General features: G+C 50.8%; 54 protein-coding genes and 2 tRNA genes. 20 read left to right on the top strand and 36 right to left on the bottom strand.

The features are described from left to right. Positions 1-68 precede the first annotated feature (68 nt). Complete coding sequence (gene mscL / locus DEF47_RS17050; protein WP_012190845.1) at positions 69-452, bottom strand: large conductance mechanosensitive channel protein MscL; 384 nt, start codon at positions 450-452, stop codon at positions 69-71. A 221-nt stretch (positions 453-673) separates the two neighbouring features. On the opposite strand from mscL, the gene DEF47_RS17045 reads away from it, so the two are divergent. Next, a complete protein-coding gene (locus DEF47_RS17045; protein WP_041304628.1) occupies positions 674-1033 on the top strand; it encodes a VOC family protein in 360 nt (119 codons plus the stop codon). Here the strand turns inward: DEF47_RS17045 and DEF47_RS17040 are convergent, their stop codons facing one another. From DEF47_RS17040 to DEF47_RS16970, 15 genes are all read right to left on the bottom strand, one after another. Further along, positions 1034-2089 carry a [LysW]-lysine hydrolase gene (locus DEF47_RS17040; protein WP_012190843.1) on the bottom strand — a complete coding sequence of 352 codons (1056 nt, stop codon included), beginning with the start codon at positions 2087-2089 and terminating at the stop codon, positions 1034-1036. After that, entirely contained in the window at positions 2086-3267 is a 1182-nt protein-coding gene (locus DEF47_RS17035; RefSeq protein ID WP_012190842.1) for an aspartate aminotransferase family protein, read from the bottom strand. The genes DEF47_RS17040 and DEF47_RS17035 overlap by 4 nt, the downstream gene beginning before the upstream one ends. Positions 3268-3293: 26 nt before the next feature. Next, a complete protein-coding gene (locus tag DEF47_RS17030) occupies positions 3294-4097 on the bottom strand; it encodes a [LysW]-aminoadipate kinase (RefSeq protein WP_012190841.1) in 804 nt (267 codons plus the stop codon). Between the two features lie 188 nt (positions 4098-4285). After that, complete coding sequence (gene argC, locus DEF47_RS17025; protein ID WP_012190840.1) at positions 4286-5320, bottom strand: N-acetyl-gamma-glutamyl-phosphate reductase; 1035 nt, start codon at positions 5318-5320, stop codon at positions 4286-4288. A 29-nt stretch (positions 5321-5349) separates the two neighbouring features. Continuing rightward, positions 5350-6213: a lysine biosynthesis protein LysX gene (gene lysX, locus DEF47_RS17020; protein ID WP_012190839.1), complete on the bottom strand. Its 864-nt coding sequence runs from the start codon at positions 6211-6213 to the stop codon at positions 5350-5352. A 13-nt stretch (positions 6214-6226) separates the two neighbouring features. Continuing rightward, positions 6227-6394 carry a lysine biosynthesis protein LysW gene (gene lysW / locus DEF47_RS17015; RefSeq protein WP_012190838.1) on the bottom strand — a complete coding sequence of 56 codons (168 nt, stop codon included), beginning with the start codon at positions 6392-6394 and terminating at the stop codon, positions 6227-6229. 247 nt (positions 6395-6641) lie between these two features. After that, positions 6642-7637, bottom strand: coding sequence for an isocitrate/isopropylmalate dehydrogenase family protein (locus DEF47_RS17010; RefSeq protein WP_012190837.1), 996 nt, complete (start codon positions 7635-7637; stop codon positions 6642-6644). A 2-nt stretch (positions 7638-7639) separates the two neighbouring features. Then, complete coding sequence (locus tag DEF47_RS17005; RefSeq protein WP_012190836.1) at positions 7640-8137, bottom strand: LeuD/DmdB family oxidoreductase small subunit; 498 nt, start codon at positions 8135-8137, stop codon at positions 7640-7642. A gap of 28 nt (positions 8138-8165) precedes the next feature. Beyond that, positions 8166-9431, bottom strand: coding sequence for a 3-isopropylmalate dehydratase large subunit (locus DEF47_RS17000; RefSeq protein WP_012190835.1), 1266 nt, complete (start codon positions 9429-9431; stop codon positions 8166-8168). Positions 9432-9527: 96 nt separating this feature from the next. Continuing rightward, entirely contained in the window at positions 9528-10661 is a 1134-nt protein-coding gene (locus DEF47_RS16995; protein ID WP_012190834.1) for a homocitrate synthase, read from the bottom strand. A gap of 725 nt (positions 10662-11386) precedes the next feature. Continuing rightward, the gene (locus tag DEF47_RS16990; RefSeq protein WP_287045251.1) at positions 11387-12508 is read right to left on the bottom strand and encodes a glycosyltransferase family 4 protein; all 1122 of its coding nucleotides are present in this window, start codon (positions 12506-12508) and stop codon (positions 11387-11389) included. A gap of 82 nt (positions 12509-12590) precedes the next feature. Next, complete coding sequence (locus DEF47_RS16985) at positions 12591-13619, bottom strand: CAP domain-containing protein (RefSeq protein ID WP_012190832.1); 1029 nt, start codon at positions 13617-13619, stop codon at positions 12591-12593. A gap of 77 nt (positions 13620-13696) precedes the next feature. Then, the gene (locus DEF47_RS16980) at positions 13697-13975 is read right to left on the bottom strand and encodes a hypothetical protein (protein WP_041304626.1); all 279 of its coding nucleotides are present in this window, start codon (positions 13973-13975) and stop codon (positions 13697-13699) included. Further along, a complete protein-coding gene (locus DEF47_RS16975) occupies positions 13972-14706 on the bottom strand; it encodes a CAP domain-containing protein (RefSeq protein WP_041304625.1) in 735 nt (244 codons plus the stop codon). The genes DEF47_RS16980 and DEF47_RS16975 overlap by 4 nt, the downstream gene beginning before the upstream one ends. A 560-nt stretch (positions 14707-15266) precedes the next feature. Next, a complete protein-coding gene (locus DEF47_RS16970) occupies positions 15267-16031 on the bottom strand; it encodes an inositol monophosphatase family protein (protein WP_012190830.1) in 765 nt (254 codons plus the stop codon). A 172-nt stretch (positions 16032-16203) separates the two neighbouring features. Here DEF47_RS16970 and DEF47_RS16965 point away from each other — a divergent pair, with 172 nt between their 5' ends. From DEF47_RS16965 to DEF47_RS16955, 3 genes are all read left to right on the top strand, one after another. After that, positions 16204-16470 carry a DUF8738 domain-containing protein gene (locus DEF47_RS16965; RefSeq protein WP_012190829.1) on the top strand — a complete coding sequence of 89 codons (267 nt, stop codon included), beginning with the start codon at positions 16204-16206 and terminating at the stop codon, positions 16468-16470. 3 nt (positions 16471-16473) lie between these two features. Further along, complete coding sequence (locus DEF47_RS16960; protein ID WP_012190828.1) at positions 16474-17682, top strand: glycosyltransferase; 1209 nt, start codon at positions 16474-16476, stop codon at positions 17680-17682. A gap of 83 nt (positions 17683-17765) precedes the next feature. Beyond that, positions 17766-19844, top strand: coding sequence for a response regulator (locus tag DEF47_RS16955; RefSeq protein ID WP_012190827.1), 2079 nt, complete (start codon positions 17766-17768; stop codon positions 19842-19844). Between the two features lie 508 nt (positions 19845-20352). On the opposite strand, the gene DEF47_RS16950 is transcribed toward DEF47_RS16955, so the two are convergent. From DEF47_RS16950 to DEF47_RS16935, 4 genes are all read right to left on the bottom strand, one after another. Further along, complete coding sequence (locus DEF47_RS16950; RefSeq protein WP_012190826.1) at positions 20353-20907, bottom strand: hypothetical protein; 555 nt, start codon at positions 20905-20907, stop codon at positions 20353-20355. A 4-nt stretch (positions 20908-20911) separates the two neighbouring features. Next, positions 20912-22324, bottom strand: coding sequence for a 4Fe-4S binding protein (locus DEF47_RS16945; RefSeq protein ID WP_012190825.1), 1413 nt, complete (start codon positions 22322-22324; stop codon positions 20912-20914). 13 nt (positions 22325-22337) lie between these two features. Beyond that, entirely contained in the window at positions 22338-22712 is a 375-nt protein-coding gene (locus tag DEF47_RS16940; RefSeq protein WP_012190824.1) for a FixH family protein, read from the bottom strand. A gap of 70 nt (positions 22713-22782) precedes the next feature. Beyond that, positions 22783-23130, bottom strand: coding sequence for a hypothetical protein (locus DEF47_RS16935; RefSeq protein ID WP_012190823.1), 348 nt, complete (start codon positions 23128-23130; stop codon positions 22783-22785). Positions 23131-23252: 122 nt separating this feature from the next. On the opposite strand from DEF47_RS16935, the gene DEF47_RS16930 reads away from it, so the two are divergent. From DEF47_RS16930 to DEF47_RS16920, 3 genes are all read left to right on the top strand, one after another. Beyond that, positions 23253-23606 (top strand): hypothetical protein, encoded by a 354-nt coding sequence (locus DEF47_RS16930; protein ID WP_041304623.1) that lies wholly within the window; start codon positions 23253-23255, stop codon positions 23604-23606. 102 nt (positions 23607-23708) lie between these two features. Next, positions 23709-24203 carry a disulfide oxidoreductase gene (locus tag DEF47_RS16925; RefSeq protein ID WP_012190821.1) on the top strand — a complete coding sequence of 165 codons (495 nt, stop codon included), beginning with the start codon at positions 23709-23711 and terminating at the stop codon, positions 24201-24203. After that, entirely contained in the window at positions 24196-24882 is a 687-nt protein-coding gene (locus tag DEF47_RS16920) for a DsbA family protein (RefSeq protein ID WP_012190820.1), read from the top strand. Before DEF47_RS16925 ends, DEF47_RS16920 begins: the two co-directional genes overlap by 8 nt. Before the next feature lie 42 nt (positions 24883-24924). Here DEF47_RS16920 and DEF47_RS16915 read toward each other — a convergent pair whose 3' ends face one another. The 3 genes from DEF47_RS16915 to DEF47_RS16905 are packed head-to-tail and all read right to left on the bottom strand — an operon-like array spanning position 24925 to position 27915. Continuing rightward, a complete protein-coding gene (locus DEF47_RS16915; RefSeq protein ID WP_012190819.1) occupies positions 24925-26142 on the bottom strand; it encodes an MFS transporter in 1218 nt (405 codons plus the stop codon). Continuing rightward, entirely contained in the window at positions 26129-27238 is a 1110-nt protein-coding gene (locus DEF47_RS16910) for an MBL fold metallo-hydrolase (RefSeq protein WP_012190818.1), read from the bottom strand. Before DEF47_RS16910 ends, DEF47_RS16915 begins: the two co-directional genes overlap by 14 nt. After that, positions 27235-27915, bottom strand: a complete 681-nt coding sequence (locus DEF47_RS16905; protein WP_012190817.1) for an ArsR/SmtB family transcription factor — start codon at positions 27913-27915, stop codon at positions 27235-27237. Before DEF47_RS16905 ends, DEF47_RS16910 begins: the two co-directional genes overlap by 4 nt. A gap of 139 nt (positions 27916-28054) precedes the next feature. Here DEF47_RS16905 and DEF47_RS16900 point away from each other — a divergent pair, with 139 nt between their 5' ends. Beyond that, complete coding sequence (locus tag DEF47_RS16900) at positions 28055-28399, top strand: ArsR/SmtB family transcription factor (RefSeq protein ID WP_012190816.1); 345 nt, start codon at positions 28055-28057, stop codon at positions 28397-28399. Continuing rightward, entirely contained in the window at positions 28396-30495 is a 2100-nt protein-coding gene (locus DEF47_RS16895) for a heavy metal translocating P-type ATPase (RefSeq protein ID WP_012190815.1), read from the top strand. Before DEF47_RS16900 ends, DEF47_RS16895 begins: the two co-directional genes overlap by 4 nt. A gap of 17 nt (positions 30496-30512) precedes the next feature. Here the strand turns inward: DEF47_RS16895 and DEF47_RS16890 are convergent, their stop codons facing one another. Further along, entirely contained in the window at positions 30513-30932 is a 420-nt protein-coding gene (locus DEF47_RS16890; protein ID WP_012190814.1) for a helix-turn-helix domain-containing protein, read from the bottom strand. Positions 30933-31008: 76 nt separating this feature from the next. On the opposite strand from DEF47_RS16890, the gene DEF47_RS16885 reads away from it, so the two are divergent. Continuing rightward, positions 31009-31263 (top strand): hypothetical protein, encoded by a 255-nt coding sequence (locus DEF47_RS16885; RefSeq protein ID WP_041304621.1) that lies wholly within the window; start codon positions 31009-31011, stop codon positions 31261-31263. 54 nt (positions 31264-31317) lie between these two features. Here the strand turns inward: DEF47_RS16885 and DEF47_RS16880 are convergent, their stop codons facing one another. The 8 genes from DEF47_RS16880 to rpsL all read right to left on the bottom strand — a co-directional run bounded on the left by DEF47_RS16880 (position 31318) and on the right by rpsL (position 37663). Next, a complete protein-coding gene (locus DEF47_RS16880) occupies positions 31318-31677 on the bottom strand; it encodes a hypothetical protein (RefSeq protein WP_287045249.1) in 360 nt (119 codons plus the stop codon). Positions 31678-31688: 11 nt separating this feature from the next. Then, the gene (locus tag DEF47_RS16875; protein ID WP_012190813.1) at positions 31689-32990 is read right to left on the bottom strand and encodes a hypothetical protein; all 1302 of its coding nucleotides are present in this window, start codon (positions 32988-32990) and stop codon (positions 31689-31691) included. Between the two features lie 156 nt (positions 32991-33146). Beyond that, positions 33147-33222: transfer RNA gene (locus DEF47_RS16870), tRNA-Met, on the bottom strand. Positions 33223-33266: 44 nt separating this feature from the next. After that, positions 33267-33341 (bottom strand) — tRNA-Met (locus DEF47_RS16865). 41 nt (positions 33342-33382) lie between these two features. Continuing rightward, positions 33383-34339: an STAS domain-containing protein gene (locus tag DEF47_RS16860; protein ID WP_012190812.1), complete on the bottom strand. Its 957-nt coding sequence runs from the start codon at positions 34337-34339 to the stop codon at positions 33383-33385. A gap of 125 nt (positions 34340-34464) precedes the next feature. Beyond that, entirely contained in the window at positions 34465-36570 is a 2106-nt protein-coding gene (gene fusA, locus DEF47_RS16855) for an elongation factor G (protein WP_012190811.1), read from the bottom strand. 167 nt (positions 36571-36737) lie between these two features. Beyond that, entirely contained in the window at positions 36738-37211 is a 474-nt protein-coding gene (gene rpsG, locus DEF47_RS16850) for a 30S ribosomal protein S7 (RefSeq protein ID WP_012190810.1), read from the bottom strand. Between the two features lie 11 nt (positions 37212-37222). After that, positions 37223-37663: a 30S ribosomal protein S12 gene (gene rpsL, locus DEF47_RS16845; protein WP_012190809.1), complete on the bottom strand. Its 441-nt coding sequence runs from the start codon at positions 37661-37663 to the stop codon at positions 37223-37225. A 363-nt stretch (positions 37664-38026) separates the two neighbouring features. Between rpsL and DEF47_RS16840 the strand changes: the two genes are divergently transcribed. Continuing rightward, positions 38027-39790 carry a hypothetical protein gene (locus DEF47_RS16840; RefSeq protein WP_012190808.1) on the top strand — a complete coding sequence of 588 codons (1764 nt, stop codon included), beginning with the start codon at positions 38027-38029 and terminating at the stop codon, positions 39788-39790. An 80-nt stretch (positions 39791-39870) separates the two neighbouring features. Further along, positions 39871-41634: a hypothetical protein gene (locus DEF47_RS16835; RefSeq protein WP_012190807.1), complete on the top strand. Its 1764-nt coding sequence runs from the start codon at positions 39871-39873 to the stop codon at positions 41632-41634. 50 nt (positions 41635-41684) lie between these two features. Here DEF47_RS16835 and DEF47_RS16830 read toward each other — a convergent pair whose 3' ends face one another. Next, positions 41685-42383: a beta/alpha barrel domain-containing protein gene (locus DEF47_RS16830; RefSeq protein ID WP_012190806.1), complete on the bottom strand. Its 699-nt coding sequence runs from the start codon at positions 42381-42383 to the stop codon at positions 41685-41687. A 144-nt stretch (positions 42384-42527) separates the two neighbouring features. Here DEF47_RS16830 and deoC point away from each other — a divergent pair, with 144 nt between their 5' ends. Further along, positions 42528-43514: a deoxyribose-phosphate aldolase gene (gene deoC, locus DEF47_RS16825; RefSeq protein ID WP_012190805.1), complete on the top strand. Its 987-nt coding sequence runs from the start codon at positions 42528-42530 to the stop codon at positions 43512-43514. Positions 43515-43518: 4 nt separating this feature from the next. Next, positions 43519-43884 carry a DoxX family protein gene (locus DEF47_RS16820; protein WP_012190804.1) on the top strand — a complete coding sequence of 122 codons (366 nt, stop codon included), beginning with the start codon at positions 43519-43521 and terminating at the stop codon, positions 43882-43884. A gap of 240 nt (positions 43885-44124) precedes the next feature. Here the strand turns inward: DEF47_RS16820 and DEF47_RS16815 are convergent, their stop codons facing one another. After that, complete coding sequence (locus DEF47_RS16815; protein ID WP_012190803.1) at positions 44125-44649, bottom strand: GNAT family N-acetyltransferase; 525 nt, start codon at positions 44647-44649, stop codon at positions 44125-44127. A 167-nt stretch (positions 44650-44816) separates the two neighbouring features. On the opposite strand from DEF47_RS16815, the gene DEF47_RS16810 reads away from it, so the two are divergent. The 5 genes from DEF47_RS16810 to DEF47_RS16790 all read left to right on the top strand — a co-directional run bounded on the left by DEF47_RS16810 (position 44817) and on the right by DEF47_RS16790 (position 51350). Further along, positions 44817-45245: a CBS domain-containing protein gene (locus DEF47_RS16810; RefSeq protein WP_012190802.1), complete on the top strand. Its 429-nt coding sequence runs from the start codon at positions 44817-44819 to the stop codon at positions 45243-45245. A 21-nt stretch (positions 45246-45266) separates the two neighbouring features. Continuing rightward, positions 45267-46679 (top strand): FAD-dependent oxidoreductase, encoded by a 1413-nt coding sequence (locus DEF47_RS16805; RefSeq protein WP_012190801.1) that lies wholly within the window; start codon positions 45267-45269, stop codon positions 46677-46679. 482 nt (positions 46680-47161) lie between these two features. Then, the gene (locus DEF47_RS16800) at positions 47162-48007 is read left to right on the top strand and encodes an ABC transporter permease (protein WP_012190800.1); all 846 of its coding nucleotides are present in this window, start codon (positions 47162-47164) and stop codon (positions 48005-48007) included. Between the two features lie 1143 nt (positions 48008-49150). Then, on the top strand, positions 49151-50902 hold the full coding sequence (locus DEF47_RS16795) for a S8 family peptidase (RefSeq protein ID WP_012190799.1): 1752 nt from the start codon (positions 49151-49153) through the stop codon (positions 50900-50902). Positions 50903-51050: 148 nt separating this feature from the next. Beyond that, positions 51051-51350: a hypothetical protein gene (locus tag DEF47_RS16790; RefSeq protein WP_012190798.1), complete on the top strand. Its 300-nt coding sequence runs from the start codon at positions 51051-51053 to the stop codon at positions 51348-51350. Between the two features lie 53 nt (positions 51351-51403). Here DEF47_RS16790 and cobT read toward each other — a convergent pair whose 3' ends face one another. Together cobT and DEF47_RS16780 are read right to left on the bottom strand one after the other, a co-directional pair. Then, positions 51404-52450 (bottom strand): nicotinate-nucleotide--dimethylbenzimidazole phosphoribosyltransferase, encoded by a 1047-nt coding sequence (cobT, locus tag DEF47_RS16785; RefSeq protein ID WP_041306621.1) that lies wholly within the window; start codon positions 52448-52450, stop codon positions 51404-51406. Beyond that, positions 52446-53138, bottom strand: coding sequence for a PRC-barrel domain-containing protein (locus DEF47_RS16780; protein WP_012190796.1), 693 nt, complete (start codon positions 53136-53138; stop codon positions 52446-52448). The genes cobT and DEF47_RS16780 overlap by 5 nt, the downstream gene beginning before the upstream one ends. Positions 53139-53257: 119 nt before the next feature. On the opposite strand from DEF47_RS16780, the gene DEF47_RS16775 reads away from it, so the two are divergent. Next, a complete protein-coding gene (locus DEF47_RS16775) occupies positions 53258-54010 on the top strand; it encodes an alpha/beta hydrolase (protein WP_287045247.1) in 753 nt (250 codons plus the stop codon). Positions 54011-54230 lie beyond the last annotated feature (220 nt).

The raw sequence follows: 54230 nt of genomic DNA, 5'->3' as shown, positions 1-54230 counted from the left end.
GAACCAGCCTATCCGTGGTTCGTAGCAGAAACCTACCCTTGTAAGGAAAGGGATTGGGGTGAGGGCTTTTACTTTTGTAAGCTATCGCGAATTTCGCGTAGCAACAACACTTCTTCGCTTGGTGGTGGCGCGGCTGGTGCTTCGACTTCTTGCTTGCGGCGGGTCGAGTTGATGCCTTTGACAAATAAGAAAAGCACAAACGCAATAATTAGGAACTCAATAATGGTTTTGATCAGTACCCCAATCATAATTGGTGTAGCCCCAATCGAAAATTGCCATGTTGCAATATTAACATCATTGAGAATGAGGCTAAGAATGATGCTGATAATCGGCATAATCACAACATCAACCAGTGCTGTGACAATTTTGCCAAAAGCGGCCCCAATAATCACCCCAATTGCCAAATCGAGAACATTGCCTTTGAAGGCAAATTCCTTGAACTCCTTAAACATCGCGTATCCTCCGGTACTAGGCCACTCTAGGCCATCGAGCAAACAAGCGTAGTCTAAAAGCTACGCTTTACGGTGAAATTAACGATTATTTAAGCCACATGCAGGTGGGTACGATGCGGCTTGCTGGGTGCAGAAGCCAGAGTGAGGTGCTGCCAACGGTGGTTTGGGCTTGGCCTATGGTAGCATGGGCACTAGCAAAAGACAATTATGTGAGGAAGCTGATGCAATCACCAATTTCGTTTACCCAATTAACCTTAGCTGCCACGAATATCGAACAAATGGCGGCCTTTTATAATTCAGTGCTGTTTACTAATTTTCGCAAGATTAAGCATGGCGAGCACACGCTGTATGAAGGTTTTTTGGTCAATATTCCCTTATTGCTCTGTCCGAATGCGATTGCAGGAGTCGTCGCTGAGCAAAGCCGCTTGCAATTTCACGTGTGTGTGCCCGATTTAGCCCGAGCGCTCGAAAAAGTGGTGCAGCATGGCGGCACGATCGTCACGCCACCAAGCGCAGGCGGCATCAAAGCGGCAATCGTGACTGATCCCGATGGCAATAGCCTTGAGTTAATTCAAGAATAATTAATCGTTGCTCAAAACTGCTGTCAATACCGCGATCGCTTGTAAATATTCGGCCAAGGGCAAGCGCTCTTGGGGCGTATGATCAAGCGCTGCATCGCCTGGACCATAGGCGACAACTGGGCATCCCCAGGCTGGCCCAACTACATTCATGTCGGCGGTGCCAGTTTTTTGCACATAGCGCGGTTGCTGGCCGTTGGCGCGAAACACCCGCCCAAAGCGCCGCGCAATGCTTGATGTGCGTTCGCTACTAAACGCGGGCGTTGCGCCGCTTACCTTTAAATGGGCATAATTGGGCAGCAGTTGTTGCAGCATCGCAGTATAGGCCGCCGGATCAAGATCTAACGGCAAACGGACATTGACTAGCAATTCGCACCAATCGCGCAAGCCATCGCCACCTGATTCAATTTTTACCAAACTTGGCAGCAATTGATCGAAAGCTCGTTCGCGACCTTGGTTGATCGAATAAGCATGTTGGGCGATCGCTTGCCATAATTCACAGCCATGTTCGGCGGCGGTGTGGCTGGCGTGGGCCGAATGGGCCGCATCTTGCTCGATGCGAATTTGCGCTCGCAAGTTGCCTTTGTAGCCTAAGGTGAGCCGATCTGCGCCGCTTGGTTCGCCCACGATGCACCAAAGTGGCGCAGCCATGGTTTGGGCTACAAAATGCGCACCTTTGGATGAAGCAACTTCTTCTTCGACGCAACCAACCACAATTACCCGATAGGTTAGGCGTTGTTCGGCATGAGCGCGGGCGGCGGCAGCGATAAACGTGGCTAACGAGCCTTTAGCATCGACAGCACCGCGCCCCCATAGCTCGCCATCGCGCACTTCGACTGGAATATTGCCCGGCACGGTATCCATATGTCCGAGCAACACGACGGTTTCAGCAGCAGCGCCAATCACGCCAACTGCATTGCCAACCGCATCAATATGGGCATCGAAGCCAAGTTGATTCATCTGCTCAACCAACAATTGGGCGATTGCGGCCTCGTCGCCCGAAACACTGGGTGTTGCCACCATGGCCTCAATTAACTGCAAAGCTTGTTGATCGTTCATGCGCTTGGCTCCTCGAAGATGCTGCGTAAGGTTGCCACTAAGCGTTCTAATTCAGCCCAATTAATCACCAACGGCGGGAGCAAGCGCAACACATTGCTGCCCGAATTGAGCGCAATAATCTGATGCTGGTTCATCAATTTTTGTAGATAGGGCGCAACTTTTTCCTTGAGTTCAATGCCCACCATCAAGCCTAACCCGCGCACCTCGCGAATTTTGGGCGAGTTGATTGAACGTAATTGAGCGAGCAGCCAATCGCCTTTTTCGGCAGTTTGATCGACCAATTGTTCTTCACGAATTACCCGCAGCGAAGCCCGCGCCGCTGCACACGCCAAAGGGTTGCCGCCAAAGGTCGAGCCATGCGTGCCAGTCGCCAATGCGCCAACTCGCTGGTTGATCACCACCGCGCCCATTGGCATGCCCCCGCCCAAGGCCTTGGCCAAACAAACGAAGTCTGGCTCTAAGTCAAAATGCTCAAATGCAAACATTCGCCCAGTACGGCCAAAGCCAGTTTGGACTTCATCGAGAATCAATAAAGCTCCGCGTTCGCGGCAAATTGTTTGGGCTGCTTGCAAAAATTCAGCGGTTGCCGGGCGAATGCCGCCCTCGCCTTGGATAATTTCAACAATCAACGCAGCAGTTTGCTCAGTAATAGCGTTTTGCAAACGCTCGATATTATTGTAGGGAATATGGCTAAAATCGGGCACAAGCGGCATAAATGGCTCGCGGTAGTGACTCTCCCATGTAGCGCTCAAAGCTCCAAAAGTGCGACCATGAAAGCCACGCATGGTTGCTACAATCGCGGTACGGCCTGTAGCCATGCGCGCAAATTTCAAAGCAGCTTCGACTGCTTCCGTGCCACTGTTGCACAAAAAGACCCGTTGAAATTCGGCTGGAAATAATTGTACCAACTCGGCTTGCAATAAGGCCCGTTGATCATTATGAAAGGCTTCGGGGCAAACCGTCAGGGTTGCGGCCTGCTCGGCGATTGCCTGCACCACCGTTGGGTGACAATGGCCGATGTTGGCAACCCCAATGCCTGAACCACAATCAAGATAAGCTTGGCCGTGATCGTCGTAGAGGGTTGCGCCGCTGCCACGCACCAAAGTAATCGGACGCTTGGCGTAAACTCCGGCGCTATGGGCAGCTTCTAAATCTGCAAATGCTTGTTGTTCAGTCATGGTTTGGTTCCTAGCAACTCAGCCGTTTATTCGATGATCGTTCCCTGGCCAGCAAGGGCATCGCTAATTGGTTGGTCACGGCGGCCATCGCCAATGATGACGCGGCGCAAGCCACCGTCGAGCGCAGTTTGTGCGCCCAGCAATTTTTTCTTCATGCGGCCTTGCGCTAGTTTTTCGGTGGCTTGGGCTAATTCGGTTCGCGGCAAGCGACCAATCAAACTGCTTTCGTTGGGAAAATTGCGATACAAGCCACTGACATTGGTCAATAGCAAGAGCGTTTCGGCTTCTAGCGCTACGGCTACACTGGCCGCACCGCGATCACCATCAATATTTAATGGTTCGCCCACGTTGCTTACCGCCAATGGAGCAATGACTGGCAAATAGCCTGCGCTCAGCAAGGTTTGCAACAAACCCCGATTAACCTGATCGATGCTGCCAGTCCAATCATCGCGAATCACGCGCACCCGACCATGTTCGACCGCACGAACATTGGTTTTGCGTGTGCCCTGTAATAAGCCGCCATCGATGCCCGATAAGCCTAAGGCGTTGACTCCCAAACCGCGCAAACGCTCAACAAATTGGCGATTGAGCAAGGCCGTCGCCATCATAAAAATTTCGAGCGTGCGCCGATCAGTTTGGCGGCTGGTGTGGCCTGATGGCGAGGTAATGAAGCGAGGCGGATGTCCAAGCTGCTCACCAAGCGTGTTCGCTCCATCTGAGCCACCATGAAACAGCACGATTGGCTGGCCTTGGGCGGCAAGTCGGGCAATATCAGCGCAGAGATTGCTATAATCAATCCCCGCTGCCCCGCCAATTTTTATTACAAGCATGTGTATGATCCTTATTTGATCCACGAAGAGCACGAAGGATGGGGGTTAAGGTTATATGTAATGGTTACTATCCCTCACCCCCTGACCCCCTCTCCCGCCCGCGAGGCGAGGGGGAACCGCTTCAGAAGTGCTCCCCTCGCCCGCCGCAGTTGGGGGTGAGGGAACGAAATGGACTATCAACCCATAGCCTAAACTGGATGCAAGCCTGTAAACTCCAGCCCCAAGCGTTCATCGAAGCCATGCATCAAATTTAAGCATTGGATGGCGGTTCCGGCTGCGCCCTTCGTCAAGTTATCGAGGGCACACAGCGCAACCACGCGACCAGTCGCCTCATCGAGTGCCCAACCAATATCGGCGTAATTGCTGCCAGCCAAGATTTTTGGCTCAGGATGGCGGTGCAAGCCACTGCGATCATGCACAATTCGCAGAAACGGTTGTTCGGTAGCGGCAGCGCGATAGGCTCGCCACAGATCGCGTTCGTTGACCGAGCCTTGAGTAAACACATGGCAGGTTGCCAAAGCGCCGCGCACCATTTCCACCGATGTGATCGAAATATGCACATTTTCAAGGCCATGGGCTTGCATAATTTCGGCGGTGTGGCGATGGCCAACTGGGGCAAACGAGCGCACCACACCTGAGCGTTCGGCATGATGGCTGCCATCGTTGGCAACCGCGCCCGCCTCAGACGAACCAACCTTGACTTCCGCCACCACAGGCTTGGTTTGATCGATCAAGCCTGCCTTGACCAACGGCAATAAGGCCAAGTTAATCGCTGTTGCATTACAGCCCACACCGCTGATATAGCGGGTTGCGCGAATTTGCTCGCGATACAATTCGGGCAAACCATAAACAAAACGCTCCAGCCATTGCGGGGCAGGGTGAGGTTCGCCATACCAACGGCTATAGGCTTCGGGGTCGCGCAAACGAAAATCGGCTGAACAATCGATTAATGCTTGACCAAGGCCAGCGTAATGCTCGATCTTTTTGGCGGCTGAGCCATGCGGCAAGGCCAAAATCAACACATCGCAAGGCTCCAACGTGCTTTGCGGGCTATAGCGTAAATCCGTGCGACCACGCAAATTGGGGTGAGTGCTGTAGACATATTGGCCTGCTAAGCGTTCGCTGGTGACCTGACGCACCTCGACGTGGGGATGCCCCAACAATAAACGCAGCAATTCACCACCGACATAGCCCGAGCCACCAACTATCGAAACTGAAAGCATAACAACCTCAAATGGCTACAGCCCGCCGCCTATTGCGCTTGAGCTAGCACATAATCAACAATTCGTTCGGGAATATTCACTCCAGTTGTGCTGATGCTGTTGCGAAATTCCATGGTGTAATTGACTTCATTGACCAAATAACGACCTTCGGCAGTCTCGAACACATCGATTGCAACTACGCCGCCACCAACTGCATTGGCCGCGCCAATACAAATATCGGCTAAGGCTGGCGTGATTGGGCAGTTTGATGCTTGGCCGCCGCGAGCCGTATTGGTGATCCAGTGTCCGCTGGTGCGATAAATCGCCGCAATGCACTCATCGCCAACCACAAACGCCCGAATATCGCGACCACCTGGTTTGTTGACATATTCTTGAATATAGAAAATGGCATGCTGATAATTGCCCAAGGTATCGCGATGCTCAAGCACCGCCTCGGCAGCTTCGCGATCGTTGATCTTTGAGACCAAGCGCCCCCACGAGCCAATTACTGGCTTCAACACTACCGGATAGCCCAAACTTTCAATCGCTTCGAGCGCTGAATCTTGAGTGTAAGCCAGTAAACAACGGGGCGATGGCACGCCGTTGCATAATAAGGCTTGGGTAGTCAAAAATTTATCGCCACAGGTTAATGCCACATCATAATTATTGACGGTTGGAATACCAGCATCGTTCAAGGTTTTGAGTGTGTACAACGCTCGGCCATGGTGCAACGAACGCTCAATAATCACATCAGGAAATTGTTCGCGCACTTGGCGATTGGCTTGCAAAGCATTCAAATCAAACCATGTCTGATCATCATCAATCCGCTCAAATTGGACATTGCGCCGCTCAAACTCAGTGATCAGCAGCTTTTCTTCAACCCGAATTCGGGAACATAACATACCTACACGCATTGACATAACTCCCTTACTCGCCCCAGTCTTCTTCGACTTCGGGTGCTAATTCCAAGACAACTGGGTTCAGGCTGACAACTTCGAGTTCTGCGCCGCAATCAGGGCATGGCACAATCTCGCCATCCAAAATATCGGCTGCCAACGCGATCGTTGCTTCACATTCTGGGCATTGTGCGCTCATTGTTTGTAATCCTTTATTGAATAGGGGTCGGGATTGAGAATTTCCCTCACCCCCCACCCCTCGCCCACTGCGGCGGGCGAGGGGCGTTAATTATTCCAATAGCCAAAGGTCTATAGCCTTACTCTCTGCGCCTCTGCGTTAAAACTCCCTGACCTCTGATCTCTGACCCCTGAACCCTCGCCCTTTCGTGTTCTTCGCGTCCTTCGCGGTTTCGTACCCTCTTCGTGTCCTTCGTGCGCTTCGTGGATCAAAATTGGTCAATCACGGCTTGCACTACTTCGGCAGTCGTCGCCGCGCCAGCTAGATCGGGCGTATATGGCCCATTGGCTAATACCGCTTGAATCGCAGTTTGCAAACGCTCGGCGTAGCTGTTCAAGCCCACAAATTCGAGCATCAACACGCTAGCGCTCAAGGTTGCCAAGGGATTGGCGATGCCTTGGCCGGCAATATCCGGTGCGCTACCATGCACAGGCTCGAATACCGCCGTGCGCGTGCCATAATTGGCCGATGCTGCCAAACCAAGCCCGCCACCCCAAACGCTAGCTACATCTGAGAGAATATCGCCAAACAAATTGGTGGTGACCAACACTTCAAAGCGCTCGGGAGCACGCGCCAATTGATAAGCAGCGTTATCGACTAACATTTCTTCAACTTGTAAATCGGGCGCATCGCTTAGCACGCGCAGTGCAGTTTCGCGGAACAAACCACAGGTTTCGCGTAGCACATTGGCTTTGTGTACCACCGTGATTTTGCGGCGGCCAGTGCGTTGGGCATATTGGACTGCCCATTGCACAATCCGTTCGCTGGCTTGGCGGGTGATAATTCGTTGCGCCGTAGCCCGTTCATCGCCCTCGCGGGTTTCTTGGCCGCTATACAAACCCTCGGTATTTTCGCGTACCACCACCAAATTGACTCCAGCGCGGGCGTTGGCCAGCGGTGGCGTTTGGACTGGCCGCACACAGGCATATAAATCAATGGCTTTGCGCATGCCAACAATTGGACTGCGATAGCCAGCGACCCGCTGCGATGGCGAACTAACTGCGCCAAACAAGGTTGAATTGGCCGCTTGGACAGCCGCTAAAGTTTGTTCGGGCAAGGCGTTGCCAGTGCGCTGAAAGGTTTCCCAACCAGCCTCGGCCTCAACAAACTCGGCAGGAACTGCTAAGGCTTCGAGCACTTGGCGGGCTGCTTGCACCACTTCGCGGCCAATCCCATCGCCAGCAATCAAACACAACCTGGTCATGTTTAGGCTCCTGTCGCGGGAAAGCGACCATGGCGACGGTAGAATGGCACGATTCCGCCTTCAGCCCAGACTTCACGCATCCAGCCTTCTGGTGGTGGTAGTTGAATTTGGTTGGCATTGTTGGTGATCAGGCCAGCAGCCAAATCAAAATCCACAAAATCGCCATCAGCAACTTGCTCGCGAAGATCGGCGGTGAAACAGGGAATGCCCAAGTTCAAGGCGTTGCGGAAGAAAATGCGGGCAAACAGCGGAGCGATAATTGCGCCAACCCCGCAGCGCTTCAAGGCCAAGGGAGCATACTCGCGGCTTGAGCCACAGCCAAAGTTTGGCCCAGCAATAATTAAATCGCCTGGCTGAACGTTGGGGGCAAAATCGGGCCGCGCTTCGATAAAGGCATAGCGTCGCACATCATCGTTTGCGCCGAGCATGTAGGGAGCATAACGGCCTGGAACCATCTGGTCGGTGTTGACATCATTTCCAAAAACCCAAATCCGTGGCATAGTGCTGACTCCTGTGCAATTGCAAAAATTAGGCGAAAACTGCTTGCTCAGTGCTATCGAGCACATTGCGCGGGTGGGTGATGTAGCCCGTGACGGCGGTGGCGGCGGCAACTTCAGGCGAGGCCAAGTAGATATTGGCTCCTGGGCTGCCCATTCGTCCGCGGAAGTTGCGATTGCCAGTGAAAACGCAGACTTCATCGGGCGCTAACACGCCCATATGGCGACCAATGCATGCGCCACAACCAGGTGTACCGATGGTTGCCCCAGCCGCCAACAAGGTAGCTAATGTGCCATCGCTGGCGGCGCGATGCAGACTTTCGCTCGAAGCAGGTACGACAATCATTCGCACATTTGGAGCCAAACGCCGTCCCTTGAGAATGCTGGCGGCGGCGGCCATATCTTCGTAGTGGCCATTGGTGCAGGTGCCAAGATAGACGACATCAACCGCGACCCGCCCGACATCAGCCAAATCGACTACGTTATCGACATAATGCGGTACGCTAACTTGCGGTTCGAGCGTGCTCAAATCGCATTCGACAACGCGGCTGTAGCTGGCATCGGCCTCAACCCTCAACCATTCTGGCACGGGATGTTCAGCGCCCAAGCCAGTTGGGGCAACGATTCCGGCCTTGGCTCCAACTTCAATTGATAAAGTTGCCAAGGTCATACGTTCGCGCCACGAAAGAAAATCAACCCCGTGCCACTCGACGCTTTGATAGGTTGCTCCATCAGCGCGGAGCGTGCGAGCCGCCCACAAACCAAAATCCTTGACGCTCACGCCTGGTTGAAAATTGCCAACCGCATTGACCCGCACAGTTTCTGGGACGCGAAACCAAGTTTGGCCAGTCGCCAGTGCTAAGGCGATATCGGTCGTGCCCATACCTGAGCCAAAGGCCGCTGCTGCACCATAGCCAGTGCTATGCGAATCGCTGCCAACCACCAGCATGCCCGGTTGCACTAACCCTTCTTCGATCAACACGGGGTGCGAGATGCCGCGACCAACATCAAACAAATGGCTGATGCCTTGTTGGGCGACCCAACGCCGCACTTGTTGTTGCTGCTCGGCTTGGCGCACGGTGGCGGCTGGGGCAACGTGGTCGATTACCACTGCAACTTTGTCGCGATCCCACACGCGTTCAGCGCCTAATTCGTTGTGCAAGGTTTCGATAATGCTAGGCGAGAGGCTATCGTGCATCATCACCAAATCGACGTTGACTACCACCATATCGCCTGCTTGCACGTCGCTGCGACCGGAAGCATGCCCCAAAATTTGCTCGGCAAATGTCTGACCCATTACGAAAACTCCCAAAAATAGCTGAAAAATGGCACATCAAGGTATAGCAAGCTAGGGCATTGAAATAGCAATTTCAATTGCCAGCTTGAAAAATCGTTAGGCTGCTTGGAGGGTGCTTGAGCGCAGCAGCGCATCCACCTCATCGAGCGTCAACGGCTGATCATCGGCAGCAGCTTTGAGTTGGGCTGCAATCGCGATAATCGTGGTGTCGCTCAGATCCAAACCTAGGGTGTTGGCGCGGCTTTGCAAGGCATGGCGACCAGTCAGGCGATGACCAATCAGCACATTGCGTTCGCGCCCAAAAGCCTTGGGATCGATCGCTTCATAGGTGCTGGGATTGGCCAAAACAGCCTTGGTATGCAGGCCAGCCTTGTGAGCAAAGGCGGTTTCGCTGGTGATACAGGCATTGAATGGCACTTGAATGCCCAAGATTGCCGCAACTGTGTGATCAAGTTGGGCCAACATTGGCAAGGCATAGCCTGCAACACTTTCAGGTTCGGAGAGGTAGAGGCGGGCAATTAAGCCGCTGAGCGCGGCGATGCCGTTGCGTTCGCCAATGCCAAGAATGGTCGTATCGATGTGGGTTGCGCCTGCTTCGAGCGCTGCATAGGCATTGGCAATTGCACAGCCGCCATCGTTGTGGCCATGAAATTCAATGTCGCAGCGAACTGCATTGCGGACTGCACCAACCACACGTTCAACATCGCGTGGCGTGGCAATGCCCACCGTATCGGCGATGCCAACCCGCTGCACGCCAAGCAAATCGACAGCTTGGTAGACGCGCAATAAATCGGGCAGTGGGGTGCGGAATGAATCTTCGCAGGAGAACCGAACTTCGATATTTCGTTCTTGGAGGAAACGCACAACTGGGCCAACTTCTTCCAAAATCGCTTCAATTGAGCGACCATGGCTCCATTGGCGCAGATAGGGTGATGTGCCAAAGAGGATATTTACGCCAGCCACGCCACATTCAGCAGCGAGCCGCACGTCATCAAGGTTACAACGGGTGTGGGTCAGCAGCTTGGTGTTGCCGAGCGGCAAGGCTGCGATGCTGCGCAAATCTGCCGTACTTTGCGGCGAGGCGCAGGGAGAGGTCATTTCGATGTATTCAACGCCAAACTGAACCAGCAAATTGGCGATGGCGAGGCGATCTTCACTGCTGAAATGAGCATTGGCCCATTGTTCGCCTTCGCGTAATGTCGTATCAACAATTGCAAAATGCCGTGTCATGAAAGCACAATCCTTCCGCAAGAACATCCGGTGAACAATTCAGGGCGAACAGCCGCAGGGCGGTGGATATGGCTGATGCGTTTAAGTTGCTTGAGTATGGCCATGGGAAAATCCTTTCAAACCGACGTTGGATACAAAAAAACTCGCCGTTGGTTGCGGCGAGCCTTGGTGTTTATTGAGCGCGTGAAGTGTTGCTTAGACGCGACGCAATAACCCAGACTCGCTGCCTGGCTTCTTTGCGCTACGTTTTTTCGAGTTCAGGTACAATTGTTGACTGAACATAGTAAGAAACTCCACAAACCAAAAGTTCTGCGGCGAAGCATAGCAGGCAGGTTTGAGTTTGTCAAGTGACGAGTTTAAGAGCATAGAGCATAGAGCAAAATCAGAAGTCAAAAATCAAAAGGCAAAACAGGAGGAGTTAGGGGTCAGGATTCAGTGGCGAGGGAGTTTTAACCACAAAGAAGCATGAGGTTGTAAAGATTTATTCGGTTGACAGTGAATGTCATGCCCTCACCCCCTAGCTCTCTCTCCCGCAAGCGAAGCGAGGGGAAACCTCTCCAGCAGCGCTCCCCTCGCCCACCGCAGTGGGAGAGGGGTCGGGGGTGAGGGTATGATGAAACTGGTTGTTAATGCTATAAGCCATTACAGCTAATTCATAACCTCATATTCTCTGCGTTAAAAGCAAGCCCCCGATCCCTAGCCCCTGACCCCTGACCCCTAGCCCCTTATGTTCTATGCTCTATGTTCTGGATAATTGCCTCACGCATAGCCGAACCAACCGATTCCCAGCGATACCGTGCCGCAATTTCGACACTGCGTGCCCCAAAACGCCGACAGCGTTCAGGATCGCCAACCAGCTTGATCAAGGCGGTGGCTAGTTGATCAACCGTGCCTGGTTCGACCAAATAGCCGTTGTGATCGTGCTCGATAAAATCGGGCATGGCTCCAAGATTGGTTGAAACCACAGGCAGCCAATAGTTCATGGCTTCAATCGTGACGATGCCAAATGGCTCAAGTTTGGTGGGCATGCAAAAGACGGCGGCGCGTTGATAATAGTGCGGTAATTGCTCAACCGGAATCCGCCCAATCACCTCAACCCCTGGCTGATTGGTTTGAGGGTTTGCGCCGATGATCGTCAAGGTGGCATTGGGATAAACCGCCCGCACTTGGGCGAAAGCTTGCAGCAATTCAGGGCCGCCTTTACGCTCCCAATCTATCCCAACATAGACAATATTTTGGCTGGCATAGCGAGCTGGATCAGGCGGTTCGCTGATCACCGGAGCATTGCTGCCAGCGTAAACACAACGTACTTTGGCTGGATCACAATGGTAATCTTCGACTAGTGAACGTGAAACATGATTGGAACGTGTAAAGACTAAATTGGCATTTTGATAAATTGTTGGCTCTAACTTCATCCATTCAGGGTGATAGAGTGAAGCCGGATTAAAGCCTGGATATTGACGATTTGCCAGCAAGGTATGGTCGGTATAGACAAAATGCGGGATATTTGGCACGCTAGCATCAAATAATGATTGCATCTGAAAACTAAACAGATAGTCGTCATCGCGCAGTAAATCGGCCACTAAATGCTTGACAGCACGGAAAATATAACTAGTGATCAAAAAGGCATCTTTGGGGCCACGTCGCCGCATGGCCAAATCGCCAGCATATTGGCGTAATGTCCACCAGCCGTTTAATGCAACCAAGGCAGGCTTGCGTCGAATGATGGGAATTAAATCGATCTCACGGAGTTCGTATTCGGGGAATTGAGCACGCAGTGCTTCGGCGGTTCGCACATTCGCCAACGGCCAGCGCCCCTTACGAATAAAAGCAATTTTGGGAGCCACACGCACCTCCAGCACAGATCACGACCGACAGTAACTCGGGGCTACTGTCGGTCTGAATTGAGGATTTTATTGGAAAAAGCGGCTATTGATTTGGATTAATCACGGTTACATTATAGGTGAAGGAGCGATTTTGCGAATTAACCACAACATTGCTGATCGTGACTGTGTAGGTGGTATCGGCGCTTGGCTGCGCCCAACTTGAGCTATGGTTGTAGCCTTGGGGAATCCAAACGATCGTATTTTCGCCAAAGCCTGTGGCAACCGTTTCTTTGGTGACGGGAATATTCGTGCCATTTTGGCTCATTGTGATGGTTGCATTGCTAAAATTGCCGTTATGCAAGGCAAACGACCAACGCCCAAACACCACTTGATAGGGCACGAAACCTGCTGGCGGCCATGGCACATATTCGGTGCGGGTGGCAGGTCTGGCCGTGCCAAAATCACTGGTGATCACGTAGAGTGCATTTGAGCCAGCATAACCGCTACGGCTGGGCACATCGCCAGTCCCAATAGATTTATTTTGCGGGTATAGAATCCAGCGGCGGTGACCAGCGGCACTATTGCCAGCCCCAGGATCAAGCATATAGCCCGTAATTGCACCTGGCCCAATTTGACCCAAATAGAGATTCGATTTACCTGCGGCAGTTTTACCTGCGGCGGTGTAGCAAGCCCATGACGTTGGTGGGCTATGGCTGAGGCTATTGTTGCGGCTCATCATCAAGGCCGCTTGTTGGGCTTGGCTATTGTAGCTCTCGTTGAGGGTGACTGCGGCCATGCCCGCCATTTTACGAAAATAATTAACTCGCAACAGAATTGCATCGCGATAGGCTTGGCTAGTTGTGCCAGCGTTACAACTGGCTTGGCTGCCAGTCCAGCCATCGGCTACGCCTTCGCTTGGCAAGTAGAAATTGGTATAGAAATTGACCACCGATTGGCGGTTATTGATATCAAGTTCAGGGTTTGACATCACAGCAGGCAGATAATTCATGCTGCCGCCAGCGATAGCTTGGGGTTCTTGGGCTGCAAGTGGGGCCACCAAGCCAAATACCAACAAACTTGTTACAACCAAACTGATCCAGCGGCTGCGCCGCCAAGTAGATGCCACCTGCATACCATGCCTCCAGTGTAGAGTGAATTAATTAATGAATTTTGACAAAAATTGAGCGATTTGGCTATAGCCCATCCGCCCTAGCGACTTGGGTCAATCACGGTGACCTGATAGCTGAACGAACGAGTTTGGCCATTCTGCACCACATTACTCACATTCACAGTATAGGTGATATCGGTGGCAGGCGCTGGCCATGAGCTGTAGCCCGTAACATCCCAAGCAATCGTATTATCGCCACTGCCACTGCTGCGCGAGACGATAGTCAGGGCTTGCGACTGGCCACTCTTTTGCATGGTCACCACAGCATTGGCAAAATTGGCGTTGGGTAAGCTAAACGACCAACGTTTGTAGGCATTCATAAAAGGCACAAAGCCTGCGGGCGGCCACGCAATATATTCGGTGCGGGTGGCAGGGCGTGGGCCAGTGTTGCCAACCACCCATAAACTATTGGCATCGAGCGTGCCAGTTTGGGCTTTGACATCGCCTGTACCCATTTTGAGCGTCGGTGGGTATAACAACCAACGTCGATGCCCAACGCTGGACGTGTTGTCATCGGACATGTATAAACAATCGCGCCAGTGCCATTGGCGGTTACCCCAGCTGCCAAGTTTGATTTGCCAGCGGCTTCGCTGCCTTCGGCGCTGTAGCACAGCCAATTGCTGGGCGGATTGTGATTGAGCGTGCGGTTGCGACTCATCATCAAGGCCGCTTGCTGAGCTTTGGCATTCAAAGCCGGATCAAACGTAACCGTGCCCATGCCAGCCATACGCCGAAAATAATTAATTCGGGCTAAAACCGTATCGCGGAAAGCTTGGGTGGTTGTGCCTGGCGTGCATGTGCTGGCATTGCCTGTCCAGCCAATATCGACTGCCATCGAGGTGAGATAATAATTTTGGTAAAAATTCACTACCGATTGGCGATTGTGAATATCCAAATCGGCGTTAAACATAACGGCTGGCAGATAATTGGTGCTGCCGCCCGCCAAGGCCTGAGGTTCTTGGCCTGCCACCGAGCCAACCAAACAAAAAATCAAGGCACTGACAATTAGCCAGCGCCGTTTAGGCCGTAACCAATACTGAATAACCTGCATACACACTCCAAAATAGGCAACAATGATGCAGGGGTACTATCGCAGGCCTAGCCCAAATTGACCATAGCCCATTGGCCCTAATTTTTTTACCTATGATTAATGAAATGAGCTAGTCATCCATATCATTTATCATGCTTCTTGAATCAAAGTTGAATACGGTTGCTAACGCTTCGTGCTCACAAGTGTTTGGTTGAATCAATAGGATTTATCATGATCACCACCCCTCCGCCCCGCCGCAAGGCGGGGAACGCAAGGGGTTTTCATCCCCCTGCATCCCCTAAAGTGCAATTAGTGAATTGGATAGGTTCTGAAATTTTTCCAATATGTTGTTGGTAGAATGCTAAAATAACTTGATTGTTATTGCTCGTTGTAATGGTTTATAAGGTTGGCAGTTAATGGTGGCCCCTCGCCCACGGCGGTGGGCGGGGGGCGTTCCATGGTTCATGGTGGAGGAATTCCCCCTCGCCTGCTAGGCGGGAGAGGGGGCGAGGGGGTGAGGGAAATCAACACAACACAAAAGCTCTTGTCAGATGCAAGAGCTTTCTCGGCTCAATAGTGAATTAGGCTTGTAATAATTTAACCAATTCGGCATGGACTGCCCCGTTGGTTGCTACCAAGCGATCAATCCATGGATTCCAATCTGCGCCAGTCCAGGTACTGAGTTTGCCACCAGCTTCGGCCAAAATCACGGCGGCGGCGGCAGTATCCCAAGGCTTGAGGCCTAGCTCCCAGTGGCCTTCGCTGCGCCCAGCCGCCACATAACAAATATCCAAGGCGGCGGCTCCGCCACGGCGAATCGCTTGAGCTTTGAGCACGATGCGGGTAAATTCGGCGATGTTGTTATCGGGATTGCTGCGGATTGTGTAAGGAAAGCCAGTGCTCAGCAAGGCGGCATCAACCGTATCGGTATTGGTGACATGCAATAGTTGATCGTTGAGCCAAGCGCCAACCCCACGCTCGCCGACAAAACATTCATCGCGCCATGGATCGTAGACCACGCCAATTGTTGGCTGGTTGTTGTGCAATAAGGCAATTGAAACCGCGAAGAATGGGAAACCGTGGGCATAATTGGTTGTGCCATCAAGTGGATCGATCACCCAACAATATTCGGCGGTCCGACCATCATCGCCCGATTCTTCGGCCACAATCCGATGATCAGGAAATTGTTCGCGCAGTTGGCTGACGATCAATTTTTCGCTGGCTAAATCGATATTGGTAACCAGATCGATGGTGGCACTTTTATGTTGAATCTGACGCTCATTGCGTAATCCATCGCGCAGAATTTGGCCTGCGGCTTTGGCAATGGCAATCGCATGACTTCGCATTTGTGGTATCCTTTGGGCTATGAAAACTACGTGCTCTCGTCGTTGGCGACAGCGGCTCAATTGTACCATTGCTCTGCTTGTAAGCCCATGGCTGTTGATCGGCTGTGGTGCTGTTTCGCAACCGTTGCCAACCAGCAGTCCTGTTATCCCAACCCTGACGCAGGAGCCAACTATGCCCAGCCAGCCAGTATCCGGCAATGCTCAAACCGTGATCAGTTTGCATCAGGCCCAATTTGCGACTCCAGCCGAGCAAATTAATGTGCTGATCGATGAAGCCCTGACGTGGCCTGCCAGTAATCTTGGTTGTTCCGATAATGGTGGCATCGGGCGGGCGGTGCTGACCCCAGGTTTTCGCGTGGTGCTTGAAGTTGCTGGCGTGCGCTATGCCTACCATGCTGGACGTGATGCTCAATTCTTCTTGTGCAATACCCCTGATTGACCGATGCGAATTCTGTTTCTGACACCATACCCAGCCTACCCAGCCAATAGCGGCGGTACACAACGCATGTTTCAGTTGCTGCGTGAGCTAAGCCGCCAGCATGAATTATGGTGTTTAAGCCTCTCGCCGAGCCACAGCGCTAGCGCCGCTGCTCAACCGCTCAATCGCTATTGCCATTTAACGTTAATTCCTGCACCGCGCCGCAATTTAACCCAACGCGCTTGGACGACCCTGACCTCGCCGTTGCCCGATATGGCTTTGCGTGCACCATCAGAAACATTTCGTTCGGCCTTGGCTAGTTTGCTCAACACCAATCGTTTTGATTTAGTGCAAGCTGAAAGCATCGAGATGGCGCAATATGCCTTGCAAGCGCAACGTTGGGGCATTCCGGCGACGCTTGATCAATGGAATGCTGAATATGTGTTGCAACAACGGGCTGCTCAAACCGATCGTCAACAGCTCAAACGTTGGCATGCTGCGCTCTATTCGGCAATTCAATGGCGCAAATTGGCGCGTTATGAACGCTTCGTTTGCAACCAACTTGATCAAACGTATGTGGTTTCGCCCGAAGATCGAACCATGCTGCAAAAAATTGAGGTCAAAAAAACGCTGCATGTTGTACCGAATGGGGTTGATAGTCAGCAATTTAGCCCAAACATGCCACGTGAGTATGATCCAAATACGCTGCTTTTTACTGGCAGCTTAGATTTTCGCCCGAATATCGATGCCCTGCGCTGGTTTATTCAAGAAGTATTGCCTTTGATTCGGGCTGAACGACCTGAGACGAAGTTGATGATTGTGGGGCGTGCGCCAACTCCGGCGGTGTTGCAATTAGCCCAGCCTAGCGTGATCGACATTATCCCAAATGTGCCGAGTGTGCAGCCCTATTTCAACCAAGCCGCCGTGTTCGTCTTGCCCATGCGCATGGGCGGCGGCGTGCGACTCAAACTACTCGAAGCTTTAGCCACCGAAACTCCACTGGTCTCAACTACGATGGGCGCTGATGGCGTAACAGGTTTAGTGCCCAACCAGCATTGTTTGCTGGCCGATACTCCTGCCGAATTTGCCCAAGCCACCCTCAAACTACTGCATGAACGCCAATTTGCCCAAGGCTTGGCGATGGCTGCTCGCCGTTTCGTGGCCGCCAACTACGATTGGCAGGCAATTACCGAGCGCTTGCAACAAGCGTGGGGCGAAATAAGTCATGGGTAAGACTCACTAAAAGAACTATAGACTGCTAGGAAACGAGCCACTATACTCTGTCGTTGTGTCCCATCCTGATCTAGGGAGGACGTATGGACCCACACCACGCCAGCGAACAGCCCACCGTTGCCCAGCATGCTAGCCTTGCTCGCCATGAATATGCCGCCGAAGCTGTTCAGCCCCAGTCTGATCGTGGTGGCTTGCTTGAACAGACGCAAACGATTTTGGGCCAAAACTTGCCCTTGGATATGCTCTATCGCCAAATTGTGACGGCGATTGCGCGTAGTTTTGCTAATAGCTTAATCAGCATTTACGCCGCCCACACCGATATTTTGCAACTGCAATGTCAGCATGGCTTTGGGCATAACCCTGAGCAACTGAGTTTCCAACAGGGCATTGTTGGGCGTTGCGCCCGCACCAAACAAGCTTATTTGATTGCCTATGTTGATCAAGACCCCGATTTTATTCGTAGCCATCCGCATATTCAATCGTCGATCTGTATTCCACTCTTGGCTGAGCAACAATTGCTCGGGGTATTGATGGTTGAGAGCATTGTGGATACGCTGAATCAAGCTGATGCGGAAATTTTGGCAAATGTTTGTCAACAACTCAGTAATGCGATTGCTCAAGCAGCGCTTTGGCGACCAAATAGCCTGATCGATCAACATTATCGGGCGATGCTCGATGCCATGCCTGATGGCATTGTAGTGCAACAGGCGGGCCGAATTGTCTATATTAATGCAATTGGGATTGAATTGTTAGGCTTTGAAAATCGTCATCAACTGCTTGGGAGCGATCTCGCAGGCTTGCTCGAACAAACATCGAATACCATCCAAAAATTATTTGATCAGGCCATTACTACGAATCAAGCGCTGAGCCACGAACTGCAATATGATACAACCAAAACGCCAGAAATCCCCCTAAGGTTGACCATTATTCCCATAACTTTTGCTGGTAATACAGCGGTACAGATAGTAATTCGCGATCATACGGCCATCCAACAACGTGAAGCTGCCCAACAACTTGCCAACGAACGCGAAAAACGCAAAAGTCTTGGCCTGCTCGCCGGAGGCATCGCCCACGATTTCAACAATATTTTGATGGGCATTCGTGGCAATGTTAGCCTTGGTTTGCTCGATCTCATTCCGACCCACCCAATTTATCACCAACTGCAAGAGATCGAAAAGCTCGCAATTCGAGCAACCGAGCTAACCCAGCAGATTGTCGCCTACACCGGAGGCAGCCTTTTTGTCAGTAGTACGGTCGATCTGAATGAGCAATTGCGTGAGCTAACCACGACGTTTAGTGAGCAGGCCCATCCAACGACCAGCATAACCTATGAGCTTGACGATCAATTAGGGCTACTCAAAGGCGATGTTAATCAAATCCGCCAAATGATCTTGAGTATCTTCAAAAATAGTGTTGAAGCGATCGAGCATCGCTATGGAGCCATTCAGATTACCAGCAAGCTCCAAACCTACACCCAAGCTCCACATACCGCTACTGGCTTACCCAAACTTGCGCCTGGCAGCTATCTCACCCTGAGTATTCGGGATAATGGTGTTGGTATGGATGCTCGCACCCAACGGCTGATGTTTGATCCCTATTTTAGTACCAAGTTTACTGGACGCGGCCTTGGTTTAGCCGCTGTTTTGGGTATGGTACGAGCGCATCATGGGTCAATTGCCGTGTGGAGCCAACCGCAAATGGGAACGGAGGTCACTGTGTTATTACCACCACATTCGATCTTGCAGCCAACCCCCGCAGCGCCGAACGAGGACGTTCATTCAGTTCATAATGTCGTGATGCTGATCGACGATGAACCAGCAGTTCGCATGGTTACTGAACGCATGCTGCAACGTTTAGGCCTAACTGTTCAAGGATTTAGTGATGGTGAGAGTGCGATCAAGGTCTTTCGTGAGCATGCCCATGAATATCAATTGGTGCTGCTTGATTTGACCATGCCCCAATTTAATGGCATCGATACAGCCCATGGCTTGCGGGCCATTCGCGCCGATGTGCCAATTGTTTTGATGAGTGGCTATAGTGTCGATTCGATGCTCGACCCACTGTTGAATGATGGTCTGGCGGGATTCCTACAAAAACCTTTTACGCTCGGCGATTTGCAACGCACAGTCAATAGCGTTTCGGCCTTGAAAGCACGGAATTGAGCTTGGGGATCGGGGATCGGGCAACTGATCCCCTTTTTGATCCACGAAGCGCACGAAGGAATGAAACCACGAAGAACGCGAAGATCGCGAAGGATTATTTTTAGCCACGAATTGCCCGAATTCCACCAATTATCCTAGCCAAACGCATGGTCTATTGCCAACGATTCAGCTCCGATCCCCAACCTCCAGCAACCAATCTCCAATGCCTATGTTCTATGTTCTATACTCTCTGTTCTTTGGCTTTTGAAGGGCTGTGATATGTTCCGATAGCCCATAGCCTAGAGCTTTACCAAAGGCTGGTTTCTAATCCCTAGCTGTAATGGTTCATTCGGTTGACAACCATGGTTCATGCCCTCACCCCCAGCCCCTCTCCCACGGCGGCGGGCGAGGGGAGCACGCATGGATCGGTTCCCCCTCGCATGCGGGAGCGGGGACAGGGGGTGAGGGAACGCTGGCGGTTGTTAATGCTATGAACCAACCTAGCCCCTGATTCCTTGTCCTGATGTTTCTAGTTCTCAGATTGTTGTTGTTTGAGCAGGGCATTGCGGCGCATGGTCAAGGTCCAAATTGCCGCGACCACCAAAAATGGTGCTAAACAAATCAGCGTGGTGATCCACGGTGGAAATGGCGGGGTGACCAGCACTTTAAATTGATGCTTACCCGTGCTCTCGCCCGCAGTCACGGTTACATCAAGTGTCCAATAGCCCTCTTGATCAAATTCGATGGTTTGTTCGATGCTGGCTTTGTGGCTGCTGCTTTGACTACTAGCGCTCGAACTGCTTGGCCCGGTGCTGTTGGCATCGGCTACCGCTTGAATCGCAATCGTTACTTCGCCATCGTTCATGTTGGCTGGTAGCTCAATATCGCTATAAAACGTGCCAGTGCCCACATCGGGGTCGGCCTTCATCGAGAGCGTAAACTCACCGATTTTTTGATCATACAACACCGTATAGGGTTCGCCAAAATGCGCCGCTGCTGGTCGCAATGGCACAAGGCTCACGAGAATCAAGCTGGCGATAAACATTCCACGAAAAAGAATGATCCAGCGTTGCAATGTTTGCATACAATTATCCTTCTAGAATCCCACGCATATCCATTGGTTGGCTTAGCAGCCACATCGCACTGCCAGCCATCGCTACGATGACCAGCGCCCACGGCAGCCAAGCCAATTGCTGGCGTTGTTTGGTGAGAGTTGTTGTCGTTTGCCATGTAATCACCGCTGAAAGCACACTGCCCAGCAGAATCATGCCGATTTGAAATGGGTAGATCATCACTTGTGGCACAAGTGGGCTTAATCCCGTTACCGGCATCCAGCTAAAATTAATCCCTGCTTCGGCCAGTAACGAGCGCAAGACTGGCAGAATCGTCCAAAAGCCGATGATAAAGTGAAAGGCATAGTGAGCTGTCCACATGGCAATGCCAATTGGCAAAAAGCCCTTCATAAAGCGATTGATGATCGCGATTAAGCGTTCGCTATGGCCGCTAATCCGCCGAAAGAGCCATGCTGCCCCGCCCAACAAAGCGACTGGCTCAATCACCAAGGCTAAGATAAACACTACACTTAGCAAGAATGTTTCGCTGCTGATGGCAAACTGGCTGGTGAGCCAATTGTAAAAGCTATAGACTGGGCTGATCATGCCGAAGGCGTTGAGCAATGCACCCCATGTAAACACCAACATCAGCAAGCTAAAATCGCTGCGTTGTTCGATTTTGCCAATGCCTGAGCGTGGTTCTAGGCTGATTAGCTCTTGGCCTGGCACGCGAGCTAGCAAGCCAATATTATCGTGAGGGCAGGCATGAATACAATCCAAACACATCGTACAATCGAGATTGCCGACCTTTTTGGGTTGAAACAGCCACAATTCACAACCTGGCTGCTCATCACGCCCCACAATGCAATCTTTGGTTTGGCAGGTTTGACAGCGTTGGGGCTGGCGCACCGCTACTTCGATTGGCGAGAGGGTTGAACTCAACATATTAAATTGGCCCAGCGGACAGACATATTTACAAAATGGCGCACCCTGAAAACTGCTATCGATCAGCAGGGCGGCCACAAAATAAGCCACAATCAGCCAAGCTGTCCACCACGGCGAGGCCCACAAATCAAAGCGCTCGTAGACAAAGAAAAATGCGACCAATAATCCCGTGGTTAGCCATTTGTTGCGCAACCAGCTTGGCCATTTGAAGCGTGGTTTGAGCCAGCGTCGTGCCAGATTGCGTGGCAACATAAATGGGCAGGCCATACAAAATAAATTGCCAACCACCAACAAAGCCAACATCAAAAAGCCACGATAATGCACCCACACCAGCACGGTGGCACTATTTTTGGGAGCCAACTGAGCGCCAGTCATGCCATCCCAAACCATCAACATGGCCATGGCAAATAGCGGCATTTGCAGCGCAAAACGGGCATAGCGCCAACGCCCTAGCCAGCGCAAGCCTGGCAATTTCAGCAAATCAATCGCTGGAAGCTGTTGCATTGTTCAACTCCCTCTATTGAATATTGAAGGCTGGCAAAGTTCGTTGCATAACAGCACCGTTGGATTCAGTGACGTTGACGATCAACACCCATTCGCCGAGCATCGAAAAATCAATGTTCGCCTGATATTTACCAGCGCCAAGCGGCTCCAGCTGCACAATTTGCGAGGGCATGCCAGCGTGCGTCATGGTGGCCTCAATTTGTACCTTGGCATTTTCCAGGGGCGTTGCGCCATCACTGATGCTCAACACAATGGTTTGCACCGCCATCGTGCTTGGGGTTTGTTCAAGGCTGATGTTCAAACGTGGATCATCGCTGGGCGTGCGGCTACAGCCAAGCAAACTGACTAAAATCAGGCTCAACAAGATTAACTGGGTATAGCGTAGCATAATGGCAAAACCTCAAAATAAATACCCCACAGCAGTGGGCATTGGGCCAAATATTCGACGTGTGGATGGGCTAAACTGTTTTTGGGGGTGGCACGTAGCGCGGGTGAAACCACATAGCATAATTCAAAACCGGGGTTTCCCAATAACGCCAACGTTGCTTGAGTGGGCTTAAATCGAGCAATAGATTTGGCACGAGCCAGCTTAGTTGGCCATGCCCATGCTCGGCAATTGGGTTAAACGGAAGTGAAAGCGGTGCTTCGGATTCTGCTTGGGGCAGATCGTTAATGTGCGGCATACATGGGTAAAACCACCAGCCAAGTGGGTGCTGATGGTAGTTGGCTTGGCCGATTGGTAGCAAAATCAGCACAATCAGGCTGCTTAGCCAACAATAGCCTAAAAATGATTGCTCGTATGCCATGCGTGTTCCGCCTCTTTAACCACAACCTGTACTATAGCAAACCGATTGCAAAACGCCAAATTTGGCCTTTTGAGCCGATTTTGGTATAGTGTAGTTAACGAAAAGGACGTTAGGTTATTTGTATGGCGCATGAATTCCACATTTTACGCACTATGACGTGGCTCAGCACAATTGTGTTGCTGCTAATTCCGTTGGTGCTTGCGCCATGCCAGCCACGAATTCTGATCAGCTATCATTATCCATGTGCGGCTCAAGTAGACCAAGGTTTTAACGATGAGCATCATGCCGAACAGCCAATTTCTACTCCGGCAGAGTCGCCAAGTGATGCTTGTGTTAGCCATGCCGCTCCATTTCTATCAGTTTCTGCGCAATTCGAATTAATTCTGGTGGCTGATCAACTGCATTGGATGCCTGATCCGCTGAATTATCGCTCGCCCAGTTTAGCCCTCCTCGTCCCCCCGCCTAAAAGCATTTAATCCTTCATTAAGTTTATTGTCCAATCTGCCTGATCATGGTTGATGATCAAGGCTGATTTGGTCGTGATCTGGTATTCACATCATTAAATAAAGAAGGATATTATGCAGCCCTCTGCAATCGAATCATCAGCGCTCAGCGAGCCTGATGAGCACATAACTATTTCATTTGGACAGCGTGTCCGCGAAAACTTAGGCTATTTGGCTTGGCTTCAAGCGGTTGTTGCAACGCTTGGCAGCCTCTATTTTAGTGAGATTAAGGGCTTTCCGCCGTGCAACTTGTGTTGGTATCAACGGATTTTGATGTATCCACTGGTGCTGATTCTGACGGTGGGGATTATTCGCCGCGATCCTGCCATGCGTTGGTATGGCTTGCCGTTGAGTATTGGTGGCTGGCTGGTCGCTAGCTATCACTGTTTGCTGACCTATGGCGTAATTTCGGCTGAGCTTGCGCCGTGCAGCGCGGGGGTTTCGTGTCTTGCCCGTTGGATCAACTGGTATGGCTTTATTACGATTCCACTGCTGGCTTGGGTCGCCTTCAGCGTCATCACCGTTGCTTTGCTATTTGCTAAACCTGCTAAGGAGCTTGATCATGAATAAATCTGTTGCTACCAAAAAACGCCAAGCCCGCACCCGCAAACCTCAGGGTGGCTTGCCGCGTGAAGTTAAGATGTTGCTTTGGTTGAGTGTGCCAGTCTTGTTGATTGTGGCGGTGGTGATGTTGACCAAAGCCGGAGCCGAGCCAGCCCAAACCGTCGATGTTTCGCGCTTGATCTACCCTGATAGTCCAGTTTTGGGCAAAACTGATGCGCCAGTCACGATTGTTGAGTTTCTTGATCCTGAATGTGAATCGTGTCGCGCCTTCTTTCCAATTGTCAAGGATGTGCTGGCCCAAAACGGCGATAATGTGCGCTTAGTCGTGCGCTATTTCCCCTTGCACAACAACTCGGTCTTGGCGATTGCCGCAACCGAAGCTGCTGGCAACCAAGGCAAATATTGGGAAATGCAAGAGTTGCTGTTCAATAAACAAAGCGAATGGGGCGAAAAACAAACCCCACAAACTGCTCTGATGCTGCAATATGCCCAAGAATTGGGCCTAGATGGCGATCAGTTTGCCAAAGATTTAAGCGACCCCAAGATTATGCAAAAGATCGAGCGCGATAATGCTGATGCCCAAGCGCTGAATGTGCGGGGAACCCCTAGCTTCTTCGTCAATGGCAAAGAAGTTAGCTCGCTCAGCCAAGCTGCTTTGCAAAGTGCAATCGACGACGCAAAATAAATGCTGGTAGCGCTGCTTGATTAATCATCGAGCAGCGCTTTTTTATGCTTTGTTGAGATTCAAATGCGCCAACAAGCTAGAAATTGCGGTCAAGCCTGCGACCAAGCCAATTGCCCACGCCATACCCAGCCAATCGGCGATAATTCCCGCCAACAATGCCCCGATTGCATAGCCAAGATCGCGCCAAAAGCGATAGATGCCCAAAACTCTGGCGCGACTGGCTGGAGTTGCATTATCGCTAACCACGGCGATCAATGTTGGGTAGACCATAGCCGTGCCAATGCCCAAACCAATGCTGCTCAGCAACCACCAACCAAAACTAGTGGTGTTGACAATCAAGCCCAAGGCAGCGGCTTGCAGCAACATTCCCTGCACAATCAGCGCTTTGCGCCCAAGTTTGTCGGAGAGTGGCCCCGTAATCAGTTGGCCAACGCTCCAAACCGCTGGATACATAAATTTGAGCAAGCCAATCGCTGGCAGCTCAAGCCCATAGCTAGCGAAAAACAGCGGCAAAATGCCCCAAGCCATGCCATCGTTAAGGTTGTTGATCAAGCCTGCCTGACTAGCTCCAAACAAGGTGCGATTGCCCCATGATGTTTGCTGCACAAGCTGCCAGAAATTGCTATTCGTGCTGGTGGTTTGCTGCACCAAGCCATGGGTTTCGCGTACCAAGCCAATCGATAGCCCTAGGCCAATGATGGCATAGCCGATGCCAAGATAAAAGGGCACGGGCCGCACGCCATAGCTGCTAGCTAAATAGCCAGTTAGCCAAGCGGTGATGGCAACCGCCATATAGCCTGTAAATTCGTTGAGGCCAACTGCAAACCCGCGTTGTTGTGGCCCTACCAAATCAATTTTCATCACGACTGCCATCGACCAAGCTAAGCCTTGGTTGATCCCAAGTAACACATTGGCGGCAACGATCCAGCCCCAACTTGGGGCATAAATCAACATCCATGGTACTGGCAAGCCTACCAGCCAACCCAACACCAAAATTCGTTTGCGCCCATAGCGATCAGCCAAAACCCCGGCGATCAAGTTCATTAAGGCTTTGACCAAGCCAAAACTGATGATAAAACTCAACACAGTGGTGGTGCTGCTCAGGCCAAAGGTTTGGCTGCCAAGAATTGGCAAGATCGTGCGTTCTAGACCAATCATGCCGCCGACCATAGCGTTGATCAGCATCAGCAGGCTAAATTGACCAAGATTGGCGCGTAAGCCAGTTTGGTTGATCGCAGGATGAGCTTTAGGCGATAGCACAGCGGTTGGCTCCAGCTTCGAGGGTGATGAGATCGTCGGGTAGCGCGGCTCCAGCCTGATTCAACTGGACAATCGTTTGATGATTCGGCGGCGTTGCTGGGCGCACAGCGGTTAATCCCGCCACAAATTCAGCTTCAGTTTGGGCTAAACGAGGTGTTGCTGTCTGCACCTCAGCCAAACTCGCCATAATTGGCACACCATCAAAGGCAACTGGTTTGCTGGTGTGGCCTGGCAAAATAATGCTTGCAGGATCAAGCGCCAAAATTGTTTGCAAGCTTTGGTATAGGGCACTGGCTCGTTGTTGCGCTTCAGCGGCTTGGGCTTCGAGGTCGGGCCGCCCAACCGCCGCCAAAAACAGCGTGTCGCCACTAAAAAGATGACTACCATCGAGCAAATAGCTCATGCTTTCCCAAGTATGGCCAGGCGTAGCTAAGGCCTGAATTGTGGCAGCTCCAAGTTGAATTTGCATATTGGCGCTGATTGGCTGGTATACGCCACTGTTGCGTTGATTGGCGGGCAGGTAAAAGGTTGCACCACTCAATTCGGCCAATTGACGTGAACGTGAAAGATGATCGGCGTGAATATGCGTATCCAAAACGGCCTGAAGCTGCCAGCCACGCGCTTGCGCTAGTTGCAGATAAACCGCTGGATCAAGGCTGGCATCGATTACCAACGCTTGGCCTTGCGAACCAATTAGGTATGAAAGACAACCTTTGCCTGTCCGCCGAATTTGGATAATTTCAGTGCCATTTGCTAACGTCGGTAGTTGCGCACTATTCCAAGCTAGGCTCCATGCTTGCATCCCGCCAGCCAACGAATAGACCTGATAGCCTCGCGCTTGGAGTTGTTCGGCGGCAACCAGGCTCATCTTGCCCATTCCACAAACCGTCACAATTGGCTGGTTTTGGGGCAGATTGAGGTTTTGCAGGGCTGGAGCCAGTTGACCAGCCTTTAAATCGTGATAAGCCTCAGCATGGACACTTTGCGGAATTGACCATTCCTGCCAATCGGCCTCAGGCCGAACATCGAGCACGCTTACCGATTGGCCTTGGCTCAGCCAAGTTTGCAAGGTTGTAACATCAATTGTTTGAATCATTTGGCTGTTTCCTGAGCTAAGGCAAAACCATGAGCTTGCCATTCGACAATTCCACCATCGAGCCGATAGACTTCAAAACCACGTTGGCTCAGCGTTGCCACCGCCTCATCGGCAAATAGGCAATATGGCCCACGGCAATAGGCCACAATTGGCTGATCAGGCGCTAATTCTGCCAAGCGCTGGCTTAATTCAGTGATCGGAATTGAACGGGCTTGGGGTAAATGGGCAACAGCAAATTCGTTGCTCGGTCGCACATCCAGCAACACCACATCTTGCTGCTCGATCCGCTGATACAAATCGCTGATGCTGATCGATTGATATTGGCTGCGATCTGCTAAAAAGTGCTGGACGACTGCCTGCACATCGGCTAGTTGGCTTTCGCCGACCTGGCGCAAACTAAGCCATAATGCTTGAACACTAGCATTTGCTAGGCGGTAGTAAGCATACAGGCCTTCGCGGCGCACACTAACCAATTGAGCAGCTCGCAAGGTTTGCAAATGTTGCGAAGCGTTGGCAATCGAAAGCGCCGTTTCATTGGCCAAATCCTCGACTGTACGTTCACCTTGAGTCAGCAAATCGAGCAACTCCAGCCGATGAGGGTTGGCTAAAGCCCGACTGATCCGCGCAAATTGCTCATACAAGGCATCCTTAAATTGGCGTTTTTGACTCAATTCCATGATCAAAACCTCAAGTATTACACTATTCAATAGAATACTTGAATAGTAATCAATGTCAATAGCCAAATCGCGCTGATTGACAAGCAGTAATGATTTATATATCATCGTATCAGTATGTAATGATGTGTTGAGGTGAATAATGAATCCAATCATTCAAACTGATGTGATCGAATTGAAAGCCAAGCTTTTTCGTGGTTTGGCCGATGCTTCGCGTTTGAAAGTGCTTGAGGCACTTTGTGCCGAGCCGCTGACAGTTTCGGCGATCGTGGCTGCAACCCAGCTCAGCCAATCCAATGTTTCCAATCATCTGAGCTGTTTGCACGATTGTGGTTTGGTCGCACGGCAACAGCAAGGTCGCTTTGTCTACTATCGGCTGAGCGATCCACGGGTGGGCGAGTTGATTAATTTGGCTACCAGTTTATTGGCCGATGTTGCGCAGGGGGTATATGCCTGTACCCGTTACACTGGCGAGATGAACCAATGAGCCAGCAAACAATCAGCTTACCGATTCGCGGCATGGATTGTTCAAGTTGTGCGCTGCATATTCAAACCGCTTTGGGCGAGCTAAGCGGAGTGATGCAAGCGCAAGTGTTGTTTTCAGCCGAAAAAGCCCTGATTACCTTTGATGATCAGCTGCTTGAGCCAAACGCTTTAGTCCAAACGATTGAACAAGCTGGCTATCAGGTGCCGCAACTTCAGGCGGCTCCGCCTAAATCAACCCCTGCAAGTGCTCGTTTGTTGCTGCTCTTTGGTGCGATTGTCGTTGTAGTGTTGGGCTTCAGCGTGCTTGGGGAGCAGCTTGGCTGGCTTGATTTACTAATCGACTGGATTCCTTGGCCAATTGGCGTGGCCTTGGTATTTGTGGCGGGCTATCGGATTTTCTGGCGCGTGGCTCAGGCTGCTTGGCGCAAAACAGTGCTTTCGCATAGCTTGATGAGCATTGGGGTGATTGCTGCTTTAGCGATTGGGCAGTGGCCAACCGCCCTACTGGTAGTGCTGTTTATGAGCATCGGCGAATATGTTGAACAATTTACTTCGAGCCAAGCTCGCCGTGCAGTCAGAGAATTAACCGCCTTGGCTCCAACCCTTGCGCAGGTTGAACGTGATGGAACTGAAATTCAGCTACCAATCGAGGCAGTTCAAGTTGGTGATGTGGTAGTGGTGCGGCCTGGCGATCAAATTCCAGTGGATGGTGTAGTGCTGCGGGGAGCCGCCAGCATCAATCAAGCAACCATTACTGGCGAATCGATGCCAATTGATGCAATTGAGGGAACCCAGGTTTTTGCCGCAACCTTGGCAACTGCGGGAAGTTTGCGCATTCAAGCAACGGCGGTTGGCCGAGATAGCACCTTTGGCAATGTCATCAAATTGGTTGAAGAGGCTGAATCGCAAAAAGCCGAAATTCAACGGATCGGCGATGCTTTTTCAGACTATTATCTGCCAGTTGTGGCGCTGATTGCCTTGTTAACTTTTGTGATTCAGCGTGATCCCCTGGCAACGGCGGCGGTGCTGTTGGTGGCTTGTTCATGTTCATTTGCGCTTGCAACACCGATTGCCATGCTAGCGACGATTGGCGCAGCAGCTAAACAAGGCATCTTGATCAAAGGTGGTAAATATCTCGAAGCGCTAGCCAAAACCAGTGTGCTACTCATTGATAAAACTGGTACGTTGACCCATGGCCAGCCTGCGGTGAGTCAGGTTGTGGTGCATGCTGCGACGAATGAGGCCGAGGTTTTGTGCTGGGCCGCGGCAGCCGAGCAAGATTCCGAGCATCCTTTAGCCAAGGCGATTGTGCGAGCCGCCCGTGATCGATCAATTGACCTTCCGCACGTTCGTGAATTTAAGGCGCTGGCAGGGTCGGGCGTACAAGCCGTGGTTGAGGGTCAAACCGTGGTTGTTGGGCATCAACGGTTGCTGGGCGAACATCCCTTACAAGCTCAGGCCAACGCCCTAGAACAGCAGGGTCAAACCGTGATTTGGGTATTGCGCGAACAGCAAGTATTGGGATTAATTGCCTGTGCTGATCGCTTGCGAGCTGATGTTGCCCCAGCGATTGCTCAACTACGGCGTTTGGGTATTGATACAATTGAAATCTTGACTGGTGATAATCGAGCAGTCGCAGCCAATATTGCCGAGCAATTAGGCATTAGCTATCAAGCTGAATTATTGCCCGCCGATAAATTAGCAATTGTGCGCCGTTACCAAGCGCAAGGCCACCATGTGGTGATGATTGGCGATGGCGTGAATGATGCTCCGGCTTTGGCTCAAGCCCATGTTGGAATTGCGATGGGTGTGGCTGGCACGGCGGTTGCCCTTGATGCTGCGCATATCGCCTTATTGCGCGACGATTGGAGTTTGATTCCACAGGCCTTGGCTTTGGCATTACGCACAATGCGGATCGTTAAGGGCAATCTTGGTTTTACTGTGGCCTATAACGTGATTGGTCTTAGCTTGGCTGCTTTGGGAATCTTACCGCCTGTTTTGGCCGCTGCCGCCCAATCGCTGCCCGATTTAGGCATTATGGTCAATTCAGCCCGATTATTGCGTTACAAACCTAAACCTTCATCACTTCCTCAATAAACTCAATATGGAGCAGATCAGGCCTGATCTGCTCCATTGCATTGCTCGCTACACCCCTGCTGATTGCTAATCCGACAATCTTCTAGGCGCAAACACTGACATTGCAAGCCATGATTGAGTAATTCTTGCATTTGCTGCAAATCCTGAATCTGTTGGGCAACTTGGGTTAATTTTGTGGTGGCCATTGTTCGCCAACGGGCTGATGGCGGCGTATCCTCGCTAAATCCATGAATTAATGTTTGAACCTCGGCAATCGAAAAACCTGCTTTACGCGCCAAATTGATCAAATCAATCCATTGCAACACGCTGGAATCGTAACGGCGGCGGGTGTTATGGCGTTGTGGTTTGGGAATTAAGCCCATCTGCTCGTAATAGCGAATTGCTGATGATTGGAGGCCTGTTTGTTGGGCAACCTCGCCGATTGATAATCCTGGCATTGGCTAAAACTCCTGCTTGACTTAAAGTGCACTTCACATGATAGCGTGAAGGCATCAACGTATAAAGGAGTTTTCAATGAAACTTTTACAGGATTGTTTCGGCCTGTTGCGGAGCAAAACCGGCTTGTTGCTGATTGCAGCCCTGATGGCAGGCGTGCTCTTTTTCGAGCGTAGTGCATTGGGTGTTTGGCTGGCTGGTGCAACGCCAATCGTGATGATCGTGGCCTGTCTGATTCCATGTGCGATTCCGTTGTTGTTTTTACGGCGCAAGCAGCCAGCTAACCAATGTGCTTGTGGTGACCCCAATTGTGGTGGTGTGACCAGCAAATAACTATAAAGCCGTCGCCCTTGCCAGATTCAAGGGCGACGGCTCACTAATTAATGCTTACCAACCCAAACTCGGAATTTGCTCGGCGGCCAAGCGCCCAAGTTGAACGTTGAATTCAGCAGGATTATTGGGATGCCATTCAAAGCGTGCTCGCTCAAACCATTGAGTTAAGACCCGATCGCCATCAGGATTGGTTTCCATGTGTGGCGCAGTGAGTGGCAAGCCAAACAAGGCTAATGATTCAGCGTAACTAATCCCAGCATCACCTAAATCTAAGCCATGGCTTTGCCAATAACTCAAAAACGCTCCGCAAACCTTGCGATCGGTAGTGGCAAAATGCTGGCATTGGCCAGGCAATTGCTCGGCTCCAGCCGAAGTATCGCCCTCGTTTTGCCAATTACGATTGAGTGTGGTCAAACGCTCGGCTCCTAAACGCCCCAACGAAACCTCATATGGTGTGCCAGCCAATTCAGGGTGATGTTCGTAGCGCTGACGCTCAAGCAATTGCACCGTATAAGTTTTACCAGTATCGGCATTGATTTGGCTAAATTCTTCGCTTTGCGGATAGCCAAACACTGCCAAGCCCCATTCTTCTGCCAATATTGTTCAAATAATCCACCAAGCGAGTGCTGACTTTCAGGGTAATAGCTGCGATTCTCTAGCAATGGATCGGCGGCTTGGCGTGGGGCGGTTGGCACAACCTCAGCAATGGGCCGCACATGAATTACTGGCTTGGCTCCACGATTATCGCTCCATGCTACGAGTGAATTATCAATATGAATCAATGGACGACCACTATCGCTATAGCCAAAGCGGTCAATTGTAAACATGCTTTTTTGTCGAATATCAACCCCCACGACGCTAATCTGGGAAGTAGTATGTTCACCATAATTGAGCGCTACCAAGAAATTTCCGCTTCCAGAAAAACCATACAGCGCATCAAAACGACAATTATTTTCGTTGATCAAGATTTCAGTATTTGCTAGTGTTCGAGCATATAAATGTTGATTGTTACAATAATAAAAGTTCTTATTCAGTAATAGATTTTGCTTAATCCCGATATTACAAGCGGGTTCGGTTAGTTTTTGAGGTGCCTGTGATCCATCTAAAGCAAGATAATGGATCTCTGAGCAGACACTATTTTTTACAACAACATGGGTGGCATAAGCCCAACTAATAATCTCGCCATCAGATTGCAGCGAATCAATGCCATAAATCGTGGCTACCTCGCTGCCAACCAAGACTGGAGCCTGATTGCCAGCCAGATGCCATTTCCAGATTTGATTGGTGAGTTGCGGTGGTGAACCTTCGAGTTCCAGCCAAATCAGCCAATCGCCAGCAACCGTCCAACGCATGTGGTTTTGCTGATGGGGCACTTGCAAGATGGTATTGGTTTGGGTCGCCAGATCATACTGATAGACATGGTGCTTATCGCGCCAGATTACCCGACCATTATCAATAAAGAAGTCATAGGTTTCATTTTGAATACTGCCAAGGCTAACACTCGTTCCAGTCGTAAGATTGGTTACCCATAATTCACTCGTATAATTGACGAAATCGGTGCGCCAGGTGCGCCACGCCAGCCAATTGCCATCAAGTTTAAGCTGCGTAATCGTATGCTCGCTGACAATCTCGCGGCTGAGCGTTTGGCTTTGCGTCGCAGCTACGGGGTTACTAAAAAATCCGAGGCTTAATAGCAAGCCTAGTCGGCATACCCATTGCCATTTCATCGTGCGTCCTTTCTACACCAAAACTACTGAAAACGAGTGTAGTCGAAAGAAAGCTGATTTTGGCTGCTAGCGAACTGAAACAGGAGTTGTGAGTATCTGAGAAAGTGCTGATAAGAATTGGGATGTGTGAGGAAAATTGGGGCTAAAATAAAAAAATGGTGCCGATGACTGGAATTGAACCAGTGACCTAACGATTATGAGTCGTTCGCTCTAACCCCTGAGCTACATCGGCACAGAATGAGCGGCTTGTTAGCAAGCCGCTCAAATCTTTAGTTGTGGTTGCGGGGAGAGGATTCGAACCTCTGACCTTCGGGTTATGAGCCCGACGAGCTACCACTGCTCCACCCCGCGTTGACCTATGTATATTAGCACACTCTGAGTTTCTTGTCAAATTAGGGCTTGCTCAAGCTATAGATGCTCTGTTCAAGGGCAATTTGAGGAGTTTGCGCCGTTTGGAACAGCTCGCGATCGACCCCAAGATCGCCGAATTGCATGGCGATTTCCGCCGAAGCGCTGGTAACCGTTACTTCACAACCAAGCAAACGAATTGCTTGCATCATCACCAGCACTTTCTCAGCAGCCTCATTGGAAAGTTCGCGAACTCCGGCTAAATCTAAAATTAATAGACGGGTGCGTTGGCGATGAATGTTGGCTAGTAAGCGTTTTTGAATTTGCTCAACCCGTTTGGGATCGAGTGCCCCGACCAAGGGAGCTAATAGCACATTAGCAGCAATTGTCACGGCGGGCGTTTCGAGGGTTTCGACCAAAGCCAATAAGCGCTGTTGCTCCTGATTTTGTTTGAGCAACGCATCGGCTTGGCTGCGCATCAGTGTCGATTGTGCTTTGATTCGGCGTTGCTCACCATCGGATTTACTGATTGTATCTTGTAACGTGAGCAAATTGGTTTCGCTAATCGTGCGAATCAACACGATTGCGGCAATCAACAAGGCATAGGCCACTAAATTATCGACGGCGGCATAGGCTCCATCGAAATTGGCTCGGACTAAGATTCCGCCATAGCCAACTACGGCACTAATAACCACCGCAGTTGAAGAACCCATGATCAGCGCCATGACTGGAGGAATTAGCGTAACCAAATTAACTGGCTGGGTTTTATCAACAAAGCCAGCACAAATCAGCGTCACAAACCCGACGATTAACCAACGACTCCACTCGATGCCACGCCAATAGGCTACGCTGATGCCCGATAGAATCAACAAGATAACCCCCATCAGTAACGGATTTTGCCAACCATTACGAATAATAATCACCGCATCGATTGCAGCGGTCATGATATTTAAGAGTACTAAAAGTGCCAGTGTGGCTTGGCGTTGGGTGATTCGTAGCATGAGGGTTGGCTCCGAATTGCTTCAGGATACGATTTGTGTTGTTCATTATACGCACAAAAAAGTTAAAAGAAAATGGGCCGATTGGTATAGCCAATCGACCCATCTGTTGCGCTTTGTAGCAGGGTTTAGCTGCGAGCTTTTTCGACCAATTCTTCTTGCAAGTTGCGTGGAATTGGCTCGTAGTGATGGAATTCCATCGAGTAGGTTGCGCGGCCTTGGGTTTGTGAGCGCAAATCATTGACATAACCAAACATGTTGGCCAATGGCACGAAGCCACGAACGACTTGAGCGTTACCGCGAGCTTCCATACCTTCGATGCGACCACGGCGGCTGTTTACGTCGCCGATCACGCTACCCATGTAATCTTCGGGCACAATCACTTCAATTTTCATGATTGGTTCCAAGATTTGGGGGCCACCCTTGCGCACGCCGTCCTTCAAGGCCATTGAAGCGGCGATCTTGAAGGCCATTTCCGACGAGTCAACGTCGTGGTATGAGCCATCGAACAAGGTTGCTTTCACGTCAACCACGGGGTAACCAGCGATAACGCCAGTTTCCATGGCTTCGCGGATACCAGCTTCGACTGCTGGGACGTATTCGCGAGGCACAACCCCACCAACGATCCCATTGACGAAGATGTAGCCTTCGCCTTCGCCTGATGGCTCGAACTTGACCTTAACGTGACCGTATTGGCCTTTACCGCCTGATTGGCGCACGAACTTGCTATCGATATCGACGCTGCGGGTGATGCTTTCGCGGTAGGCCACTTGTGGCTTACCAACGTTGGCTTCAACCTTGAATTCGCGCATCATGCGATCGACGATAACTTCCAAGTGTAATTCGCCCATCCCGCGGATGATCGTTTGGCCAGTTTCCACATCGGTGTTCAAGCGGAAGGTTGGGTCTTCTTCGGCCAAGCGTGAGAGCGCAATCGACATCTTGTCTTGGTCGGCTTTGGTTTTTGGCTCGATCGCCACCGAAATCACTGGTTCTGGGAACTTGATGCTTTCCAAAACCACCGGATCATCTGGTGAACAGATGGTATCGCCAGTGAAGGTATCTTTTGGACCCACCACAGCCGCGATATCGCCTGCATAGACTTCCTTGATTTCTTCGCGGTGGTTAGCGTGCATTTGCAGCAAGCGACCAACCCGTTCGCGCTTGTTCTTGGTGGTGTTCAAAACATATGAGCCAGTTTCGAGTTTACCTGAGTAAACGCGGAAGTAGGCCAACTTGCCCACGAATGGGTCAGCCATAATTTTGAAGACCAAACCAGTGAAAGGTGCATTTTCATCGGCTGGGCGCTCGATGAACTCAGCATCTTCGGCTTCTGAATCAACGCCTGGGCGCACAGCCTTGGTTACTGGAATTTCCAATGGTGAAGGCAAGAGCAAGACCACAGCGTCGAGCATGCGTTGCACGCCCTTGTTTTTCAAGGCTGAACCACACAAGACTGGCACCAATTTGTTGCCAATCGTGGCGGCACGCAGAGCGCGGCGCAATTCAGGCACTTGCAATTCTTCGCCTTCGAGATAGAGCATCATCAACTCATCGTCGGTTTCGGCGATGGCTTCGAGCATATATTCGCGGGCTGCTTTCGCTTTTTCAGCCAATTCAGCAGGAATTTCGCGTTCTTCTTGGACTTTACCAACATCGTCCATGTAGAAGATAGCCTTGTTTTCCATCAAGTCGATGATCCCTTGGAAGCGATCTTCGGCTCCGATTGGCAATTGGATCGGCACTGGCTTTGCGCCAAGGCGATCAACAATCATCTGAACGGTGCGATCGAAGTTCGCGCCCATGCGGTCCATCTTGTTGACAAAACAAATCCGAGGCACGTTATATTTATCAGCTTGTCGCCACACCGTTTCTGATTGTGGCTCCACACCGGCTACTGCATCGAACACCACTACGCCACCATCGAGCACGCGCAATGAGCGCTCTACTTCAGCGGTAAAGTCCACGTGGCCAGGGGTATCAATAATATTGATTTGATAGCGTTGCTCAGCATATTCCCAGTGAGCGGTGGTAGCAGCAGCGGTAATCGTGATCCCACGTTCGCGTTCTTGTTCCATCCAGTCCATGGTGGCAGCGCCTTCGTGGACTTCACCGATCTTATAGTTACGACCGGTATAGAACAAAATCCGTTCGGTGGTGGTAGTTTTCCCTGCGTCAATGTGGGCAATAATCCCAATATTGCGTACTCTGTCGAGTGGTGTCGAGCGAGGCATTCCTTACTCCGTTACATGGTTAGTATTAGCTGGTGACAGCCTGCACGGCGGTGACGTTGTATTGTACCATAAGTATGCAGGCAAAAAGCGGCTAAACTCGCGTCTAGCCGCTCTGGTCACCGACCCAATTGTTTCACGACGCTGGTCGTGAGGGGTGGCCATAAACTTTAGAAGCGAGCGTAGTGTGAGAAGGCGCGGTTGGCTTCAGCCATACGGTGAACTTCTTCACGACGCTTGACGGTTGCACCAGTGTTGTTGAAAGCATCGACCAATTCGAGCGCCAAGCGTTCGTGCATTGGTTTGCCGCTGCGACCGCGAGCGGCGGTCAACAACCAGCGAATCGCTAAGGCAATCCGGCGGTCGCTTTTAACTTCAACTGGCACTTGATAAGTTGAACCACCGACGCGCTTTGGGCGAACTTCGATGGTAGGGCTGGAGTTGCGCAGCACTTGTTCGAACAGATCAACTGGTTCGCGGTTCAAGCGTTGAGCTGCAACATCCAACGCGCGATATACGATATTTTCAGCGACACTTTTTTTACCGTGCATCATGACCTTATTGATCAACATTTGCACGTGTATGCTGTTGTGAATTGGATCACCAGGCACAATCCGCTTGGCAATTTTTCGTCGTCGTGGCATGTTACCCTACCTTATTTTTTCTTCTTGCCCGTTGCAACTTGGGCATTCTTCTTGGTGCCGTACTTCGAGCGACCTTGCTTGCGGTTGTTGACACCTTGTGAGTCCAAGGTACCGCGCACAATGTGGTAGCGCACGCCTGGCAAGTCTTTTACCCGACCACCGCGAATCAAGACCACTGAGTGTTCTTGCAAGTTGTGACCTTCGCCTGGAATATACGCGGTCACTTCCATTTGATTCGACAAGCGCACCCGAGCCACTTTACGCAATGCCGAGTTTGGCTTCTTAGGGGTCATGGTCTTAACTTGGGTACAAACACCACGCTTTTGGGGTGCACCGTTGCCGCGGGTAAGCTTGCCCTTCAGCGAGTTGTAGATGAAACGCAGCGCAGGTGCCTTGGTCTTTTTGACCACAGGTTTACGGGGCTTGCGGATCAACTGGTTGATCGTTGGCATTCAATTCCTCCAAAGATTTTGGAAATACCGGGTTCTGGACGGTTCTCACGTCTACTATACCGTGAGCGTGTTCTAGCCTAACGAGCTATGGCATTGCCGCCCCAATGCCGCGAACAGTCATAATCTATTGGTTATCCATCAGTCAGTTGGCTGATGAACACCAGCGAAAAATTGCAGCAAAAAAAGCATGCCCACCACGGGGCATCGACCGCCCAGTATAGCACCAGCGTAGGCTACTGTCAAACTGCTATTGAACGATTATCAAATATCCAACAAAAGTACTGGTAACACCATAGGCAATGGTCGTGATATAGTGAGGGCGTGGAAGGCTGGTGGTTTTGGTTTTATTGTGAGGAGGATTATATGGGTCGTAGGTGGCTTAAGCTTGTAGCACTGTGTGCTATCTTCTTGCTTGGCAGTATTTGGCTGCCCGCAGCTTCGGCAGAAACCTCGGTAGTAACCCTCAACGATCTTGCACTTGGAACAACCTCATCAATTAGTAACGACACCATGCGAATCGTCCATAACGGATTAGCCTATTTTACCGCCAATGATCAATCAAATGGTTGGACATTATGGCGTAGTGATGGCACTGCCGCAGGGACATTTAGGCTGACCACTGCCCAGCAAACCAACATCATTCCCCAGTATCTGGTTGGTTATGGCGCATATGCCTATATTGCAACTTATACTCACACCGATGGTTACTCAATCTGGAAAACCGATGGCTCGCCCAATAGCATTAGCAAAGTTGTCAGCTTCGATTCAAGCAGCGTAACTACTGGCTATGTCAAAATTAGCTTGATGCAAGTGGCCCAAAATACACTCTATTTCTTCTTTGCTTATGAATCGATGGTTGAGGTTTGGAAACTTGATCAGGCCTTGCAACCAGTCAGGATTAAAGCTTTTCGGGCGAGCGCAATGCAATTCACCGTTTCAAGCATTGATCGCTTAGTTGAATTCAATGGAGCGGTTTATTTCTTGGTTTCAACAACCGATATACCATTTTGGGGATATTTCTCAGATTTATGGCGTACCGATGGCACTCCCGAAGGCACCTATAGCGTTCAGGTGATCGATGGGCGCAAATATGCTAGAGTTCAAGGGCCAGTCGTTGCCGGCGGTAAGCTGATTTTCAATTCGTTGCTTGATGGGGTTGTGGCGAGCAATGGCTACCCCAATGGTAGTGAGCCATTATTTGATACCATCGAAGATGGTGATGCCCCAATGCAGCTTGTTAGTGTGAATGGGATTGGCCTGTTGACTCGGTATCATGGTCATCGCTTGTGGCGAACTGATGGAACAGTTGAGGGAACCTATCCAATTGATGTTAATCCACATGGCCCTGATAATCTCATATTTGGCCCAGTGGTTGGTAACTATCTCTACTTTACTGCCGAACACCCGAGTTATGGCCGCGAATTGTGGCGCACCAATGGCACGCTTGCTGGCACCAGCTTAGTCATCGATGGCATTGCAGGCCCGACGAGTAGCAATCCCATCAACTTCGCGACAGTTGGCAAACAACTTTATTTCACTGCCACGAATAGCCAAGGTGGTGTCCAACCATGGAAGTTGGATTGTGTTGGAGCCAACCCGCAGATGATTGGCCCAATTGATTCAATTAGTGCCAATGCCAACCCTGGCATGTACCTTGAAACTCCCCAAGGCATCGTGTTTGCTGCGAATACCCCTGCTCTTGGCCACGAACCATGGCTGTATCGCGAAAGTGGCAATACGTGGCTGAAAAGTAATGCAGTAGTCGCAACTGCGAGCGATCAGGTTGCCGCAATTCCGGTGACGATTGGCAATGATGGCACGATTATGCAGCAAACTCTCGAACTCACCCTTATTCTCACTGATAGGGTCGAATATCTCAGTGATACAAGTGGCATTACCCCGACAATCCAAGCCAATAGTTATGCTTGGAAACTTGATCGGATTGCAGCAAATTGTAACGAACACAGTTTTGTGGTGTATGTTAAGTTGCCTAGTTTCTCCTTAAATCAACACCGTCCATTTACGCTCCAACTAAGTGGCATGGCCCCAGGCGATAGTGCCAACGACAATCAAGTTAATGGCCAGCTGGTGGTTGGTACTCCCCTCTTCTTACCAGCAGTTCAATAATATTGAAATTGGCTAAGCGCTGGCAGCATGGCTTAGCCCGTAATGAGCTATATCCAAATTAATTATCTGAGGAGAAAACAATGCGTCGAATCACATTTCGCTATTTGGCCTTGATTGGCCTGCTTTTACTTGGCAGTAGTTGGTTGCCCGCAGCTTCGGCTGAAACCTCGGTGGCAAACCTCAGCGACCTTGCGACTGGAGCAACCTCATCGATCAGCAATGAATCGATTAATCTAGCCTATAACGGGTTAAGCTACTTTGTCGCTAACGATGGTAATAACGGTGTTGGTTTATGGCGCAGTGATGGGACGGCTGCTGGAACCTTTATGCTGACCACCGCCGCACAAAACGCGATTAGCCCGCAATATCTTGTTGGCTATGGTGCATATGTCTATATTGCAGCCCATACCGAGACTGATGGCTACTCGATTTGGCAAACCGATGGTTCATCCAATAGCATTACCAAGGTTGTCAGCCTCGATCCAAGCAACTACTCCACAGGCTATGTCAAAATTAGCCTGATGCAGGTTGTGCAAAATACGCTGTATTTCATTTTTTCCTATGAAGGGCAGATTGAAATCTGGAAACTTGATCAGGCCTTAGCACCAGTGCTGGTTAAAAAGGCGGTTGCCTTTAATTCTGCGTGGTCGGCGAGCAATATTGATCGCTTGGTTGAATACAATGGGGCAATCTATTTTGTTACCTCAACCATCACGATTATTACCTATGGTGCTACCTCCGATTTATGGCGAACTGATGGAACGGCTGAGGGAACCTACAAAGTTCATTCAATCGATACCCGTAAATATGCTCAGGTTCTGGGACCCATTGTCGCTGGTGGCAAACTAATCTTCAATTCATTTCATGATGGGGTTGTGACAAGCGATGGAACTCCAACGGGCATGGTGCGTTTTGAGAATCGCATTGATGTTGGCGAGGGTCCCATGCAACTTACCAGCGTCAATGGGATTGGCCTGATGACCTATTTTGGTGGTGAGCGCTTATGGAGCACTGATGGGACGGTTGCGGGAACCTACCCAATTGATGTTAATCCAAATGGCCTTGATAATGTCAGTTTTGGCCCAGTGATTGGGAAGTATCTTTACTTCACCGCCGACCATGCGAATTATGGCCGCGAGCTTTGGCGCACTGATGGCACAATCGCTGGGACGACCCTCGTGCACGATGGTATTCCAGGCGTAAATGCTAGCAACCCAAAAAACTTGGCAGCAGTTGGTAATCAATTGTACTTCAGTGCTGCGACTGCCCAAGGTGGCGTGCAGCCATGGAAATTGACTTGTGCTGGTGCAAACCCAACAATGCTTGGCCTAGTTGGTTCAAATACGGTTAATGCTGACCCTGGTTTATTTCTTGCCACTACTCAAGGCGTAGTGTTTGGGGCTACAACGCCATCCCTTGGTCACGAGCCTTGGCTGTACCGCGAAAGTGGCAATACATGGCTGAAGAGTAGTACCGTCGTCGGAACGGCCAGTGAGCAAGTTGGCGCAATTCCGGTGACAATTGGTAATGATGGCACGCTTATGCAGCAAAGCATTACTGTAACGTTGACCCTCACCGATGGAGTCGAGTATCTTAGCGATACGAGCGGAATTACCCCAACCATCCAAGGCTCGATGCTGACATGGCAACTGAACCAGATTCCTACGAACTGTAGCGAACAAAGCTTTGTGGTCTATGTTGGCTTACCCGATGCCGAGGTTGGCGAACAACGACCATTTTCCGTGACGATCGGCGGTATGGTTGCGGGCGATATCAGCAATGATAATCAGTCTAATGGTCTGATTGTGGTTGGTAATCCACTGTTCTTACCAGCAGTTCAATAAGCTCATTTGTTGGTTTGTTTGAGATGTGCCGTTATTTTGACGGCACATTTCTATTTAAGCTGTGCTGCTGCCAATAAATCTGGCGCAATACTTGTGCCTAAACGGGTGCATCCATTGCTCAACAACCCACGGGCTTGGGCCAAATTATCCACAGCAGCAACTTTAATCCCCATCGCCGAGTTGATGGTACGCCGCACATCAGCGACTAGCCCAGCGGGCACGGTCACGAGATCCAAATCGTGGGTGGCGGCTTGAGCACATGCTCGCAGCAAAATCTGGTGATGATCGCAGGCAGTTAGGTTGAGTTTAAGCACTGGCTTGGGATCATACGAACGCGGCAGCATTTCGCCAAGCCATGTTTCTAAGTGTTCTGCATCTCCAATGACCGTTTGCGGCACAATGAGTTCAATTTCGGTAACGCCAAGCCGTAAGGCCTGCTCGGCTTGTTCACGAGTGTGGGTTGCCACGCCAATGCGGAGTCCACTGCCAGCAGTCGCATCAACCCAGAGTTCGGCTTGCTCCAATGGCACAACTAAGCAGCCAATTCCGGCTTCGATCGCTTGTTGAGCTTGGCGTTGGAGCTGATCTAAACTGACTTGTTCAGTAATAGTTTGATCAAGCAAGGCTGCTAAGGCACGGGGCGCATCACTACGGGCTTGCGGTAGGCCTGCCAGCTGTGCTCGCTCGCGCAACGTGCGCAACACCATCCGACTAACCGTGGCTTCCACAGAATGGCGAATTGTTGTCATCGCAATCAACTCCTTTAATTAAGCAAAGCAATTGTACTAAGCACAAAAGCTTATGGTATTATCAGCGACATGATCCGCATTGTGGATGACGATTTGATAACAACCAGTATGGGTCGATATGCCTTTCGACCCCAAGGATGAACTATGCAAACCGAAGTGGAGCGTGTCACGGCAATGACGCACGAACAACGTAACCCCATCAGCCCGCTCGACCTTGGCTGGGTCAATAGTATTCGCGTCAATCGCTCAGCGGTGGAGCGCCGCGTGAGCAGCTTGCCAAATCGACGCACGGTTAAAAAAGATTGGCAGGCAGCTTGGCTGTTAAAAGCAATTAGCTGTATGGATTTAACCACCCTTTCAGGTGATGATACGGTTGGCACAGTCCAGCGTTTATGTTTAAAAGCTCGTCAGCCGATTCGTGGCGATTTGGTCGATGCACTGGGTATTCGCAGTCTCAATCTAACGGTTGGTGCTGTGTGTGTCTACCATACCTTTGTTGCCACCGCCGTACAATCACTCCAAGGTACAGCCATTCCGGTTGCCGCAGTATCAACTGGCTTCCCCGCAGGGTTATCCCCCATGGAGTTACGCTTGCGTGAGATCGAAGCATCGGTTGCTGCTGGTGCTCGCGAAATCGATATTGTGATTTCACGGCATCTTGTGCTGAACGGCGATTGGCAAGGCTTGTATGATGAAGTGAGGGCGTTTCGCGAAGCCTGCGGCGAAGCCCATATGAAAACCATTTTAGCCACAGGCGAGCTTGGAACCTTGCGCAATATTGCTCAAGCTAGCCTAGTTTGTATGTTGGCTGGCGCTGATTTCATCAAAACTTCGACTGGCAAAGAGCCAGTTAATGCCACCCTGCCAGTGTCGTTAGTCATGGTTCGGGCAATTCGCGATTACCATGAGCAAACCGGCTATAAAGTTGGCTTCAAGCCTGCTGGTGGCATCCGAACTGCTAAACAATCGTTGGATTGGCTGGCGTTGATCAAGGAAGAACTCGGCGATCAATGGCTGCATCCACATTTGTTTCGCTATGGTGCGAGTGCCTTGCTGGGCGATATTGAGCGTCAATTAGAGCATTATTTAACTGGCCAATATTCGTCGGCGATTCGCCATCCAATGGGGTAGTACAATGAAACGTCTGGTTCGTGGGTTGCTGGCGAGTTTTATGGTGTTGGTGGGAGTTTTACACTTTACCAATCCCAAGCCCTTCATCAAGATTGTACCACCTTCGTTGCCGCGTCCACGCAGCATGGTCTATCTCAGCGGTTTGTTTGAGATTTTGGGTGGGCTAGGCTTGTTATTGCCAGGGGTGCGCCGCAAAGCTGGCCTCGGTTTGATGGCCTTGTATTTGGCGGTGTTTCCGGCCAATATTCAAATGCTCAAGCAAAATCCACCGTTGTTTGGCAAACAACGTCCAGTGTTGTTGTGGCTACGCTTGCCATTCCAACCTTTGCTAATCTGGTTGGCATGGTGGGTTTCGCGCGACGAAGCCTAATTGTTTGATGCCCTCACCCCTAGCCCCATCCAAGGGTAGATTTTTTACGGTTGGTTTGCGGTGGAGCGTTCCCTCACCCCCCAACCCCCTCTCCCACGAAAACGCGGGCGAGGGGGAGCACCCGTTTTCACCATAGATCATGCCAAAACCACGCCATTACAGCCCCTCTCCCATCCGATGGGAGAGGGGTTGGGGTGAGGGGGCTTAAAACCTACCCTTGTAAGGAGGGGGTGAGGGAAATTACCCAGCCCATGCCGCTTTGGTTTGACGAAAGAGCACATGCGGCAGATTAGCTCGCTCAAAATGGCGTTCATAGCGCATCCCTAATTTTTCGGCAACCCGCTGCGATGCAAGATTGGTAGTCATCGTAAAAAGTACAATCGACGCTAACTCCAATTGTTCAAAGGCGACAGTTCGTGCTCGACTGGCAATTTCGGTCGCCAAGCCTTGGCCCCACCATTCTGGCAGCAAGGCATAGCCAATTTCAGTCTCAGGCTGCTCATCGATTTGCAATAAACGTAAACCTCCCCGTCCAACAAACGCCCCACTTGCCCGATCGTGAAAAATGCACAAGCCATACCCTGCTTGCTGCCAATCGGCAATTTGATTGTGCAAGCCTTGCAAGGTTCGTTGGCGATCTTGCAAACCGCCGAGGGTTGCCATCACCGTGGGATTTTGGTGCATTGCCACCAGTAGATCGGCGTGTTCAAGGCTGATTGCGCTGGCAATCAAACGTTTAGTTGAAAAAACCTGAGGATCAAGCATACAACCTCGCAAGAAATTTCAAATAGCGCGATTCTGACCAAAATTAATTATCAATTAAGCGTGATGGGCATTGATCTTGCATATCGGGATCGACATAAGTATGATACTATCAGCATGGCATCGTTGCCCTACATCGTCCCCATTCGCTGCTAGATTGGAGGTACGCTATGAAGATCAAGCATGTGCTCGCAACCAAAAGTCCCATCATTCATACGATTACTCCGCAAGCCCCGCTGAGCCAAGCCGTGGCGATTTTATCCGAACACAACATTGGCACATTGGTGGTAATGGAAGATGATCGAATTGTCGGAATTATCTCCGAGCGAGATATTATTCGGGCGGCAGCCCAAGATCCGGCAATTTTTGAGCGCCAAGTGCAGCATGTGATGACGGCCAATGTGATAACCGGTCGCCCCAGTGATGATCTTAAAGCCGTGCTCCAAACCATGACCAACCGCCGCTTCCGCCACTTACCCATTCTTGATGGCGACATCTTACTTGGGATTGTGTCGATTGGCGATGTGGTCAAGGCACAACTTGGGGAATATGAAGGTAAGCTCGATACCCTCGAAACTCAAATTATCGAAGAGGGCTAGACGCTCAAAAGGATTGCGATCATGACAACTGTGGGAACTGAAGCGCAGCCATTACGGGTTGCGATCATTGGTTCTGGGCCATCGGCATTTTATGCGGCGGATCACTTGCTCAAACAAAGCGATCTGGTTGTAGAAGTTGATATGTTCGACCGTTTGCCAACGCCATTTGGTTTGGTTCGCGGTGGGGTCGCTCCTGATCATCAGAAGATCAAGACCGTCACCAAGGCCTTTAATTTGGTTGCCAAAAATCCTCGTTTTCGCTTTTTTGGCTATGTGGAATATGGTAAAGATCTGAGCCACGCCGATTTAGTTGAACACTACCATCAAATTTTATATGCCACAGGTGCGCAAAGTGATCGCCATATGGGGATTCCTGGCGAGGATCTGACTAATAGTTTTCCGGCGACCGCCTTTGTGGCTTGGTACAACGGCCATCCCGATTATCGTCATCTGCAATTCGATCTCTCGCAAGAGCGGGTGGCGGTAGTTGGGGTTGGCAACGTGGCAATTGATGTAGCACGGATTTTGTGCCTCTCGCACGAAGAATTAGCGCGTACCGACATCGCCGACCATGCTTTGGAAGCACTCAGCAAAAGCAATATTAAAGAAGTGTATTTGCTGGGGCGACGTGGGCCAGCTCAAGCAGCCTTCACCACTCCCGAAGTCAAAGAATTGGGCGAGCTGGAAGAAGCCGATGTGGTGGCGATTCCCAGCGAAGTTGCCCTCGACGATGTGAGCCGCGCCGATCTAGAGGCTGGTGGCGATAAAGCTGCTCAGAAGAAGGTCGAATTGCTGCAAGGCTACGCTCAACGTGCGCCCGAAGGCAAAAAACGCCGCTTGATTTTCCGCTTCTTGGTTAGCCCAACCGAAGTTTTAGGCGATAGCGATGGGCGGGTAGCAGGCTTGCGTTTGGCTAAAAACGAACTTTACGCCAGCGAATCGGGCAGCATCGCCTCACGCGCAACTGGCGAAACCGAAGATTTGCCCGTTGGCTTGGTTTTCCGTTCGGTTGGCTATCGTGGTTCACCATTGGTTGATGTACCATTCAATGAACGCTGGGGAACCTTCCTCAACCAAAAAGGCCGCATTATCGACCCAACCAGCCAACAGCCCAAAATTGGCGAATATACTGCTGGCTGGATCAAGCGCGGCCCGAGTGGCGTGATTGGCACCAACAAGCCCGATGCAGTTGAAACTGTCCAATGTATGTTGGAAGATTTGGCGACAGGGCAAGTGCTCAATCCTAGCCATGCCGAGCGCGAAAGCATTGAAAAATTGGTGCAAGAACGCCAACCCAACTATGTAACCTTTGCCGATTGGCAACACCTCGACGAGATTGAGGTTGCCAATGGCGCGGCTACAGGTCGGCCACGGGTCAAATTCACCCGCATCGAAGATATGTTGGCTGCACTTGGCAAAAATGTAACTGCCTAAAATTACGCAACTTTAAAAACAAAGCCCACAGCTGAGTAATATCAGGTGTGGGTTTGTCTTTTAGGGGTCAGGGGCTGGGGATCAGGGGTCAGTTAAGTTGAATCCACGAAGAGCACGAAGAACGAAACCACGAAGAGCACGAAGGACGCGAAGGCTTGTTTTTAGCCACAGATTGACCCAGATGATGTAGATTAATTGTTCTGTTAGCTCAAAGCCAATAGCCATACTTCTCTGCGCTTAATTTCATCCTTCATCCTTTGAAACTCTGCGTCGCTGCGTTAAATTTCAAGCCCAATTTTGCCTTTTGATTTTTGACTTCTGACTTAACCCTATGTTCTATGTTCTTTGCTCTATGTTCTTAATTTCATCCCTCATAATTCATCCTTCATCCTTCGCTCTGCCTTTTGGCGGATTTGGCAAGCTTCAGAACGCAGTACAATGCATAGAGCAACTACCCATCATCGTAAAATAAGGAGCGAGCTATGGCATTTGGGCGTTCGTTTTGGCGCGAAACTCGCGCATCGTATGCATTTGTTGAGCGCAATATCAACTTAATCAAACGCTATTGGGGTTGGGAAGTTGTTTGGTTAATCTATTCGATTGTCAATGCCTTATCGATTACCTTTATTGGTAAGGCGGTTGGGGCGATTACCGGCCAAGAATTCGACCAAGCAACAATCAATGCCACAATTTTATATCTGATTGTCGGGACATTGGTTTGGCACTATTTGGCGGTGGTCTTTGATTGTATTGCTGAATCGGTGCAGTGGGAGCGTTGGGAAGGCACAATTGAATATACCTTTATGGCTCCGATTTCGCGCCTGACCCACATGCTGGGCACAACAATTTTTGCAATCTTCTGGGGCTTGTTTCATACAGGGATTATTTTGGCCTTTGTGGCGGTGTTTTTTCAAATTAGCCTTGAGAATGCCAACTTCTTGGGTGCAACCGTCATCTTGCTGACGGGCAGTATCAGCTTTATAGGCTTAGGGATTGTGGCAGCGGTTTTGCCATTACTCTTTCCCGAACGTGGAGCGCAGATGACGAACATCGTCAAAGCCACAATTTTGTTGGTTTCAGGTGTGTACTACCCAATTAGCGTATTGCCAACCTGGATGCAACCACTGGCCTCGGTCTCGCCAGCGACCTATGTGTTGGAAGGCATGCGGCGGGCTTTGCAAAATAATGCTGGGCCGCTCGACCTCTGGGCCAGCTACCTGTTGCCATTGTTGGGCAGTGGTTTGCTACTTGTTCCCTTTGGCTTGTGGATTTTCTTGCGGGGCGAGGAATATGCCAAACGCACAGGCCGCCTAAAACGCAACGGCTAAGCGCTTATTGACACATTTTTGCAGCAACCAGCCCAATTTGAAGCCATTTTGAACATAATTAATCATTTTACTCAGCAGTGACGCTAAAAATTAATGGTATAGATTCAATATCCCCCTTGGGGGGTATTTTTTTATAATCTAGCGCTAGAGTAACCACTGTACTACGAAGCATTATAGGACTAAGGTCATGCTTTTCAGGCCGGGGTTAAACCTTTTAGCGACTTCAGGGGGGATAGCTATCCCCCCTTTAGGACCAAAGAACCATTAATAATTTTGACAAAAAAACGCTGTACAGGTACAATAGGCCTAACAACCTACCTACGATAGCCTGTAGAAGCCATTTTTGTAGTGAATCACGGCTATTCGGCCTAGGAATCAGCCTGATCAGCCACCAATGGTTTCAACGTGAGAGGTCTCTGGCGTTAAGGAGGAATCTCACCACACATCCAACATCCCTACAGCTAACGTATCATCGCCCAACACCAATAAACTCCACCGGATCTTGCTCGGTTTACCGGAACATCCCCGTGTAAATAGCGAGGGAGGCTACCATGATTATCATTTTCTAAATGAATTCAGCATAATCGAACTGACATAACGTTTGGGGGTCTGTTTATGGTAATAATCTTCTAAGATTGAGGGTGTGCAAGCCTCGGATACTAAGCGCTGATCTTCCCAATGCAGGGTGGAACACGACCGATGAGCAATGCTCGTCGCCAGGATCAACGAGGCTTTGTGAATTCACAGCTATATTTTGGTTGTGTTGAGGCCATATGCACTATCTTGGGGAGGATTTCATGATTATCATTTTCTAAACTGACCGTTCAATAAACTCTAGCAACCATCACGAGATCAGCGATTTCGTGATGGTTGTGTTTTTAGCCTATGACAAATAAATATTAATAATTTTGACAAATTCGTTAAAATGATTTAATATATGTCATGTACTCGACCACTTGAGTATCCCGATGTTGTTCGACTGGCCACTTACTTAATCCACAGAAAGGGGCATGCGACTTCGGAAGAACCCAACGGCCTCACCGATTCCTTCGAAACAATGATGTGTACGTGCGGTAATCCAACCACTGTCGGTTTTGGGATTGCCCATGGTAAATTTGCAATCCACATATTGAGGAGGCACCCTTGAAGCGTCTGTTTGTTTCATTCGTCTTGATCTGCAGTCTTGTCATTATCTTCAGTGCTCCCAACCCATCATTTGGTCAAAGCCGAACTCCTGCGAAACCAGTTGATCGCGTTGATTTTGCTGCTCCAGCAGTAGCGGGCCAATTTGTGGTCAAATTCAAAGCCACAACCAGCAAAGCCAACCGCAGCTCGGCCCTCAAAGCCCTCGGCGCGGTACAAATCGATCGCATTGCAGCGCTTGATGCAGAAGTGATCGAAGTTGCGAGCCTCAAGAGCAACGATACCCTCGCAGGTCGCGAAGCTGTCTTGGCTGGCTTGAAGCAAAATCCCAATGTCGAATATGCCGAACCCAACTTTATTTATAATGTGAATTTTACGCCCAATGACCCAAGCCAAAGCTCACAATGGGCATGGGGTGTCATCCGTGCATATACCGGTTGGGATATAACCCAAGGCAGCAGCAGCGTGGTGATTGCAGTTGTTGATACAGGGGTTCAAGGCACCCACCCTGATCTTGATGCCAAGATGGTGGCTGGCTACGACTATATCGACAACGACTCAACGCCAACCGACGGCAATGGCCACGGTACCCACGTTGCAGGTACAAGCGCCGCTGAAACGAATAACAGCACTGGTGGTGCTGGCACATGTCCAAATTGTAAGGTGATGCCAGTGCGGGTATTGGGCAACGATGGTAGTGGGACGTTGGCTGGTGTGGCCAATGGGATCACCTACGCTGCCGACAATGGCGCAAAAGTCATCAATTTGAGCCTTGGTGGTGGTGGTTCGACCGCATTGCAAAATGCTGTTGACTACGCTTGGGGCCGTGGGGTGTTCTTGGCTTGTGCTGCTGGTAATAGCAACACCTCAAGCACCACCAGCTCGTATCCAGCTGCTTACACCAACTGTTTTGCGATCGCCTCAACCACCTCAAGCGATGCTCGTTCATCGTTCTCGAACTACGGTTCGTGGGTTGAAGTGGCTGCCCCAGGTTCGAGCATCTACTCAACTTGGATCAACAGTGGCTACAACACGATCAATGGTACTTCAATGGCTACCCCACACGTTGCTGGTTTGGCTGGCTTGTTGGCCTCACAAGGCTTGACCAATAGCCAAATTCGCGACCGCATCTGCTCGACCTCAGATCGCATCACGGGCACAGGCAGCACTTGGACTTGTGGTCGGATCAACGTCTACAATGCTGTCAACAACGGTGGCTCAACCCCAACCCCAACGCCTCCAACCAGCACGCCAAATCCAACCACCCCAACCGTGGTTCCACCAACCGCAACCCCACCTCCAGGCGGCGGTAGCATTGTCAATGGTGGCTTCGAAAGTGGCACAACTGGCTGGACCCAAGCCTCAAGCGGTGGTTATAACGTAATTGATACCACTCGCCCACGCACTGGTAGCTACAGCGTTTACATGGGTGGCTACAACAATGCCAGCGAAGGGATCTACCAAACGTTGACCGTGCCAGCAGGCAAGTCATTGAGCTTCTACTGGTATCAAACCACTGCCGAAGGCAGCACGACAGCTTACGACTACCTGCGCGTTCGGGTCTACAACACCAGCGGAACCTTATTGGGAACCTTGGCTACTCGCTCGAATGTCAACACCAAGAACGCTTGGGTGGCTGAAAGCTTGAGCTTGGCAGCCTATGCTGGTCAAACGGTTCGTATCCGCTTTGAAACCACAACAGATAGCTCATTGATCACATCGTTCTTTGTTGACGATGTAAGCCTTCAATAAGCTGCTCGTTCTTCCTTAGTTTGCAATCGAACAACGTCAGTCACACCCGTCAACAGCAATGTTGGCGGGTGTGGCGTTTTACAAGCGCCTTGCGTTACGCTAAAATAGAGCTAGCAACCACCAACCATGTTTAAGGAGTGAGCGATCAATGGCCAGTGAGTCAAACAAACCTTTGACCAACAAGCGTAGCTATTCGATTATTGGCACGCTGTTTGTACTTTTTTTAGCGGTGCTTTCGTTTATTGTTGTGCCAATGATGTTGTTTGCCGATGATTCGCCAGCTGGGGCTTTGGCCTTCTTGGCAATTATGCTGGGCTTAGTGGTCACCATTATTGCTTCGGTTTTGGCTCCACTCAAGCAACAAGAATATACCGATTTTGCGGTGCGTCCACCAATGGAGCTTGATTTGGAAACCTTCGATGCTAAAAAAGATGGGGTTTCGTGGTAGTCTTGTCGAGCTACTCGCTGGCCAGCAGGCGATACCTGCTGGCCATTCGTTTTTTAGAGCGCCGTATCAACGTGGGCGCTAGCAAAAGTGGCCATTTCGCTTAAAATGCGACAGGCCGCTTGCACCAACGGAATCGCCAAAGCCGCGCCGCTGCCTTCGCCAAGCCGTAAATCAAGCTCAAGCAATGGCCGCAAACCCAATTGTTGCAAAGCAATCCGATGGCCTGGCTCAGCTCCACAATGCGCTGCAATACAATAATCAATCGCCTTTGGCGCAAGCGCTTGGGCTACCAAAGCCGCCGCTGTGGTGATAAAACCATCAACTAAAATTGGCACACGCCGCTGAGCAGCACCCACAATAATGCCCGCCAAAATACCAATTTCAAAGCCGCCAACCTCGATTAATGGCTGAAGTCCATCCACATTACTGCCAACCCGTGCCACTGCTTGAGCCACAACCTCGATTTTGCGTTGATAGTGCTCGGCTTGTACGCCCGTGCCATGGCCAGTAACGGCAGCCGCAGGTTGCTGGCAATAGATCGCGGTTAAACAGGCGGCAGCGGTCGTATTGCCAATCCCCATCTCGCCAAGCGCAATCAAATCGTGGCCTGCATCAGCCAATTCATGAGCGATGCGTATGCCGCGTTCAAATGCTGATTGAGCTTGGGCTTGGCTCATTGCTGGTTCAATTGCCAAGTTGTGCGTGCCAGCCCCCAGCCATTCGCTGCGAAAATTAGCGGCCTCGCTAACAATTGCGGTTTGTACCCCCGCATCAATGATTAAGAGTTCAGCTCCAACATGGCGGGCCAAAACGCTCACCGCCGCGCCGCCCGCCAAAAAATTCGCCACCATTTGGGCCGTGACGCTTGAGGGATAGGCGCTCACTCCATATTCAGCCACCCCATGATCGGCTGCCGCAACGACAATGATCGGTTTTTGCACGCTTGGCGGGCATTGCTGAGTGATACCTGCTAATTGAATTGACAAGGTTTCGAGCAGGCCCAGCGCTCCCTGCGGCTTGGTCAGTTGATCTTGGCGTTGTTGCGCTTGCTGAATTGCAGCGGAATCAAGCTCGGCAATCGTGGCTGATAGATCGTCAATGTTCACTCGTTGCTCCAGGTATAGGTTGATCGCCGCGCAGAATAGCATCAATTTCATTCGAGGACAAACGTTGGACATCAGTTGGACTAGGCTTGGATTCGGCTGGATTGGCGGGTGTTGCTGGGGCTTCAACGCTCAAACGCGTGCCAGTTAAGGGCATGACCATGGTCAATTTGGGGTCGGGGATGCTTGGCTCAAGCCCTTCGAGCGTATCGCGCAAGGCTTCATCATACACCACCACTGCATCACTGCCAATGCCCGCGATGCCGCCGCTGAGCACATATTGCCGTTCGCCCTTCAACACGCCACGGGTGATCACATAGCCAACGATCAGGCCAGTTTCATCGAGCAATAATTCGCCAATCGTGCCCAATTTATTGCCTGATCGACCAATCGCGGGCGTGCCCGTGAGGTGTATTTTCTTTTCGAGCAGGGCATGAACATGGGGGATGGCGTTGGCCCGTAGCACTTCGCAGCCAGCTTTAACCAAAATCACATCGCCAACCCAGACCAAAACTTGTGCCCATTCAACAATTGTAGCTTCGCGAAACAGGCCGCCCGTGCTAGTCAATAGCCCAACGATTCGCCCCGCATCGTGATCAACCAAAAGATCGGCGACTGAACCGATAATATTACCAGTATCGACCCGAATAATCGATTTTTTGACCAATTCTCCTGCCTTATACATTGCCATAACTCCATAGCTAAATTTGGTTGGAATGACGCGCTGCGCAGTTGACGAGCCGCTAAAGCCTGCGGTATGCTTGGGTCTAGTTCCAGCATCTCGGATGGAGGCGAGCAGCCACCATGCATCAGTTAGAGGTCGTTTCTTGCAGCAGTACGATGCTCGATATGGTTGTGCCGATCGCAGTGCTTGTACCGCCCGACCATTCAGCCGACGGGCCTGCCTGTCCGGTCGTAACCTTGCTCCACGGGTTGTCAGATAGTTATATGTGCTGGTTGGATTATACAAATATTCGGCAATATATTGCTGCGACGCGCTTAATTGTGGTAATGCCGCATTGTGGGCGCTCATTTTATGCCAACGGCCTTGGTGGCCAGCAGATTGAGGAGTTTCTCGCCGCTGAGTTGCCTCAATTGATTGATGCTCAGTATACGACAATCAGGCAACGTGAGGGCCGTGCAATTGGCGGCGTTTCAATGGGTGGCTATGGAGCGCTGCGCTTGGGATTGCGCTATCCGCAGCATTGGAGCGCCGTTTTTAGCCATAGTGGGGCAGTTGATGCCCCGCGCTGGATCGACGATCCCTCGAATATGGTGATTTTCGGACCAGTCGATAGCCCCATTCGCCAAGAATATAGCCTCTTTCGGATGCTTGAACAATTGGTCGTGCCGATTCCGGCGATGCATTTTGATTGTGGAATTGACGATTTTTTGGTTGAGGAGAATCGCTTGTTTCATCATGCGCTGCGCCAACAGCATATTCCGCATATCTATCGCGAACGTCCAGGCGGCCATACGTGGCGTTATTGTGATGAAAATTTAGCGGCTAGTCTGAGTTGGGTTTGCCAACAACTCGATCTAGCAAATCAAGCCTAAATCTACTTGTAATGATTCATAGCATTAGCAAGTGGTTCTAACCATCCTGTACGGATCAGGTACATCGTCGGTGAATCCATCCACATCGTCGGTATGGTCAGTCGGGTGTTCTAGCCTTGATTAAACACCGATAACTGCATCGCCGATGATGTCCCTGATCCATGTGACGATGTACCTGATCAGCACACATCCCTCACCCCCAGCCTCTCTCCCACGGCGG

This window comes from Herpetosiphon sp. (assembly GCF_003512625.1).
In the GTDB taxonomy this organism is placed as follows: Bacteria; Chloroflexota; Chloroflexia; order Chloroflexales; family Herpetosiphonaceae; genus Herpetosiphon; species Herpetosiphon aurantiacus.
This window is presented reverse-complemented; position numbering and strand designations above follow the sequence as displayed.

Coding starts and splice junctions, on each gene's coding strand:
- rpsL (WP_012190809.1), bottom strand. CDS start 37,663: ATGCCAACGATCAACCAGTTGATCCGCAAGCCCCGTAAACCTGTGGTC.
- DEF47_RS16900 (WP_012190816.1), top strand. CDS start 28,055: ATGAATCCAATCATTCAAACTGATGTGATCGAATTGAAAGCCAAGCTT.
- DEF47_RS16940 (WP_012190824.1), bottom strand. CDS start 22,712: ATGCTACGCTATACCCAGTTAATCTTGTTGAGCCTGATTTTAGTCAGT.
- DEF47_RS16965 (WP_012190829.1), top strand. CDS start 16,204: ATGCCCAGCCAGCCAGTATCCGGCAATGCTCAAACCGTGATCAGTTTG.
- DEF47_RS17030 (WP_012190841.1), bottom strand. CDS start 4,097: ATGCTTGTAATAAAAATTGGCGGGGCAGCGGGGATTGATTATAGCAAT.
- DEF47_RS16945 (WP_012190825.1), bottom strand. CDS start 22,324: ATGCAACAGCTTCCAGCGATTGATTTGCTGAAATTGCCAGGCTTGCGC.
- DEF47_RS16905 (WP_012190817.1), bottom strand. CDS start 27,915: ATGGAATTGAGTCAAAAACGCCAATTTAAGGATGCCTTGTATGAGCAA.
- DEF47_RS17035 (WP_012190842.1), bottom strand. CDS start 3,267: ATGACTGAACAACAAGCATTTGCAGATTTAGAAGCTGCCCATAGCGCC.
- DEF47_RS16840 (WP_012190808.1), top strand. CDS start 38,027: ATGGGTCGTAGGTGGCTTAAGCTTGTAGCACTGTGTGCTATCTTCTTG.
- DEF47_RS16895 (WP_012190815.1), top strand. CDS start 28,396: ATGAGCCAGCAAACAATCAGCTTACCGATTCGCGGCATGGATTGTTCA.
- DEF47_RS16875 (WP_012190813.1), bottom strand. CDS start 32,990: ATGAAATGGCAATGGGTATGCCGACTAGGCTTGCTATTAAGCCTCGGA.
- DEF47_RS16910 (WP_012190818.1), bottom strand. CDS start 27,238: ATGATTCAAACAATTGATGTTACAACCTTGCAAACTTGGCTGAGCCAA.
- DEF47_RS16960 (WP_012190828.1), top strand. CDS start 16,474: ATGCGAATTCTGTTTCTGACACCATACCCAGCCTACCCAGCCAATAGC.
- DEF47_RS16830 (WP_012190806.1), bottom strand. CDS start 42,383: ATGACAACAATTCGCCATTCTGTGGAAGCCACGGTTAGTCGGATGGTG.
- DEF47_RS16805 (WP_012190801.1), top strand. CDS start 45,267: ATGACAACTGTGGGAACTGAAGCGCAGCCATTACGGGTTGCGATCATT.
- DEF47_RS17040 (WP_012190843.1), bottom strand. CDS start 2,089: ATGAACGATCAACAAGCTTTGCAGTTAATTGAGGCCATGGTGGCAACA.
- DEF47_RS16810 (WP_012190802.1), top strand. CDS start 44,817: ATGAAGATCAAGCATGTGCTCGCAACCAAAAGTCCCATCATTCATACG.
- DEF47_RS17010 (WP_012190837.1), bottom strand. CDS start 7,637: ATGACCAGGTTGTGTTTGATTGCTGGCGATGGGATTGGCCGCGAAGTG.
- DEF47_RS16835 (WP_012190807.1), top strand. CDS start 39,871: ATGCGTCGAATCACATTTCGCTATTTGGCCTTGATTGGCCTGCTTTTA.
- lysX (WP_012190839.1), bottom strand. CDS start 6,213: ATGCGTGTAGGTATGTTATGTTCCCGAATTCGGGTTGAAGAAAAGCTG.
- DEF47_RS16950 (WP_012190826.1), bottom strand. CDS start 20,907: ATGCAAACATTGCAACGCTGGATCATTCTTTTTCGTGGAATGTTTATC.
- argC (WP_012190840.1), bottom strand. CDS start 5,320: ATGCTTTCAGTTTCGATAGTTGGTGGCTCGGGCTATGTCGGTGGTGAA.
- mscL (WP_012190845.1), bottom strand. CDS start 452: ATGTTTAAGGAGTTCAAGGAATTTGCCTTCAAAGGCAATGTTCTCGAT.
- DEF47_RS16935 (WP_012190823.1), bottom strand. CDS start 23,130: ATGGCATACGAGCAATCATTTTTAGGCTATTGTTGGCTAAGCAGCCTG.
- DEF47_RS16975 (WP_041304625.1), bottom strand. CDS start 14,706: ATGCAGGTTATTCAGTATTGGTTACGGCCTAAACGGCGCTGGCTAATT.
- DEF47_RS17005 (WP_012190836.1), bottom strand. CDS start 8,137: ATGCCACGGATTTGGGTTTTTGGAAATGATGTCAACACCGACCAGATG.
- DEF47_RS16930 (WP_041304623.1), top strand. CDS start 23,253: ATGGCGCATGAATTCCACATTTTACGCACTATGACGTGGCTCAGCACA.
- DEF47_RS16970 (WP_012190830.1), bottom strand. CDS start 16,031: ATGCGAAGTCATGCGATTGCCATTGCCAAAGCCGCAGGCCAAATTCTG.
- DEF47_RS16925 (WP_012190821.1), top strand. CDS start 23,709: ATGCAGCCCTCTGCAATCGAATCATCAGCGCTCAGCGAGCCTGATGAG.
- DEF47_RS16890 (WP_012190814.1), bottom strand. CDS start 30,932: ATGCCAGGATTATCAATCGGCGAGGTTGCCCAACAAACAGGCCTCCAA.
- deoC (WP_012190805.1), top strand. CDS start 42,528: ATGCAAACCGAAGTGGAGCGTGTCACGGCAATGACGCACGAACAACGT.
- DEF47_RS16885 (WP_041304621.1), top strand. CDS start 31,009: ATGAAACTTTTACAGGATTGTTTCGGCCTGTTGCGGAGCAAAACCGGC.
- DEF47_RS16995 (WP_012190834.1), bottom strand. CDS start 10,661: ATGACACGGCATTTTGCAATTGTTGATACGACATTACGCGAAGGCGAA.
- DEF47_RS16775 (WP_287045247.1), top strand. CDS start 53,258: ATGCATCAGTTAGAGGTCGTTTCTTGCAGCAGTACGATGCTCGATATG.
- DEF47_RS16985 (WP_012190832.1), bottom strand. CDS start 13,619: ATGCAGGTGGCATCTACTTGGCGGCGCAGCCGCTGGATCAGTTTGGTT.
- DEF47_RS17045 (WP_041304628.1), top strand. CDS start 674: ATGCAATCACCAATTTCGTTTACCCAATTAACCTTAGCTGCCACGAAT.
- lysW (WP_012190838.1), bottom strand. CDS start 6,394: ATGAGCGCACAATGCCCAGAATGTGAAGCAACGATCGCGTTGGCAGCC.
- DEF47_RS16780 (WP_012190796.1), bottom strand. CDS start 53,138: ATGTATAAGGCAGGAGAATTGGTCAAAAAATCGATTATTCGGGTCGAT.
- DEF47_RS16815 (WP_012190803.1), bottom strand. CDS start 44,649: ATGCTTGATCCTCAGGTTTTTTCAACTAAACGTTTGATTGCCAGCGCA.
- DEF47_RS16800 (WP_012190800.1), top strand. CDS start 47,162: ATGGCATTTGGGCGTTCGTTTTGGCGCGAAACTCGCGCATCGTATGCA.
- DEF47_RS16980 (WP_041304626.1), bottom strand. CDS start 13,975: ATGAATGCCTACAAACGTTGGTCGTTTAGCTTACCCAACGCCAATTTT.
- fusA (WP_012190811.1), bottom strand. CDS start 36,570: ATGCCTCGCTCGACACCACTCGACAGAGTACGCAATATTGGGATTATT.
- DEF47_RS17000 (WP_012190835.1), bottom strand. CDS start 9,431: ATGGGTCAGACATTTGCCGAGCAAATTTTGGGGCATGCTTCCGGTCGC.
- DEF47_RS16790 (WP_012190798.1), top strand. CDS start 51,051: ATGGCCAGTGAGTCAAACAAACCTTTGACCAACAAGCGTAGCTATTCG.
- DEF47_RS16820 (WP_012190804.1), top strand. CDS start 43,519: ATGAAACGTCTGGTTCGTGGGTTGCTGGCGAGTTTTATGGTGTTGGTG.
- DEF47_RS16920 (WP_012190820.1), top strand. CDS start 24,196: ATGAATAAATCTGTTGCTACCAAAAAACGCCAAGCCCGCACCCGCAAA.
- DEF47_RS16955 (WP_012190827.1), top strand. CDS start 17,766: ATGGACCCACACCACGCCAGCGAACAGCCCACCGTTGCCCAGCATGCT.
- rpsG (WP_012190810.1), bottom strand. CDS start 37,211: ATGCCACGACGACGAAAAATTGCCAAGCGGATTGTGCCTGGTGATCCA.
- DEF47_RS16860 (WP_012190812.1), bottom strand. CDS start 34,339: ATGCTACGAATCACCCAACGCCAAGCCACACTGGCACTTTTAGTACTC.